The sequence below is a fragment of the Campylobacter concisus genome, assembly GCF_015229955.1.
Classification (GTDB): Bacteria; Campylobacterota; Campylobacteria; order Campylobacterales; family Campylobacteraceae; genus Campylobacter_A; species Campylobacter_A concisus_AT.
Genome location: NZ_JAAKYZ010000001.1, coordinates 575,557 through 632,206 on the forward strand (window position 1 = coordinate 575,557; position 56,650 = coordinate 632,206).

A 56,650-nucleotide genomic window follows, 5' to 3' on the forward strand; every position below is an offset into this window, starting at 1 on the left:
AGCTTGCTAAATTATTTAAATTAAAATTTAAATCAGCAGGTCACCTAGCTTGCTGATTTTTTAAAATTAAACTCAAGCGTGCTATAATAAGCCTTTTTTATAAAGGATCTAAAATTTTACGACATATCTTATTTACAATTTTTGTTTGCATTTTTATATATTTTGGTATAGCAACAGCTGCTCCAACTGCTGATTTTGTTGGTTCGCTTGGACAAAGTCTTGGTGCTTTAAATATCAAATATTTTGGACTTATCGCGTATGTTTATCCATTTTTATTGATCATTTTGGGCTATTTTGTCTATAAAAATTTTAAGAAATTTGATTTTGATTTTGCTCAGTTTTTGGTAGGAATTTTCCTCTTTTTTGTAGCTTTTTTGATGTTTCAAGCCTTGAGTGCTTCAAGTGTAAATGGCGGTATAATTGGAAATTTTATAGTTAGTGCCTTAAAAGAGGTGATCGGTTCTATCGGCACTGCTGTTGCTATACTTATGATGTTTATTATCTCACTTGGGCTTGCTTTTAGAGAAAATTTTATCATTGTTTTAAGAAAGGCGTTTGTGGATAAAGAGATAAAAGTCCATGAAGAGAGAAATTTAAAAGAGATAAAACAAAAACAACTTCCAAAAATCGAACGCAAAAAACAAAAGAATAATGATATAAAAGAAGAAGAGCTTATAGAAGCTCAGGTACTAAATGATGATGAGCAGAATTTAGATGAAGAGCTAGAGCCTGAGCCAGAAAAAGAGAGCAAGGCCTCGACTATAAACGGAGTTGAAATTTTAAACGAAGTGGCTGAAAATAAGAAGTTGCTTGATCAAATAGAGCGAGGAAATGTGGAAAAGCCAAAGAATTTTGTCTTGCCACCGCTTAAATTTTTAAACGATCCGCCAAAACGCTCGCATAGTGTCAATGAAGCTGAAATCGATCAACAAATTTCTAATTTGCTTGATAAACTCCGTAAGTTTAAAATAGATGGCGATGTGGTTAGAACTTATACTGGGCCTATCGTCACGACATTTGAGTTTCGTCCAGCCCCACATATCAAGGTAAGTAAAATTTTAACACTTCAAGATGACCTAGCGATGGCACTAAAGGCTCAAACGATCCGTATCCAAGCGCCGATCCCTGGTAAAGATGTGGTAGGCATCGAGGTACCAAATCAAAATTTAGAAACTATATACCTAAAAGAAATTTTAGAGAGCGAAGTCTTTAAAAATGCAAGTAGCCCGCTAACTATGGCGCTTGGCAAAGATATCGTCGGTGCCCCTTTTGTGACAGACCTTAAAAAACTACCTCATTTGCTAATCGCTGGAACTACAGGATCTGGCAAAAGTGTGGGTATAAACGCGATGCTTTTAAGCTTGCTTTATAGAAATAGCCCGCAAACTTTACGTCTAATGATGATCGATCCAAAAATGCTTGAATTTAGCATATATAACGACATCCCACATCTTCTAACTCCAGTTATCACAGAGGCTAAAAAGGCGATCACTGCACTTGCCAATATGGTCGCTGAGATGGAGCGAAGATATAAGATAATGAGCCAAACTCGTACGAAAAATATAGAGAGCTACAATGAAAAGATGAAAGAGGAAGGCGGCGAGCAGTTTCCATACATCGTTGTGATCATAGACGAGCTAGCTGATCTTATGATGACTAGTGGCAAGGATGTGGAGCTTTATATCGGCCGCCTAGCACAGATGGCAAGAGCTAGCGGCATACACTTGATAGTGGCAACCCAGCGCCCAAGCGTTGATGTCGTGACTGGCCTTATAAAGGCAAATTTGCCAAGTAGAATAAGTTATAGGGTAGGGCAGAGGATCGATAGTAAGGTCATCCTTGATCAAATGGGAGCTGAGAGCTTGCTTGGACGAGGAGATATGTTATTTACACCTCCTGGAAGTCCTGGTGTGATCAGACTTCATGCACCATTTGCTAGCGAGAAAGAGATAGAAACGGTTGTAAATTTCTTAAAAGAGCAACAAGATGTAGTTTATGATGAGAAATTCTTAATAGAAGAAGGCACAAGCGGAAGTGTGGCCGCTGGTACTCTAGGAGAAGATGAGCTTGACGAGCTTTACGAAGAGGCCAAAGAGATCATTTTAAGTGAGCAAAAAACGTCGATCAGTTATCTGCAAAGACGTCTAAAAATAGGTTACAACAAAGCTGCAAACATAATAGAGCAAATGGAAAAAATGGGTGTTTTAAGCCCAGTGAATGCAAAAGGACAAAGAGAAATTTTATAGCTAAAGTCATAAATTGCTTTAATTTTAGAATTTTAATTTTTATTAAAATTCTAAAAAGTCTTGACAAAGCACATTAAAATCTATATAATTACAAATCTTAAAAACATTGGGGTATCGCCAAGCGGTAAGGCAACTGGTTTTGGTCCAGTCATTCAGAGGTTCGAATCCTCTTACCCCATCCACTTTTAAATCCAAAATAATACTTATCGCGGAGTAGAGCAGTGGTAGCTCGTCGGGCTCATAACCCGAAGGTCGGCGGTTCAAATCCGTCCTCCGCAACCAAATGCCCATTAATTTTACCATCCTTTAACTTATGCACCAATCCCCACACCATCACGTATATCATCAACATTGAGATGAACGTAGTGTAAGCTACTTTTAATATCCGTATGACCCATAAAAGCCATCAGTTTATGTGCATTAAATCCCTTCAAACTCACTAACCTAGAAGCCACTGTATGGCGTAATACGTATAGTCCGTGAGTATTGTTTTCTCCCTTATATCCTAGATAGGTCTTTACTGCACCCCACATTCTACCGCTGCTATCGATGTTTAAGTGTGTTATGGGGCACTTATCAAGAGGTAAGTTTTTGCAGTTGTCATAAGCACCTTGAGATACCCAGTAGTAAGCCATACGAAGCACTTGGTCGTCTTTTGTTTCAGTAAAGAGTTTACGAGCCTCTATTTTACTTAAGCTCTTAGCTATTTCTAAGCGTTGTTTTATGGCTTTGAAGACTAGAATAGTTTTGTTTTAATATGTAAAAAGAAAGATTAGTAAAAAATAGGTTTCATAACTTTTAAATATAAAAAAGAGAAATTCCTACCTAGTATTGTTTTATGGATTATTGGTATAAATTTAAAAATGCAGGAGGGGCAAATGCCCCTAATTATTATTTTAAAGTTTGGATGTATTCAGCTACTGCTTTTGCATCTTCGTCGCTCATTGGAGTAGCGATTGGTTTCATCATAGCGCCAAGACCAAATTTATTTGCTCCTGTTTTATAACCCTTTAGTGCCTCTTCGATAGCTGCTGCATCAAGAGATGTTAAAGCTGGAACTTTATTATTAAACATTTTTTCAGCTTTTGCACCATGACAGGCGATGCATTTTTTGTAGATAGCAGCACCATCTGCAGCAAAGGCAGCAGTTGAAAGTAGAGCCGCAACGCTAGAAACAATTAGTAATTTTTTCATTTTTCATCCTTTGTAAAAAAGTTTATGCATTATAGTACAAAAAGGTAAATTCGCAAGAAGCTAGTTAAAATATTTTGGCTATAATCACCAAATGAATAAAAATGAGCCTATTAAAGCACTTTTTCTGGATAGAGACGGCGTAATAAACGAAGATGCTGGATATGTTTACGAGATAAAAGATTTTAAATTTATCGATGGCGTTTTTGATGCTTTAAGAGGATTTGCCAAGGCTGGCTACAAGCTCTTTGTCGTGACAAATCAATCAGGCATCGGCAGGGGCTACTACACGCAGGAGCAGTTTGATACTCTAAATAAATTTATGCTTGAAATTTTCAAAAAAGAGCAAATTTTTATCACCAAAGTCTACTTTTGCCCGCATGCCCCAGAGGCGGATTGCGCTTGCAGAAAACCAAATCCAAAAATGATACTTGATGCTTGCAAAGAGTTTGACATAGACCTTGAAAACTCGCTCATGATAGGTGATAAGCCAAGCGACTTCGAGGCTGGCAAAAGAGCTGGTGTGGGCAGAAATTTCTTGCTTGATGGCATAAATTTTAAAGATGTAAGAGATGTTTTAAATAAGCTAAAAAAGGAAAAATCACTATGAATTTAAACGGAAAAAAGATAGTTATAACTGGTGGCGCTGGCTTTATCGGCTCAGCTTTGGCGCACTATTTTGATGAAAACTATAAAGATGCTCACGTGCTTGTCGTGGATAAATTTAGAAACGACGAGACATTTAGCAATGGCAACCTAAAAAGCTTTGGCCATTTTAAAAATTTGCTTGGCTTTAAGGGTGAAATTTACGCTGGTGACATCAACGATGAGAGCACGCTTGAGAAGATAAAGAGCTTTCGTCCAGACGTCATCTACCACGAGGCAGCGATCTCTGACACCACTGTAAAAGAACAAGACGAGCTAATAAAAACAAATGTAAATGCCTTTGTAAATTTGCTTGATATCTGCGAGAGTCTGGGCGCAAAGATGATCTACGCTAGCTCAGGGGCGACTTATGGCAACGCAAAGAGCCCGCAAACCGTTGGCGAATGCGAAGCGCCAAATAATGTCTATGGCTTTAGCAAGCTAAGCATGGATAATATCAATAAAATTTACGCAAAGCGCGGCGTGAGCGTGGTTGGGCTGAGGTATTTTAACGTCTTTGGCAAGGGCGAGTTTTTTAAAAACAAAACCGCCTCGATGGTGCTTCAGTTTGGACTTCAAATTTTAGCTGGAAAGACCCCAAGGCTATTTGAGAGCAGCGACCAGATCAAAAGAGATTTTGTCTATATAAAAGATATCATTGACGCAAATATAAAAGCGCTTGATGCACCAAGTGGCGTCTATAACGCAGCTACTGGCAAGGCTAGAAGCTTTCAAGATATCGCTGACATCTTGCAACGCGAGATCGGCGTAAATTTAGGCAACGAATATATCAAAAATCCATTTATCGGCTCATACCAGTTTCACACAGAGGCCGACGTAGCCCCAGCTCGCGAGGCATTTGGCTTTAGCGCGACTTGGAGCTTGGAAGAGGCGATAAAAGATTATTTGCCAGAGATAAAGAGAATTTATAAGGAAGAGATAAATGGCTAAGAGAGTTAAAATTTTAGTCGTTGGCGACCTTATGCTGGACCACTACATCTGGGGCAGTTGTGATCGCATCTCACCTGAAGCTCCAGTGCAGGTAGTAAAGATAAATAATGAAACCTACACGCTTGGTGGCGCTGGCAACGTGGTTAGAAATTTACTCTCACTTGGCGCAGATGTGAGCGTAGCTAGCGTCTTAGGAGATGATGAGGCCGGCAAAAAGATAAAAGATAGGCTCGCTGAGATAAATGTAAAAGATGAGCTCATTCTTACTGAAAAAGGACGCGAAAGCTCGATAAAAAGCCGTATCATGGCATCGCACCAGCAAGTTGTCAGGATCGATAAAGAGAGCGTTGTCAAGATAAATTTAGAAGATGAGCTCGTCTCAAAAGTAAAAGAAAACCTTGCAAATTTTAAGGCCGTCTTGCTAAGTGACTACGGCAAAGGCGTGCTTAGCGAAAAGGTCTGCCAAGAGATCATAAACGAGTGCGTGAGGCTAAATATCCCAGTACTTATTGATCCAAAAGGCAGCGACTACTCAAAGTATAAAAACGCGACCCTTCTAACGCCAAATAAAAAAGAGGCGAGTGAGGCTACAAATTTAAAGATAAAAGACAAGACCGAGCTTGAAAAGGCGATAAAACAGCTAAAAGATGAGCTAAATTTGACCTATTCGATCATCACGATCTCAGAAGAGGGCATCGCGCTATATGATGACAAATTGCACATCTTTGCGGCAAAAGCAAAAGAGGTCTTTGACGTCACTGGCGCTGGAGATACGGTGCTGGCTACACTTGGCTACATGCTAGCAACTGGGGCTGATATAAAAGAGGCGATCAAGATAGCAAACCTCGCAGCAGCCGTCGTAGTGGCTAAGATCGGCAGCGCAACGGCTAGCTTTAGCGAGATCGAGCAGCTGCTAAATAGCTCATTTGGGGCAAATTTCGAGCATAAGCTCAAAAGCGTTGAGGAGCTAGAAGAAATTTTGAGTCAAAAGGATAAGAAAAAGGTTGTTTTCACAAACGGCTGCTTTGATATATTGCACGCTGGACACGTAAAATACCTATCGCGCGCAAGAGAGCTTGGCGATCTTTTGGTTGTCGGGCTAAACTCGGACGCTTCAGTTAAGAGGCTAAAAGGCGAGGCTAGGCCTATAAATTCGCAAGATGATAGAGCCTGCGTGCTAAGTGGGCTTGGATTTGTTGATTATGTCGTGATTTTTGATGAGGATACGCCATTAAATTTGATAACAAAGATAAAGCCTGACGTGCTTGTAAAAGGGGCTGATTATAAAGATAAAGAGGTCGTTGGCAGCGAGATCGTAAAAGAGGTCAGGCTGATTGACTTTGTAGATGGTAAAAGCACAACAGGGATAATAAAAAGGATAAAAGATGCTAAAAACGATGATAAAAAATGAGCTCGAGGCTCACCAAAAGGCCTTTAATGAGCATGTAAATTTGCTAGGTAGCTTGGAGCGTGCTTGCCAGATGGTGGCTGATACGCTAAAAAATGGCAAAAAGGTGCTGATATGTGGTAACGGCGGCTCTGCAGCGGATGCTCAGCACTTTGCAGCCGAACTAACTGGCAGATATAAAAGCGAGCGCCAGCCACTTCCTGGCATCGCGCTAACTACTGATACTTCGGCACTTACGGCCATTGGCAACGACTACGGCTTTGACTATGTTTTCTCACGTCAGTTTGAGGCCTTGGCTCGTCCTGGTGACTTGCTTGTGGCGATCTCAACGAGTGGCAACAGTAAAAATGTCCTTGAGGCTATAAGAAGTGCCAAGAAAATGGGCGCATCGGTACTTGGGCTTAGTGGCAAAGGCGGTGGTGCTATGAATGAAGGATGTGATCTAAATTTAGTCGTTAGCTCAAGCGATACTGCAAGGATACAAGAGTCGCACATATTTTTTATTCACACGATCTGCCAGGCCGTAGACGAGGCTTTTAGGGGCTAAAATGCAAGAAGCGATGGATAAATTTTTAAGTGATCCAAGCGAGCAAAATGAGGTAAATTTGATATCGGCTTTGAAAAAGGCTACTTTTTTAGCTCCAGTGCTTTTAAATCAAGCACTCGCAAAGCCTGATGGCGGCGTAGTTTATGAGGAAGAGGGCTCAAATATCAAATTTATCCTGCTTGAAGATGAGGGCGAAAAGCTTAGCTATTTTCCAGCATTTACTAGCAAAGAGGCGATGAAGCTTTGGCGAAACGACAGTGAGCAAGAGAGCATTGAGATAGAGCTAAAAGAGTATCTTGCGATGCTAAAAGAGAGTAGTTACGCTGGAGTTGTGATAGATGCATTTAGCTATGATTTTATTCTTAAAAAAGATCAGATAGCAAAAATTTTAGACTAAAATTTTTATCGCACTATTGCCAAAGTCGCTGATTTGCTATTTAGCAAGTTTTTATTAATTTTAAGCTAAAATCAGCCAAGCTAAATTTAAGGAAAAAAATGAAAGACAATCTACTTGAATTAACTCAAGATATCGCTTCAGTTGATATCGAAGATTCTATAAAAAATAGCTATCTTGACTACTCTATGAGCGTCATCGTCGGACGTGCTTTGCCTGACGCTAGAGACGGACTAAAGCCAGTTCATAGAAGAATTTTATACGCTATGGATAACCTCGGCGTTGGCAGCAGAAGTGCTTATATGAAGTCAGCTCGTATCGTCGGTGAAGTCATCGGTAAGTACCACCCACACGGCGACACAGCGGTTTATGACGCACTTGTTCGTATGGCTCAGAAATTTTCTATGCGTTATCCAGTCGTTGATGGACAAGGAAACTTTGGCTCGATTGATGGCGACAGCGCAGCTGCGATGCGTTATACCGAAGCTAGAATGACTATGCTTACTGAAGAGCTTTTAAAAGATATCGATAAAGATACGGTTGATTTTATACCAAACTACGATGATAGAGAGGTCGAGCCAGATGTTTTGCCTAGCCGTGTGCCAAATTTATTATTAAACGGCTCAAGTGGTATCGCTGTTGGTATGGCGACAAATATCCCGCCACACAGCCTTGATGAGCTAATAGACGGTCTTTTGCTTCTTCTTGAAAACAAAGAAGCAACACTTGAAGAGGTGATGGAATTTATAAAAGGTCCAGACTTCCCAACTGGCGGTATCATCTTTGGTAAAAAGGGCATCATAGAGGCCTACCGCACAGGTCGTGGCAGGGTCAAACTAAGAGCTAAAACTCACATAGAAAAAAAGCCAAACAAAGACGTCATAGTAATCGACGAGCTACCTTATCAGACAAACAAAGCTAGGCTCATCGAGCAGATCGCCGAGCTTGTAAAAGATAAGCAGATAGATGGCATCAGCGAGGTTAGAGACGAGTCTGACAAGGACGGCATCCGCGTAGTCATCGAGCTAAAACGCGACGCTATGAGCGACATCGTGCTAAATAATCTCTTTAAATCAACCACGATGGAGAGCACTTTTGGCGTTATTATGCTTGCTATTAATAACAAAGAGCCAAAGGTGTTTAACCTTATCGAGCTACTTAAGCTATTTTTAAATCACAGAAAAACCGTTATCATTAGAAGGACGATATTTGAGCTTGAAAAAGCGCGCGCAAGAGCCCACATCTTAGAGGGTCTAAAGATCGCACTTGATAACATCGACGAGGTGATCGAGCTTATTAGAAATAGTGCTGATACGGCGGTTGCTAGAGAGGGCTTGATGAGTAAATTTAACCTCTCAGAGCTTCAAGCAAACGCTATCCTTGATATGCGTCTAAGCAAGCTTACAGGCCTAGAGAGAGAAAAACTAGAGGCCGAGCTAGCCGAGCTTATGGCTGAGATCGCAAGACTTGATGAAATTTTAAAGAGCGAGACATTGCTTGAAAATTTGATCAAAGAAGAGCTTCTTGAGATCAAAAATAAATTTAAAGTACCAAGAGTGACTGAGATCGTCGATGACTACGATGATATCGATATCGAAGACCTCATACCAAATGAAAATATGGTCGTAACAATAACTCACCGAGGCTACATCAAGCGTGTGCCAAGCAAGCAGTACGAGAAGCAAAAACGTGGTGGCAAGGGCAAAGTAGCGGTCACGACATACGATGATGACTTTATAGAGAGTTTCTTTACTTCAAATACCCACGACACGCTTATGTTTGTGACTGACCGCGGACAGCTATACTGGCTAAAAGTCTATAAGATCCCAGAGGGAAGCCGCACAGCAAAGGGCAAAGCAGTTGTAAATTTGATTCAGTTGCAGCCTGATGAGAAGATCAAAGCGATCATCCCAACGACTGACTTTGACGAGAGCAAGTCTCTAGCATTCTTCACTAAAAACGGCATCGTAAAACGCACAAATTTAAGTGAGTTTAAAAACATCCGCTCAGTTGGTGTAAGAGCTATAAGCCTTGATGAGAACGACGAGCTTGTAACTGCGCTCATCGCTCAAACATATGATGATATGCCAGTCACTGACCCAGAAAATGAGCTAAGCGTAGAGACTGAGGTGCTTGAAGTTGAAGAGCTTCAAAATGAGATCGATGAAGATAATGTAAATGCTGAAGAGGATGCAAACTCAGGCGATGAGACAATGCTATTTGTCGTTACTAAAAAGGGTATGTGTCTTAAATTTAAAATCAGCAAGGTTCGCCAAATGGGAAGAACTGCACGTGGCGTAACTGGCATTAAATTTAAAGAGCCAGGCGATGAAGTCGTAGGCGCAGCAGTCATCGAAAGCAATGACCAAGAAATTTTAAGCATATCTCAAAAAGGTATCGGCAAGCGCACAACCGCTGATGAGTACCGCTTGACAAACCGCGGTGGCAAAGGTGTCATCTGCATGAAGCTAACAAGCAGAACAGGCGATCTAGTGGGTGTTGTGATGGTTGATGAAGAGCAAGATCTTATGGCTCTAACATCAAGCGGCAAGATGATAAGAGTAGATATGCAAAGCATCCGCAAAGCAGGACGCAATACAAGCGGCGTGATCGTCGTAAATGTTGATGGTGATGATGTTGTAAGTATCGCAAGATGCCCTAAGGCAGATGATGGCGAGGATGAGGACGAAGCACCAAGCGAAGATATGGGGCTTTTGGAATAAATTTTGCTATTAAATTTTAAATAAAAGCATAAAAAAGGTTGTTTATGAAGGTTAAAAATTTATCTTTTGCTTTGATGGTCGCTATTTTTAGCGGTTGCTCATTTAACGGCTTTATGGGCGAGCCAACTAGTACATCAAACCGCAACGTAGTCATCCAAAAGGTCGATAAAGACGATCTTAGAGAGGTGATGAGAAAAGAGAAGATGATATATGATAGCGCTCCAAAAGAGACCACTTTTAGAGCCACAGGCGAGGGCATAGCTCCGCTAAATTCGCTCTCTTATGCTCAGTCAGTCACTCTTGCAAAAAGAGCAGCTATGGCTGATGCTTATTCGCAGCTTGCTGGTAAGCTTTATGGCGTAAAGATTAACGCTGAAGATACCGTAAGAGACGCGATGCTAAATGATTCATCTATCACTTCAAAGGTTCAAGGTCTTGTCAAAAATGCAAGGATCGTGAATGAAAATTTCAAAGACGGGCTTTATAAGGTAAATATGGAGCTTAAGATAGACGAAGATAAGTGGCGAGAAGTCTTTTCTTACTAACGATACTTTTAAATTTCGCCTTTTGCCTAGAGGAGTTTATCTTCTGGGCAAAGGTAGATACGAAAAATCAAATAGTTGCCTTTGAAGAAATTTCATTTTCAAAGGCGATGACTTTAACATCAAATCCAAAACCAAAATTTCTTTGCCAGATATATGCTTTTAAAGATGAAAATACCACAACTCTTGGCTTTTTAAATTTACACAAAGATGAGATTTTCGACTGCTTTGCCTTAAAAAAAGTGATAATAAAAAATGAGCTTAATGTTAAAAATGCACAGGTCACAAATGCTTCAAATTTGAAAATTTTGCCAGTTAGATTTATGGTGGAATTTAAGCCAAAATCCGCTATCATCGGCACACTTCAATAAAAAAGAGATCAAATGAATATCGTCATAGTAGAAGATGACATCAATATGCGAAAGTCGCTTGAGATCGCACTTGGCGAGTATGAAGAGCTAAACATCAAGAGTTACAAGAGCGCAGTTGAAGCTCTAAAAAAGCTAAGCGACGATACTGATCTAATCATCACCGATATAAACATGCCAAAGATGGACGGACTTGAGTTCATTAAAGAGTTAAACGGCAAATTTGACGTCATCATAATGACTGGAAACGCCACACTTAATAAGGCGATCGAGAGCGTTAGACTTGGCGTGAAAGACTTTTTAACAAAGCCATTTGACGTCTCAACGCTATATGAAGCGATAAAAAGAGTAGAGGCGCTAAAACAAAAAATCCCAAAAAGCATAAAAAAAATTGAAACTAAAAGCGAAAATAACGGCTTTTTAGCCACTTCAAAGGCGCTTGAAGCTACGCTAAATATCGCACTAAAAGCTGCAAGAACTGACGCTTCAATAATGCTTAGTGGCGAAAGCGGTGTTGGCAAGGAGGTCTTTGCTAAATTTATCCATGCAAACTCACCTAGAAAAGATGCTGTATTTGTTGCTTTAAATATGGCAGCGATCCCTGAAAATTTGATAGAAAGTGAGCTTTTTGGCTTTGAAAAGGGCGCATTTACTGACGCTGCGACTACAAAAAAAGGACAGTTTGAGCTAGCAAATGGTGGAACGCTATTTTTAGATGAGATCGGCGAGATGCCTATAAATTTACAACCAAAGCTGCTTCGTGCCTTGCAGGAGCGCGAGATAACAAGACTTGGCGCTACAAAGAGCGAAAAGATAGATGTTCGCATCATCTGCGCTACAAACGCAAATTTAGAGCTTGCGATGAAAGAGGGCAGGTTTAGAGAGGATCTTTTCTACCGCCTAAATACGATCCCGCTTTTCATCCCGCCACTTCGTGAGCGAAAAGATGAAATTTTACCTATCGCGCAGGATACTTTAGAAAAATGTTGCAAAGAGTATGGCTTTGAGGCTAAAAATTTCTCAAAAGCGGCAAAAGAGGAGCTTTTGAGCTATGACTATCCAGGCAACATAAGAGAGCTCATTTCAGTCGTGCAAAGAGCAGTGATACTAAGCGAGGGTGATGAAATTTTGCCAAATGATCTATTTTTACAAGCCAGAAGCAAAAAATAGCCATAAATTTAAGTAAAATTACGAAAATTAAAAAAGATAAGGAGAGCAGATGAGAAAATTTAACGTAGCAGTCGTTGGTGCTACTGGAGCGGTCGGCGAAGAGCTTTTTAGAGTTATGGAAGAGGTTGATTTTCCAGTTGGAGAGCTTTTACCGCTTGCTAGTGCAAAAAGTGCTGGTAGCGAGATCGAATTTAATGGCAAATATTACAAGGTAAAAGAGCTAACCGAAAAGGTTTTTAGCGAGCACGAGATTGATATTGCTTTTTTTAGTGCGGGCGGTTCAGTCTCAGAGAAATTTGCCAAATTTGCAGCTGATAGTGGCGCAGTAGTTATCGATAACACCAGCCATTTTAGGATGGATAAAGACATTCCTCTTGTTGTGCCAGAGTGTAATCCAAGTGATATAGCTATGTGGAAAAATCGCGGTATCATCGCAAATCCAAACTGCTCAACCATCCAAATGGTGCAAATTTTAAAACCACTAAACGACGCTTTTAGTATCAACAGAGTTGATGTCTCTACTTACCAAGCAGCAAGCGGTGCTGGCAAAGAGGGTATGGAAGAGCTTGTCGTTCAGATGCAAAAATTCTTTGAGTTTAAACTTGATGAGTGCGAGCCAAAGGTATTTGCACACCGCCTAGCGCTAAATGTGATCCCTCACATCGATGTTTTTTTGGATAACGACTACACAAAAGAAGAGATGAAAATGGTCAATGAGACGCAAAAAATTCTTCACAAAGATATAGAAGTTAGCGCTACCTGTGTGCGTGTGCCAGTGCTTAGAAGTCACTCTGAGGCGATTACTATCCACTTTGACAAAGATGTAAGTGCAGATGCTGCAAGAGAAATTTTAAGCAAGGCTCCAAGCGTCGTTGTAGTCGATAATCCAGCAAATAAAGAGTATCCAATGCCTATCATTTCAAGCGATACAAATGAGACTTATGTCGGTAGGATCAGAGTTGATAATTACAGACCTAATGTGCTTCACCTTTGGTGCAGTGCCGATCAGATCCGCGTAGGGGCTGCGACAAATGCCGTCAGGATCGCACAAAAGTGGATCGCGATGCAAGAGTAAATAAAAAGGATTTTTATTGCGTAAGATATTTGAAAAAATTTTGCTTGCTAGCAACAGCTTTACATTTTTTCCAGTAGTTTTTGGACTTTTAGGTGCGATCGTACTTTTTATCATTGCAAGCTATGACGTCGGCAAGGTACTTTTAGAGGTTTATAAATATTTCTTTGCTGCAGATTTTCACGTTGAAAATTTCCACTCAGAAGTCGTTGGTGAGATAGTTGGAGCGATCGATCTATACTTGATGGCGCTTGTTCTTTATATATTTAGCTTCGGAATTTACGAGCTTTTCATCTCAGAGATCACACAGTTAAAGCAGTCAAAGCAGAGCAAAGTCTTAGAGGTTCACTCTCTTGATGAGCTAAAAGATAAGCTTGGCAAAGTGATCGTCATGGTCTTAATCGTAAATTTCTTCCAAAGGGTGCTTCACGCAAACTTCACAACTCCGCTTGAGATGGCCTATCTTGCGGCTTCTATCCTAGCGCTTTGTCTTGGACTTTATTTCCTCCACAAGGGAGATCACTAAAATTTTAAGCGTTTTTACGCTTAAAATTTCTCCTACATCTTTTCTTTAGCTATTTTTAGGTAATATCCCTTTAAAAATTTAAAGGAAATTTAATGATTTTTATAGACGCTTGTCTTAAAAAACCTACCCCTTATACGCCTGTTTGGATGATGCGCCAAGCCGGTAGATATTTGCCAGAGTATATGCGAGTACGCGCGCAAGCAGGTGATTTTTTGTCACTTTGCAAAGACTACAAAAAGGCTAGCGAGGTTACGCTTCAACCAGTTGAAATTCTAGGCGTTGATGCGGCGATTTTATTTAGCGACATTCTCGTTGTGCCTCTTGAAATGGGCATGGATCTACGTTTTGAAAAGGGCGAGGGTCCAGTTTTTAGTGAGCCTTTACGTGATAAAGCCGCACTTGACGCACTTAGTATCGAAAAATCGACTAAAAATTTAGCATACGTCTATGACACGATAAAGCTCACAAGAGAAAATTTAGCCAAAGATAAGGCGCTCATTGGCTTTTGTGGCGCACCTTGGACGATAGCTACATATATGATCGAGGGTGGTGGCAGTAAAACTTATGCAGTTTGCAAAAAAATGCTCTATCAAAATCCAGAATTTTTACATCAAATCTTAGAAAAAGTGACGCAAGCACTCATCCTTTACGTCAAAGAGCAGATAAGAGCAGGCGTAAATGCGGTGCAAATTTTTGACAGCTGGGCGGCTGCGCTTGAAGAGCAGGCTTATTTTGAGTTTGGGTTTAACTACATAAACAAAATAGTTGATAGCGTCAAGGCTGAGTTTCCAGAGATCCCAGTCATCGTTTTCCCAAAAGGTATAAGCGGCTATCTAGATAAAATTTCAGGAAACTTTGATGTTTTTGGTGTCGACTGGAGTACACCGATTGAGCTAGCCAAAGCAAAACTTAGTCCAAGATACATCCTTCAGGGTAATATGGAGCCAACAAGGCTTTATAGAAAAAAGGCGATAGATGAGGGTGTGGATAAAATTTTAAGCACGATGAAAGGCGTGCCGCATATTTTTAACCTCGGTCATGGAATTTTGCCTGATGTACCAGTTGAGAATGCAAAATATTTTATAAAACAGGTGCAGACAAAAAGTGCAAGGTAACAAGCCTTGCATCGTCTTTGGACCGATAAATTCTCGCCGTTTTGGCATGAGCCTTGGCATCGATCTAAGCCCAAAGCAAAAATCATGTAATTTTGACTGTGTTTATTGCGAGCTAAGTGGCGCAAAGACTGTTGAAACAATAGAAAATCCGCCAAGCGTTGATGAGATCATAAACGATTTAAAAGAAGCATTAAAAACTCATCAAAACATCGATGTCATCACACTTACAGCAAATGGCGAACCAACTCTTTACCCGTACTTAAAAGAGCTGATAGCAAAAGTAAATGAGCTAAAAGGTAGTGCAAAAACACTCATTCTAAGCAATGGCTCAGGTGTAAGAGATCAAAAAATTTGTGAAGCCTTGCAAGGGCTTGATATAGTGAAATTTAGCCTTGATAGCGCAGTGCAAAGCACTTTTAAAAAGATAGACCGCAATAAAAGTGGTATAGAAGTAAATGAACTTATAAAAGCAATGGCTAAATTTCGCAAGGAATTTACTGGCGAGCTTGTGCTTGAAATTTTAGTCGTGGCTGGATTTAACGACAAAAAAAGTGAGTTTGAAGCACTTAATGTGGCGATAAATGAGATAGCTCCGCACCGAGTGGATATTGGCACGATAGATCGTCCACCAGCTTATAATGTAAAGAGTGTAGATGCCAAAAAACTAGAGGAGCTAGCCAAGCAGATAAGTGGCGTACCGGTTAATATAGCTAAGGCTCACAAAATAGAGCAAAAGTATAACTTTAGTGAAGATGAAATTTTAGAAATGCTAAGGCGTCGTCCGCAAACTATTGCAAATGTTGAAGAGAATTTCTCAGAATACTCAAAGCAAATTTTAAACAAGCTCTTGCAACAAGATGTGGTTTATCTAGCCGATGTTGCCGGAGTAAAATTTTACAAACTAAGAGCATAAATGAAAAGAATCCTTACAATACAAGATATCTCGTGCGTTGGTAAATGTTCCCTTACTGTCGCGCTTCCGATAATTAGCGCTCAAGGCATTGAGACGTGCATATTGCCTACTGCGCTACTTTCGACTCATACTGGCTTTAAAAATTTCACATTTCGTGATCTGACTGATGAATTTGACGCGGTAACACAAGTATGGCACAAAGAAAATATCGCATTTGATGGAATTTATACTGGATTTTTAGGTAGCTTTAGCCAGCTTGAGCTGATAGAGAAAATTTTTAATGAGTTTAATGACTCTGCTCCACTAATACTTGTAGATCCTTGCATGGGTGACAATGGCAAGCTCTATCATGGGTTTGATGAAAAATTTGTTATGAAAATGCGCGAACTTTGCACAAAGGCTCACGTCATCACGCCAAATATAACAGAGGCAAGCTTTATGTGCGGGATGCCGTTTTTTGGCAGTGACTATACGCAAGATTATATTTTAGAGTTGCTTGAAGGCTTAGCTAGCTTTGGAGCTAGAAAGATCGTGCTAAAGGGCATTAGATACAAGCAAAATGAATGCGGCATCATAGCTTACGACGCAAAGACAAAAGAAAAAGTGGAGTATTTTCACGAGTTTTTGCCATTTCACACGAGTGGAACTGGAGATATTTTTGCTTCTGTACTTTTTGGCTCGCTAGTAAATGGCGAAACAATAGAAACTGCTATAAAAAAGGCGGCAAACTTTGTACTTAGTAGCATTAAAATCACGCTAAAAGATAAGAGTCGCACATGGTATGGTGTACAGTTTGAAAAGGTGCTTGGCACTCTTGCAAAATAGGCGGGCAAACTACTTATTTAAAATTTTTAATAACACAACGATATGGCAAAGATTTATATCTTTGCTAGCTGTTAGGAGTGCTATATCGCCATGCTCTTTTTCTAGTTTTTTTAGCATTTTAAAGCAAGATTGTGCTTTTTCATTATCAAGCTCGAGCTCAAATTTCTCACAAAACTCATCAAATCTGGCTTCTCTATCTTCATGAAACCACTCTCTTAAAGCAGTGCTTGGTGTGATATCTTTTAACCAAAGGAAATTTGAAAATATCTCTTTTCTTATACCTCTTGGATAGAGTCTATCAATAAAAGCCGCCTTCATATCCAAACTATCATCTTTGATAAAATCATAAATTCTATAAGCTTTAAACATGTTGTGATTGTAGTCCTATAATGTTTATAAATAAAAAAATATTCTAAATTATCTTATATTTTTTATGTTTGTTTAATTTACCTTGCGTTTTCTTTAAATTTAAAATAGAATAATGCAAGAATTTATTTAAGGAAGTTAAATGAAAATTTCAAATTTGATAGTTTTTTGCACTATCTTAGCTTTATTTTCTGGTTGTATGGCACCACAATTTACACCAAAGCCATTATCACCAGACTCAAAAGGTATAGCTATGGTAAATTCTACACCTTATAGTTGCAAAGTTTTAGGCGAGGCAGAAGGAAGCGATGAGGCAAATGGTAGAATGAACCCAACTATTGAAGGACTTAGACAAGGTGCGATAAATGATCTAAAAAATGAAGCAGTTGAAATAGTAGGACTTCATAAAAGAGTTGTACTTTACATTATAAAAGAAGAGGCGCTTTGCTACTGGCTTTTTGAAGGTATTAAAACCTGCCCAGATGGAAGCTCGTCTGCACTTGGTTATAGAGTAAGAGCTCAAATTTTTGATTGTGGCGATAAGAATTAAACTAGGGCTAGAAAATAGTCCTAAAAAGAATAAATTTAAATTAAAGCTCGTTTTGATAAAATCCCAACATAAAAATCACTAAAAAGGTTATCATTATGAGAGGCTATAAGATTTTCTCAGGAACGGCTAATATTGAGCTTTCAAAGAAAATTTCGCAATATCTTTCACTTCCTCTTAGCGAGGCAAGTATAAAAAGATTTAGCGATGGAGAGATCAGCGTGCAAATCGGCGAGAGCGTGCGCGGAAAAGATGTTTTTGTCATTCAGCCAACATGTGCACCGACAAATACAAATTTAATGGAGCTACTTATCTTAACTGATGCTTTAAGACGTAGCAGTGCAAGCTCTATAACAGCGATTGTGCCGTATTTTGGCTACGCTAGACAAGATAGAAAAGCAGCTCCTAGAGTGCCGATCACTGCAAAACTAGTGGCAAACATGATGCAAACAGCAGGTATCGATAGAGTCGTCACTATGGATCTTCATGCAGGGCAAATTCAAGGATTTTTTGATATTCCGGTAGATAACCTTTATGGAAGTATCATTTTTAATGACTACGTAAGAGCTAAAAATTTACCAAACCCAATTGTTGCAAGTCCTGATGTAGGCGGTGTCGCTCGTGCTAGAGCCTTAGCTAAAAATCTAAATCTTGACATGGTTATCGTAGATAAGCGCCGCGAAAAAGCAAACGAGAGCGAAGTAATGAATATAATCGGTGACGTAAATGGTAAAGATGTGATTTTAGTCGATGATATGATCGATACCGCTGGCACGATCGTAAAGGCAGCTGAAATTTTTAAAGAGCGTGGCGCAACTAGTGTTATGGCATTTTGCACGCATCCAGTCCTTAGCGGACCAGCTTACGATAGGCTAAAACTAGGCTTTTTAGATGAGCTAGTGGTAACAGATACTATACCTTTAGCAGAGGAGCTACCTTGTATAAAAGTGCTAAGTGCAGCTTCTTTATTTGGCGAAGTGATACGCCGTGTATATCACAATGAAAGCGTAAATAGCTTATTTTAATTAATTTTGGCTTTTGTTTTTAGCGTTTCAGGCAAAAGCCAAATCTTTCAATATTTATTAGAATTTAATTTTTGATAAATCAAAATTTGTAGCAAAAAGATAGCCTCTATTTATAGCTGGAATTTTTAAAATTCTAGCCTTCTCTTTAAAAATTTTTGGCATTATGGTTTTACAAAATGGAGTTACTAGAAGGTAAGTATCTGCATATCCGACAGCGATCTTGCCGCTTAGCACCACGCTTGTTTGCTTTGCTAAATTTGTGCTTAGCTCATCTTTTTGAGCTTTGCTTAGAAGCACGTTTAGCTCTTTTGCCGCCATATCGACACCTCGCACAACGTTGCTATCATTTTTTATGATAAAAATTTCATCACTTATTTTTGTGATATTTGGCATTAAAATTTGTCTATCGGCTTCTAAAAACTCAAAGCTCTTTTGTACGCCACTAAAATATCTATCCAAAAATGGCTCACTAAAATTTAGCCTCATGAAGCTTCTTTTTAACTCGCCTTTTAAATTTGTCTCATCGATAAAATAGCGTAAATTTCTCTCGTCAAGATAGCTTTGAAGCTCTTTTTTGCGTAAATTTAAAAGCGGCCTAACTAGCCAGAAATGCTTTCTCTTTTCAAGCTCGCTCATACCAAAGAGCTCTTTTAGTCCAGCACCCTTACTAAGCTGCATCAAAAACCACTCAAATTTATCGTCAAACTGATGCGCTAGGATTAAATTTTCGTAGCCAAATTTTTGGCAAATTTCTCCAAAAAATTCATATCTTGCCTCGCGCGCATTTTTTTCAAAATTTGAGTTATCTAAAAAAACGCTTTTAGTATAAATTTTTTTACCAAATTTATCTGCGAGTTCTTTTGCGCTTTTTATTTCGTTTTTGCTTTGCTCTCGAACATTGTAATCAACCATTGCTAGATCAAATTTGATCCCAGCATCTTCTAAAATGTAAAAAAGTGCAGTGCTGTCTATGCCGTGCGAGAAGGCTAGTAGGTTTGCACCTGAGTTTAGCTTTTCTCGCACATTTTGGTTTATCATTTTGCTTTTTTGATGATTTTAGCGATTAGTTTTTGATCGACCACATCGCTTACTTCGCAAAGATAGAGCGAGCCTATCTCAAGCTCTTTGACATCGCTTTCATTGATCAATATCTCGCCATCTATATCTTTGTCCCAGATATCTTTTTTGGCTGCGTAAAACATCTCACCCTCGCTACTTTCGCCCTCAAGAGAAGCATAAATTTGCTTACCTATCTCTTTTTGCAAGCTCTCATTTATCGATTTTTTAGTGATTTTTTCTATATTATTTAGTCTTTTTGAGATAATCTTGGCTGGGATTTGCTCCATTTCAAAAGATGCTGTGTCTTCTTCTTTCGAGTAGGCAAAGGCTGAAATTCTATCAAATTTAAATTCTTCTAAAAATTCGCAAAGCTCCTCAAAATCCTCCTCGCTCTCTCCTGGATGACCCACGATGACACCAGTTCGTAAGAATGAATTCTCGGCATTTCTCATTAAATTTAAAAGCTCTTTGATCTTTTTAGCGCCACTTCCACGCTTCATTATCTTTAGCATATCTTCGCTGATGTGTTGAATCGGCATGTCAAAGTAGTTGTGAAAGACAGGCGAGGCGATGATGCGCAAAATGAGCTCCTTACTAGTCGTGCTTGGATAGAGATAAAGTATCCTGGCACTCCTTACGCCCTTTATCTTTTCTATCTCGTCTATTAAATTTATAAGCCCGTCGCTAATGCCTTGATCACGCATATATGAGCTTGAGTCCTGAGATAAAAAGCTAAAGTCGTAGTAGCCTTTTTTGACTAAATTTTTGACCTCATTTACGATGTTTTCAAGTGAGCGTGATTTTAGTTTGCCTTTAAAAGTTGGAATGGCACAAAAACTGCATTTTTGGTTACAGCCCTCTGAAATTTTGATGTAGGCGTGGTAGTTTGAGCCAGTTATCACACGCTCTTCATTTGCTTGCAGATAAGTTTGCGGGCTAAATAAATTTTGCTTTTTTAGAATGATCTCATCGATCTTGTCATAGTCAGCCACACCGGTAAAGAGATCAACCTCTGGTAGCTCTTTCATGAGTTCGTCTTTGTAACGCTGCATAAGACAGCCAGTTACTACTAGTAAAGAGCCATTTTTACGTGCTTCGTGCATCTCAAGTATGGTTTGAATGCTCTCTTCTTTAGCAGATTTGATAAAGCCACAGGTATTTACGATGATAACGTCAGCGTCACTGATATCATCCGTGATATCGTAGTTTTGCAATCTGCCAAGCATTATTTCTGAATCAACTAAATTTTTGTTACAGCCAAGTGAAATTAAGTGAAGTTTTGGCATTTTTATATCCAGATATTATCTATTAGCCTAGTTTTGCCAACATAAGCTGCTACTAAAATGATGGTGTTATTTTTTTCTATTTTGGAAATTTCATTTAAATTTCTATCCGTAATTGCGACATAATCAACCTTTAATGGCTCTAGCACTTCAAGCATCTTTGTTTTGATCTCACTTGCGTCTTCCTCGCCGTTTTGGATCAAATTTTGTGCTTTATTTAGCGATCTTGAAAGCCTTAGAGCATTACATTTATCTTCGTCGCAGATATAGACGTTTCTACTTGAAAGCGCTAAGCCGTCTGGCTCTCTAACGATATCGCAAGCCACTAGGCTGGTATTAAGAAAAAATGTCTTTATCATGTTTTGCACGATGATTAATTGTTGTGTATCTTTTTTGCCCATGTAAACGCTATTTGCACGAGTTAGGCGAAATAGCTTGTTTAGCACCCTTAAGACGCCATCAAAGTGGCCTGGCCTAGTTTTGCCCTCCAAGATAGCTGAAAATTTCTTTGGAGCGACGATTAGAGGCTCATCTTCAAAGTAAAGTTCATTAGCATCCGGAATAAAAATAGCGCTAACGCCGTTTTGCTCGCAAATTTTAATGTCGTTTTGCTCATTTCTTGGGTATTTGTCTAGATCTTCGCCTGCTAAAAATTGAGTTGGATTTACAAACGTTGAGACGATACTTATCTCATTTTCGCTCACGCATTTTTTGATAAGGCTAACATGTCCGTCATGAAGTGCGCCCATGGTTGGCACAAAACCGATCTTTGCGCTTGTGCTAGAGACGAAATTTTCAAGTTCTTTTATAGTTCTTATGATTTGCATTTTGACTCTTTTTGTTTTAAATTTTAACTTGGCATTGTAACAAAAAAGGATTAAAAGGGCGTAAATTTAAAAATGTAAGCAACTTTTGGCTAAAATCGGCAAAAATTTTTGGAGAAAAACTTGGATAGTTACGAATACAACGAGCTTTTAAAGAAGCTACAAACAAAAGTTGAAAATATAGGCTCTATCGTAAAGCCTGAAGAGATCAAGGCTAGACTAAAAGAGATCGAGGCTATAGAGCAAGACCCTAGCTTTTGGCAAGATATCGCTAAAGCAGGGGCGCTAAATAAAGAAAAGACAAAAATTTCAAATATGCTTGCAAAATTTAATGACGCTAATCAAGCAGTAAGTGATGCAAAGGAGCTCTTTGAGCTAGCAAATTCTGAAAATGATGAAGAGACTATAAATTCTCTTTTTGATGACGCTAAAAATTTAGATGAAAAGATAGTAAATCTTGAAATTTCTATGCTTTTAAGCGGCGAAGATGACGGCAAAAACGCGATCGTATCGATCCACCCTGGAGCTGGCGGCACTGAGAGTAATGACTGGGCGAGCATGCTTTATAGGATGTATCTTAGATTTTGCGAGCGCGAGGGCTTTAAGGTCGAGACTCTTGACTTTCAAGAGGGCGATGAGGCTGGGCTAAAGGATGTTAGCTTTATTGTAAAAGGTGAAAATGCTTATGGGTATTTCAAAGCAGAAAATGGCATCCACAGGCTCGTTCGCACAAGTCCATTTGATAGTGCAGGGCGCCGTCATACAAGCTTTTCTAGCGTCATGGTAAGCCCTGAAGTAGATGATGATATAGAGATCGAGATCGAGGAAAAAGATCTAAAGATAGACACTTATAGAGCAAGCGGTGCAGGCGGTCAGCACGTAAATAAAACTGAATCAGCCATTCGCATCACGCATATACCAACTGGCATTGTCGTGCAGTGCCAAAATGACCGCAGCCAGCACAAAAATAGAGCTACAGCGATGAAAATGCTAAAATCTCGTCTTTACGAGCTTGAGCTAATGAAACAACAAGAAGCGAGCAACAGCGTCGAAAAGAGCGAGATCGGCTGGGGTCATCAGATAAGATCATACGTACTTTTCCCGTATCAGCAAGTAAAAGACAACCGCAGTGGCGAGGCATATTCACAAACCGATGCGATACTTGATGGGGATATCAAAAAGATGATAGAGGGCGTCTTGATCGCTCAAAAGGCGGACGCGTAGTAAATTTATAAAAAGAGATGAGAGCTAAAATTTCATCTCTTTTAGCTTTGTGCAAGCTTCTTCTTTGCCTTTAAAGCAAGCCTCATCAAGATAAATTCTTGCTTTCTTATAGTCATTTTTACCTAGATAGATAAGCCCTAGATCATAACTAGCCTCACTTGAGCCAAGGCTTGTAGCTTTTTCGTAAAAATATATCGCTTTTTCTAAATTTTTATTGACCCCAAGACCGTACTCGTAGATGTATCCAGCGCTTCTTAGTCCGTCTATATTGCCATATCTGCCAGCTGTCTCAAACCAAAAAAGTGCCCTTAAGATATCCTTGCTAAAGCCTTTGCCATCACGAAAACAAATGCCAGTTTGCTGCATGGCTAGAACATTTCCATCTTTTGCGTAGTCGTAAAATCTCTTGCAAGCTTTTGGATAGTTGCCCTCGTTATATAGATAGATTGCGTCTGCTATTTGCTCGACCTCTGGATCAAGTGGCGGCTCGCTAAGGCCTAAATTTTGTGAAATTTGATCTAACGAACATCCCCAAAATAGCAAAATACTAAATACAAAAATGATAAATTTTTTCATATTTGTCCTTGAAAATTTAGGCGATTTTATCCAATTTTATCTTATAATGCCCGCAAATTTTAAGCAAAAGGAACGATATGGATCATAATGCACTTTTAATCCAGCTTGGCTATAACGTCAATGAAACGACCACTGCTCAAATGTGTAGAATTTTAAACAATACTGATGGTCTTTTGCCAAAGAGCATAATTGAACTAAATGATCATTTAAACCCACACCTTTGTTTTGTGGCGATGAGTGGAAGTGAAGATAGACTAAAGATAAAAAATGTAGCTACCGTTAATGAAATAAAAGAGCGAGTTGATGAGATTATAAAAAACTGGGCTAATAAATATAAAATGGAGCTAAAAAAGATAAATGAAACAACTTACTATATAATGGGAAAGATAAGGGACTGAAAATGAAATATGATATTGTAATTATTGGTTTTGGAAAAGCTGGCAAAACGCTAGCGGTTAAAGCTGCCGCACTTGGCAAAAAAGTGGCTCTTGTAGAGAGATCGCCAAAGATGTATGGAGGCACTTGCATAAATGTTGGCTGCATACCAACCAAACGTCTAATAACAGCCGCTAAAGAGGCAAAATTTGTAAATAATAGCGTTGAAAGCGAATATTACACGCTTAGTGTGGAAAATAAAAATAAACTAATCTCAGCTTTGAATGCTAAAAACTACGCAATGCTAAATGATAAAGAAAATATCGATGTGATCGATGGTGTTGGCTCATTTGCTAGTGAAAATAGTGTACTTGTAACAACGCCAAGCGGCGAGAAAAAGATAATAGAGGGCGACTTTATCATCATAAATAGCGGTTCAAAAGAGGCAGATACTCCTTTTGAGGTTGTAAACTCAAATGTATTTTCAAGCCAAACTTTGCTTGATCTAAAAAATTTACCAAAGCATTTTGTCATTATCGGTAGTGGTTTTATCGGTATAGAGTTTGCATCAATGTTTGCAAATTTTGGCTCAAAAGTGACTATCGTAGGGCGTTCAAAACTACTTAAAAACGAAGATGATGATATAGCTAATAGCGTAAAAGAAGCTCTTAGAGTCCAAGGCGTTGAAATCTTAGAGGGTTGCGAGATAGAGTGCATTAAAGAAAATGTATTAAATTTTAAGCAAAATGGTGAGCAAAGATGCCTTAGGGCTGATGCATTTTTGATCGCGCTTGGCAGAGTGGCAAATGTAGATGATTTAAATTTAAAAGCTGCTGGAGTTGAACTAAATGAAAAAGGCTTTATAAAGACAAATGAAAATCTTCAAACAAATGTGCCAAACATCTATGCGGTAGGCGACGTACGCGGCGGAGAGCTTTTTACTTATACGAGCTTAGATGATTTTAGGATAGTTTATTCACAAATTTTTGGTGATAAAAAGAGAAATACTAAAAATAGAAGCATTCACGCAAATGTGCTATTTACCGATACTCCGCTAGCAAGAGTCGGAGTAAATGCAAAAGAAGCTAACAAGCTTGGGCTAAATTTTAAAGAGCTAAAGCTTAGTATGGCAACAGTACCAGGCGCAAAAGTACTAAATCATGATGTAGGCATGTTAAAAGCTATCGTTGACGCGCAAAGCGGCGAAATTTTGGGTGCTAGCTTTCACTGCATCTATGCAAATGAGCTGATAAATGAAATCGCAATTGCGATGAATTTAAAAGCAAATGCAAATTTCTTTAAAAATCAAATTTTTACTCATCCAAGCATCAGTGAAGCACTAAATGACTTATTTGGACAATTTTAAAAGGAAAAGAATGAAAAAATATTTATTGCTTTTATCGGCTTTATTTTTCACTGGCTGCTTAAATGTGATTGGTGTAGGACAAAAACAAGATGATTCGTGGCAGCAACCAAAGGATGAAAAAATAGTGCAAAATAAAGAGCAAATTTCAAGAAATGCGATCGAAATTTTAATACCAAAATGCGAAGAAGGCGATGCGGAAGCTTGCAACGATTTGGGTGTAAATTACGAGCTTTTAAAAGAATATGAAAATGCTTTGGCAAATTATAAAAAAGCTTGCGATGCTAAAGTACAAGTCGGTTGTGCAAATTTGGGCACTCTTTATGAGCTTGGACTCGGAGTTAAAAAAAATCCAAAAAAGGCAATTTCTATTTATAAAGAAAGTTGTAATGGCGGAGGCATGCAAGCTTGCTATCATTTAGGCAATGCTTATAGAAAGGGTGAAATCGTTAAGCGAGATTATTACTTAGCAATGCAAGCTTATACAAATGCATGCAATGCTGGCGATTTGCCAAGTTGTGCCAATATCGGAGCGATGTATGAGCTTGGTCTTGGTGTCAATAAAGATGAAAAAAGGGCTTATGGAATTTATAAAGTCGCTTGCTTTCGTGGGCTAAGCAAGGCATGCCCGCAGATGAAAAGACTAGGCACAAAGCTAGGAATGTAAGTGAAAAAGGTCTTAAATTTTGGTCTTATTTTGGCTATGGGCTTTATGCTTAGTGGTTGCTGGTCGTGGCAAAAGATGGTAAGCTTTGGCTTTTGGCAAAGTGATGAAGAGGCGAGGGTAGAGCGTATTGAGCTTGAAAAAGAGAAGATGATGCAAAACTGTGAGGGTGGAAATAATATCGACTGCAACAACCTAGCTGTAAATTTTAGTAATGAAAAAGACTTTGTAAAGGCAAAAGGCTACTACGAAAAAGCTTGTAATGCTGGGCTTGCGACGGCTTGTTCAAATTTAGGTCAAATTTATGAGCAAGGGCTTATTGATGAGCAAAAAGATATTGAAAAAGCTCTAAAGCTTTATAAACTAGCTTGTGATAGCGGCGATGGTGTTGGCTGCTATAATGAGGCTATGGGGCTAAAATCCTACATCGAAAGTGAAAATTTAAAGACTCATAAGATAGATAGAACTAAGGCTGAGGCTAGAGTACTAAGGCTTTTGGCAAAGAGCTGTGAGCTTGAGTATGCCCAGTCGTGCTTTTTGCTTGCAAAGCTAAGCGGGGACGAAACAAAGGCGGACGCACTTTACAAAAGAGCTTGTCAGCTTGGTAAGTGCGTAGAGAAAAAATAAGGGATAAAATTGCTTTTTAACTCATATGCCTTTATATTTGTATTTTTACCACTTGTATTTTTTGTATATTTTTTTCTAAATAAAAAAAGACTAAGCACTCCTGCAAAAGCTTTTTTAGTGAGTGCTAGTTTATTTTTTATGCTTATTGGAGTGTTTATTATCTGCCGATTTTGTTAGGAGGTATCGTTTTTAACTTCCTTGTTTCAAAATTTCTTGCAAAACATCAGAGTAAAGCAATTTTAGTTTTTGGTATAGTTTGCAACATTGCTTTGCTTGGATATTTCAAATATGCTGATTTTTTAATATCAAATTTAAACGCTATTGTAAACACAAATTTGGATTTGCTTCATATTGCTTTACCGCTTGCGCTTAGTTTTGTCACATTTCAGCAAATAGCATATCTAGTGGATAGTTATAACAAGCAGACAAAAGAGAATAGTTTTTTACTACCTTTTTATAACATTTTTTTTCACAGCTTATTGCTGGTTCGATAGTGCATCACAAAGAAATGATGCCTCAGTTTGCAAATAAATTTAATCTTATAAAAAACTATAAATTTATAGCTCTTGGGCTTTTTGTTTTTAGCATAGGGCTATTTAAAAAGAGTGTGGTTGCTGATATTTTTTCGATTTTTGCAAATGCTGGATTTGATATGGAAGGAAATTTGACTTTTCTGCAAGCATGGGCGACGTCACTTTCATATACCTTTCAACTTTATTTTGATTTTAGTGGTTATTGTGATATGGCGATAGGTCTTGCGCTGCTTTTTAACATAAGGCTTCCCATAAATTTTAACTCCCCGTATAAGGCTTTAAATATTCAGGATTTTTGGCATAGGTGGCACATTACACTATCACGTTTTTTTAAGAGACTACATATATATCCCACTTGGAGGAAATAGGGGGGAGCAGAGCCGTACCTATCTAAATTTGTTTTTGGTATTTTTGATAGGCGGTCTTTGGCATGGGGCTGCTTGGACATTTGTTGTTTGGGTTGCTTTACATGGTGTTGCTATTGTTATTCATAGATGTTGGCAAAAGTTAAATTTTAAATTAAATAAAATCATTGCTTGGATCATCACCTTTAACTTTGTAAATTTCACATGGATATTTTTTAGGGCAAAAAGCTTTGAAGATGCCATGAAAGTGATCCGAGGAATGTTTTTTGGTGAGTTTAAGATAGACGTTAACTATCTTGAGATACTTTTTATCGTTTTAGCTTTTTTGGTCGTTTTGCTTTTTAAAAACTCTATGCAAATAGCATTTGATAAGAAATTTAAATTTACTATCTGGCAAATTTTTGCAACATCTTTCTTTTTATTTATATCAATCTTAGCAATTAGGCTTAATAATGCGAGCGAATTTTTATACTTTAGATTTTAAGAAAAAAATATTTCTATGCCTGTTTTTGGTAATATTTGCTATGGTTGGGCTTGATGTTGTACTTTATGTTTTTGCAGAAAGTGGAACAAGTAAGACAAATTTTGTTGATAATAAAATTTCAAAAGCAGAGCACTTTAAGATAAATAGCGAAAAACAAAAGGATATCGTTTTTGTTGGAAGCAGTAGGACGTTTAATCATATTTCAACAAACATTTTTAAAGAAAATAATATTGGTATTTATAATTTTGGCGTTTCTGGAAATTTTATAGGTGACTATCCTTTTATTGTAAATGCTATTAAAAAAGTTGGTGCAAAAGAGGTTGTTGTTAGTATAAGAGTTAGCAATCTTTTTAAAGATTATATTGAGAGAGATGTCAAAATTTATACCACTGATGAACTAATGGCAAATTTTGGCACAAATAAGATAACGTTTTTAAAAACACTGCCAGATTATTTAGCAAGCTTGCATTTGTTTTTAAGATACTCTGAAGCTATCTATAATAGAGTAGTTATGACTTATGGTAAATTCACACCAAAGACTGCAACCAATGTAAATAATTTTAGTGTAGAAAATTTCTTTAATATTGAAGCAAATAGTGATTGCGAGCTAATTAACACAAGTGAAGTAAATTCAAATTTTACAAAAGACAAAAAGATTATTGTTGCAAAATGTAGCAATGGTGATAATATACTTTTTGCAAATACAATACCGAGAGAGAATTATGGCAAGGTTATTGAAGAATTTAAACACATTAAAATACATGCAAAATTATATAATAGATCCACTGGTTAAAAACGGCATGAAAGTAATTATTTTACTTGAACCAATATTTGATGGAATGAGACTTCAATATAGTATAAATGAAATAATATCAGCCATCAAAAATGCCAAAATTGTTGATCTTACAAATTTAAAATTTGGCGATGAAGAATTATCTGATTGGGAACATTTAAACTATCTTGGCAGAAAAAGATATAGTGAGTTTTTGGTTGAACTTTATCTTAACGGTGGACTTTAATTTCTTACTTCAACCCAAAGACTTTTATATTAAAAGTAGTATGGATTTTATCCTTTTCGCCTTTCATGACGATAGGAAATTCGGTCTTTACGATACTGTCATAGCTGCTAAGCGCATCTAAAAAGTCATAAAATTTTTGTGGTGTCCTTAGAGAGCTAGTTACATTTAGGCGAAATCTAAAAAATTTCTCACTAGCGTTATTATCACTTTCTTCTATTTTACTAAGGCTTACTTCACTGAAAAATTTAGAGGCAAATTCTATAAATTTATCTTTATCAAATTTAGTATCAAAAGCTGAAATGATAGTCTCATCTTTTTGTTTAGTTGTTTCAAGAGCTTTAAATTTGGCTTCAAATTCATTTTTTACTTTTGTATAAGATGAGGTTTGTGAATAATTTTGTCTAGTTAGGCTTTTAAATTCTTTTATATTTGGCACTATAAAACCAAATATCATAATGAAGCAAACTACAATAAAAGCAAATATAAAAAGTAAAAGCTTGACAGGATCTATTTTTTCTAAGCTCGTATCTTTTTTACTCATTATATCCCTCAGAATTATCAATTTTATTTGTGCTTATAAAGCCATACCAGCCGTTTTTGCTTTGATAAAAGCTGGTATTTGAAGTTGTAAAAATAGATCTTAAAGGTGAGGCTAGAAGCTGGTTAAATACATCTTTTGTCGGCGTTATACCACGAATGATGAGTGAGTTTTTATCCATAAAAACCTCTTCGAGCGTTATACTGTCAGGCACTAGATCAAAAAGATTGTGCAAGCTTTGCTTGAGAATAGAATTTGATGTGAAAATATCATTTGCAGATTCTATTTGTACACCTAGTTTAGATGAAATTTCATCTGTTGTGACTATTTTTTGACTAAGTTCTTTTTGTTCATTTGATAAAAAATTTATATTTTTTTCAATTGAATAATTTTTATAGAGTATAAAGAAATTTGTTGCCAAAAGAGCTGCAAACACAAAGCTTATAAGGCTTAGCCAAATTTTGCTAAAGATAGATATAAGTGGTCTTGGTTCTGGAGCAATAAAGCTAAATCTCATAATATTATCTCTTCTTGCATGATTTCATTCATAATATGATTTGTATTCACTGGATACACTGAAGTCTCCACTAAAAGCTCAGATTGTAGATATTGTAAAAAAGTTGCACTTGTTTTTGTGTTTTCAAAAACAATTATTTGTTCAATAAAATCACCGCCGTAGAGAGGATTTTCGTAAAATTCTTTTACAGCCTTTACGATGTAATCAAACATCTTCATGTCATACCCAAAAATAGCAACCGATTTTTCTACATTTGTAGAAGCTGGCATATTTAGTTCATAATTTAGATCTTCAAATTCTTTTGGCTTATCATCACTTAAAAAATCATCTAAACTTTTAAAATCATCAAGCGATGTTGCGTCATTTTCTTCTTTAATGATTAAGTTATCAATATCTGTTATATCTTCTTCTTTTAGGCTTTCAGCTTCCTGATTGGCTTCCTCAATGCCAGACATATTTAAAAAAGTGGATAACTTCATTTGTTTATCTTTAAAGATCGCAAGTGTAAACGAGTGTGCATGGATATAAAGATAAAGTGTAGTTTTTGGAGAAATTCCGCGTTTTAAAAGCTCGTGAAAGAGTAGGGCGATAGGTGAGTAGATGAGATCTACACTATCTTGTCCAAATAAATTTTTATATTTTTTTATAGCATTTAAATTTGCATAAATACTCCAGCTATCTTGCATGATAAGGCTTGTAAGATTTTTAGTATTTATATTAAATTTTTTATATTCATCAAAGCTAGTGCTAGGAAGCGCGCCTTGCGAGTCGTCGTTAAAAAAAACTGAGACATATACGCCAAAATATGCTTTTTCTTGCTCTTCTATGTATTTTATAATTTTCTCATCGATATTATCGATATTTATATCTGTAAATTTAGCATTTATGGTTTTTAAAAGTTTGCCATTTCTAAAGACCTGACCGAAGAATATGCACTCATTGCCCTCCAACACGACGCTTAAAAAAAGGTTAGAAAAAAGCTTTTTGATGCTAAAAGACATAAATCTCCTAAATTTAGTGCATAATTTTTGTTATGGTAGCTAAAAAGGGATTAAATAAGTTTAAAACAGCTCGTTTTTAAGCTTAACGAAAATCTCTTTTGTATTTAAAGCTTCATTTTTTAGCTCACTATCAAGTAGGGCTGAGTTTTTAAGGTCGTCAAAATCCTCTATCATCACATCACACATCATCTTAATGCGTTCACTATCAGCCTTACTGACGCTACTTTGGCTCATTTTTTTGATGCGCTCAAGATACTCTTTGCCATTTTTTATGTATGAGCTAAATTTGATAGCAGCCTTGCTTTGGTTTAGTACAGTATTTGCCATTTTGTTATAAATATCTATATCAAGTGCTTTTTGGCTTAAATTTAAGGCCTTTTCGTATTCTTTGTTTTCGTATAAAAATTTTGCTTCAAGAGCGAGCTTATAGGAGTTGTCGCTGTAAAAAAATAGCCCAAATAAAATAATTAGAAAGATGGCTATAAAAATAGATAGTTTATTTTTCATAAATTTCGTCCAAAATTTCTTTTATCTCGTCGCTTATTTGTGGATTTTTATGAGCATACTTTTTCCACCAAATTTTTAAATTTGATCTAAAATCCTCTTTGTTTTGCAAAATGCTCTTGCCTCCATCATTTTGTGAGGCTTGCCAAAGTTCGTTTTGTATCTTTTCTTTTGCATCTTTTTGCTCCAAATTTTCCACACTAAAAGGAGCTGAGAGGCTAAAATTTATAGTTGAAAATGGCTTTGGAAGTATCATCTTATCCCAGCTTTTAAACTCCCAAAACGAGTTTGCTTCAAAATTTAGAGCATAAATTTCGCAAGATGACTTTTGTGCGATCACAGCAGCTCCGTCTGCCACGCTGTGCCTTGGTCCTCTTGGACCATCTGGCGTGATGATGACGTCGTGACCTTGCTTTATATCTCTTAGAGCTTCTATAAGTGCCCTTGTACCGCCTTTTGAGCTGCTACCTCTAATGGTGCCGATACCAAAAAAATTGATTATTCTAGTGATTAGCTCGCCATCCTTGTGGTCGCTAATTATCACCTTGCCTTGTTTTCTATTTTGTCTGCTCCACCACTGCCTGTAAGCAAAGCTCATAAAGCTAAGCCTTCCGTGCCAAAAGACGACAACGCAGCCATTTTGTGGTAAGAAATTTGGAGTGTAGCTCTTTTTGCAGGTTAGAAAAATGAGCCACATTAAAATATAGATGAAAAAGACGCCAATGCTTAGGGCGACCTCTTCAAAGACGTTTTTAAATTTGCAGCTCGCCATACAAAACCATTCGTTTTGGGTTTGTGATCTTGATTTTTTGTGTAGTGCCAAGAAGCTCTTCGCTTCCATCAACTTGAACTAAAAAGTTATTAAAGCTTCGCCCAGCAACGCCGCCATTTGCTCTTAGCTCTTCAAAATATACATCAAAAATTTTATCTTTTTGTGCCGCCACGATCTCGTCTAAAATTTCATTGTGGCGATTTTGTAGGCGAGTAAGCCTTGCTGAAGCGGTTTTATCATCTATTTGATTTGTGAAAGTAGCTGCCTTTGTAAGCGGACGAGGCGAATACTTAAAGCTAAAAATTTGCTCAAATCTAACTTGCTCAAGCACATCCATCGTATCTTCAAACTCGCTATCACTCTCGCCTGGAAATGCGACGATGATATCAGTTGAGATGCTCGCATCTGGGCACATTTTTCTAAGCCTTAGCGCGCGGTCCAAAAACCACTCTTTTGTGTATCCGCGCTTCATCTCGCGTAAAACTTTGGTATTTCCGCTTTGAAGCGGCATATGCATTGATTTACAAATTTTTGGGTTATTAGTGAAAATTTCAAGAAATTTATCATCCATGTGAAGTGGGTGTGGGCTTGTAAATCTTATCCTTTCAACGCCCTCTATCTCGCTTATCTTTACTAAAAGATCGCTAAAATCGATATTTTCTTGCACGCCTGAAAATCTTTTACCGTAGTTATTGACATTTTGTCCTAGTAAAAATATCTCTTTTGCACCGCTTTTTGCAGCCTTTTCTACCTCTTTTAAGATGAGGCTTGAAGGGATAGAAATTTCATCTCCTCTGGTGTGTGGGACGATGCAGTAGGTGCACTTTTTATCACAGCCTATTGAGATGTTGATGTGGCTTTTGTATGGCGAGCCTCTAAATTCGCCAAATGCGTATTCACTCTCGTCGTGGTTGATGTCAGTTGAGATAAATTTAGGCGTATTTACCGCTTTTGTGATCTTGCTGACATTTCTTGCACCAAGGACAAAATCAACATAAGGTGCGCGCTTAAAAATTTCGCTACCCAAATGGCTTGCAGTGCAGCCACAAACGCCTATTTTAGCACCTCTTTTTTTGGCTTTTTCAAAGGCTCCGACTTCGCTAAAGAGCTTATGAACTGGCTTTTCACGAACCGAGCAAGTATTTATAAGGATTAAATCAGCTTCTTCTATATTTTGTGTTAAGGAGTAGTCTTCTTTTTGTGAGAGCTCAGCTATGATATGCTCGCTGTCACGAACATTCATAGCACAGCCTAAAGTTTGGATAAAGAGTTTTTTACTCATTAAAGTATATGCACTTCATACATGTAGTCGCTATCATCAAGTCCGTATTTTACGGTTCTGTGATAGACGCTTAGCCCTTTTTCTTCAAAATGCTCGACTAAGGCGATTAGTTGTTTGTGTGTGTTTTCTTTATCAAAATAGAAAATTTTCTGACCCTCTTTTTCAACAGCTGCCTCTATTTTTTCTAGTGAAATCGTTTTTGGTTTTGCGTCTAATTCGGCTCTTGCAAGTTTTAGCTCCATTTTTAATCCTTTCAAAATCTTAAATTTTAATCGGTCAATATACCCAAATCATCATAAAAAAAGGATTAAATAAAAGTTAATAACAAGCTTAAAGTTATTAAAAGTATGGCTTATGTATAATTTCAAAACTTCACGAAAAATCCCCGAAATTTATCGTCACAATGGAGAAAAAATGGAAAGAATTTCAGATATCATCGAGTCAATTGCAAATGAGAAAAATTTAGAGATAGAAGATGTAAAAGGGCGCGTCATAAGAGCCTTGATAAACACTGCAAAAAGGGTTTATGGCGAAAATTATGAGTATGACGTGAGCATCGATGCTAATAAAAATTTAAAGCTTTATCAAAAAATTTCAATCGTAGCAAACGACGATGAGAGGCTTGCTGAAGACAATGAGCACTTTTTAAGCTTAAAAGAGGCTAAAAAGATAGATAGTGGCGTAGAGATCGGCGATGAGCTCACTTACGAGCTAAGCCTTGATAACCTTGGCAGAACCGCAGCTCAAACGCTTCACAAGGAGCTTGAGTATCACATCCAGCGCCTAGTCGAAGAGAAAATTTTACAAAAATATAATGAGATGAGCGGTCACATGGTCTTTGGACCAGTTGTCAGAGTCGATAACGATGAAAACACATTTATCGAGATAGACGAGCTTCGTGCCATCTTACCACGTAAAAACCGCATAAAAGGCGAGAAATTTAAAGTAGGCGACGTGGTAAAAGCGGTCATTAGAAAAGTTTTTACAGATAAAAATTTAGGCATAAAGGTCGAGCTTTCAAGGACTTCGCCTAAATTTCTTGAAGCGCTGCTAACTTCAGAGGTGCCTGAGATAAAAGATGGTGGCATCATCATCCAAGGAAGTGCGAGGATCCCTGGCGAAAGAGCAAAAGTAGCGCTCATCTCAACCACTCCAAATATCGATCCAGTCGGCGCAACCGTTGGCACAAAGGGCGTTAGGATAAATGCCGTAAGCAAAGAGCTTCATGGTGAGAACATCGATGCGATCGAATACACCACCGAGCCAGCGATCTTGGTAGCTCGCGCTATGGCACCTGCGATCATCACATCTGTAAAGATCGAAGAAAACAAGGCGATCGTGACACTTGCGAGCGAGCAAAAGAGCAAGGCTATCGGCAAAAATGGCATAAATATCCGCCTTGCAAGCATGCTAACTGGCTATGAGATCGAGCTAAATGAGCTTGGCTCAAAAACTAGTAGTAATGCAGAAAACAATGAGCCAATCAAAGACTTAAAAGCGCTTTTTGGTGATAACTAATGAAATTTCAAATAAGAAAAGCGACTATTGACGATATAGATGTGATCTGCGAGCTTGTAAGAGAGTTAGCAAGCTATGAGAATTTAAGCGATCAAGTCACTTTTACAAATGAAATTTTTGCAGACTCTATCTTTAATAAAAATCACGCAAAAGCCCTTGTCTGCGAGAGTGAGGGCAGGGCTATTGGCTATGCCATCTATTTTTACACATTTTCTACTTTTTTGGGGCTTGGCGGGATCTATCTTGAGGACATTTACGTCAAAAAAGAGTTTAGAAATCAAGGCATCGGTAAGGCATTTTTTAAATTTTTAGCTCAAATTTGCAAGGATGAAAATTTAAAAAGGCTTGAGTGGTGCTGTCTAAACTGGAATGAGCCAAGTATTAAATTTTATGAAAGTATGGGTGCTAAAAATCAATCACTTGAGTGGAGAAACTATCGCTTGGACGGCGAAAATTTAGAAAAGCTGGTAAATTTATAGCTTATTTTAAAGTATAGTAGTTGGTTAAAAGCTCAAATTTGCTTTGAAATTTGAGCTTGCTGGTGATTAAAATTTATATGTATATCCCATATAAAGACCGATGTTTGTCTCTTTTGTTTTTGCATTATCATATTTTGCTATAGAGCGATATTTTGTTCTATCAGCTTTTAAACCAAACTCAACTGCATTATTTTCATTGATAGAGTACTCAGCACCAACTTTTGCGCCTAGTATCCAGCCATTTGTACTAGCTTTTTCAGAGCCATCATGAATATCAAATACATCCATTTTAAGCTTTGAGTAACCAGTGTATCCACCAAAAACTAGCTTTATGTCTTTTGTCAATTCTGGTGTATGGTCTGCGCCTACTAGAAATTTATGTGTACTCCATTTTATTACTGTACCATCTTCATCGCCAAGTGATTTCTTTGCTTGAAAGTCGTAAATGTAAGCTCCATAAACTCTAAAACTATCAAAATCATAGCCGGCTTTTAGTCCGATACCTGGTTGAGCTTTTTTGACTTTTGTTGTGTTATTATCGCTTTTTGCTGTTAATTTTGAATTAAAAGAGTAATCTCCTTCGATTCCAATAAACGCTCCTTGTGCTAAAGCAGTGGCGCTAGCCAGACTTAAGCCTAAAGCAACTTTTAAAACTACATTTTTCATTTTTACTCCTTATTTAAAAAAGTTTGACTGGTATTCTAAATTTTATTGGATTAAATAAAGTTTAAATATTCAATTAAATATATGAAAAACATAAAATAATTCAATTGTTTTCTTATCAGAATAAAATTTATAAAATCACTCGAAAAAAGGAGTGTAAAGTGGCTAAGATGACAAAACGTGATATGGCTTATCATTTAGACGTTGACGTCGCAACGCTTTACAACTGGCGAAAACACAAACCAAACCTTTATCGTATCGTGATGCTTGGATTTAAATTTGATGAGCTTATCGAGCAGAGCAAAAAGACTTGTAATGAGCTTTGCGAATATGAAAATTTAATCAATCAAGACATAGAAAAATTTAGTAAATAATCATTTAAAAATCGTAATCTCTTTTATAATAGCAAGAGCTAGAAAATTTAAAATTTCTAAGATATTTTTAGCTGGATATTTTAAGTGAAGAAATTTGAGCTCAAAGCAACTGCTTCAAGCTCGGTAAATTTACTCGTTTAGGATAGAGAGAAGCTCTTTGTTGTCTTTTGTCTTTAGCATTTTTGCATACAAGAATTTAAGCGCTTCAACATCATCCATTGTCGCAATCGCAGAGCGGATAGCCCAAATTTTTTGAAGCTCATCAGGTTTTTGAAGTAGCTCTTCTTTTCTGGTACCTGATTTTAGAACGTTGATAGCTGGGTAAATTCTGCGGTCAGAGATATTACGGTCAAGCACGATCTCGCTGTTTCCAGTGCCTTTAAACTCTTCAAATATAACTTCGTCCATGCGTGAGCCAGTGTCGATTAGCGCAGTTGCGATGATGGTTAGCGAGCCACCATGCTCGATGTTTCTAGCTGCTCCAAAGAAGCGTTTTGGCTTGTGAAGAGCGTTTGCGTCCACGCCGCCTGTTAGCACCTTGCCACTTGGCGGGGTCACTGTGTTGTAGGCGCGTGCTAGACGGGTTATGCTATCAAGCAGGATAATGACGTCTTTGCCCATTTCAACTAGACGTTTTGCCTTTTCGATGACTAGCTCTGCTACGCGGACATGGTTAAGCGCTGGCAGGTCAAATGTCGAGCTAAAAACCTCGCCTTTTACGCAGCGCTGCATATCGGTAACTTCTTCTGGTCTTTCATCGACCAAAAGCACCATTAGCTGGGCTTCTGGATGATTTTTAGCGATGCCGTGAGCTAGCTCTTTCATAAGCTCAGTTTTACCACTTCTTGGAGGTGCGACGATGAGGCCGCGCTGACCTTTACCGATAGGTGTGAAAAGGTCAAGCACACGGCCCGTTAGCTTCATCGGGTCATACTCTAAATTTAGCTTTTCAGTTGGGAAAAGTGGGGTTAGGTTGTCAAATAACGGCCTCTCTTTTGCGTCTGCTAGAGGCATGTAGTTTACCGCCTCGATCTTTAAAAGAGCGTAGTATTTTTCTTGATCTTTTGGCTCTCTTACTTGGCCGGTGATGATGTCGCCCACACGAAGTGCAAATTTACGGATCTGTGAGTTTGAAACGTATGCGTCATTTGAGCTGTCGCTTAAATTTGCATCGACAGCCCTTAAAAAGCCATAACCTTCATTTGTGATCTCCAAAATTCCAGTAAATAGTATAAAGCCGCCTTGTTTTGTCTGGGTTTTTAGTATCTCAAATATCAAATCCTGCCTGCGAAATTCGCGTGGATTTTCGACACCGACGCTATTTGCGATCTGCACTAGCTCATCTAAACTAAGCGTTCTTAGCTCTTCGATCTTGTGTCCGTCTACTGGTATGTGTGTTCTTGATGCTTGATGTTTTTTTGTAGTTTTTGTGCTTTGAGCAGCACTTTGCTCGGTTTGGTTATTTTCCATATTTCCTCTTTAAATGCGGGGATAATTTTGCAGAATTTCTAAGTTTCAAAAAGAAGTTTTTGAAAGTTTTGGCATTTTATAAAAATAAAACTTTGTTGTCAAGAAATGGTATAAAATAAAATTTTTTGCTCAAAAATGGTTGATTTGCTATAATCTCGCCATTTTATAACGATAACAAAAGAAGAAATTTGTGCCTATTTTTGTAGTTTATCTGCTTCAAATTTATGTATTTAAATTATGGTGCGTAATAGGCATGTGATGCAATAATATTGGTAAAAATTTTAGATAAAAGAAAGTAAAAATGCCACAAAGTAGATGTGCTCATTGTAGATTAAAATTTGATGAAAGCGTGATGATCTCAAATGAAAGTGGACTTAAATTTTGCTGTGTTGGTTGCAAAGGTGTTTATGAAATTTTAAATGAAAATGGGCTTAGTGAGTTTTATGAACGTCTTGGTAAAAATACACTTACACCGGCAAGCAACGGTGCAAATATCAAAAATTTAGCGGCAAATTTTAGCGAGCTTGTGACAAAAGAGGGTGAGTTTAGTCAAATTTCATTTTTAATCGATGGTATCACTTGCTCAGCTTGCATCTGGCTACTTGAAAAGGCACTTTTTAGCTTACCTGGCGTCTTGGAGGTAAATATCAACTCGCTTAATCAAAAAGCGGTCATTGTTTTTGATGAGCAGGAGCTTTTAATAGAGCAAATAATTGAAAAAATTTATGCCGTTGGCTACGTCCCAAAGCCATATGCTACGAGTCAAAAAGAGGACGAACTAGCTAAGAAAAGAAGAAATTTTTACACAAAAGCGCTAGTTGGTATCTTTGCTACGATGAATATTATGTGGCTGGCCATTGCTCAGTATAGCGGGTATTTTAGTGGTATAAGAGGCGATATAAAAGATATTTTAAGCTTTGCGCAGTTTGTATTAGCAACGCCTGTACTTTTTTATACTGGTAGCGAGTTTTTTAAAGGAGCAAAGATAGCCATAAAAAACGCTTCGCCAAATATGGATTTGCTCGTTATTACCGGAGCTAGCATAACATATATCTACTCGATTTATGCGATGTTTACGAGGAGTAGCGAGAGCTATTTTGACTCGGTTGCGATGATCATTACCTTTGTTTTTATCGGTAAATTTTTAGAAATTTTGGGCAAGAAAAAGGCGCTTGAGACTTCAAATTTCTTAAATGATATGCTGCTTACAAAGGTATGCATTTTAGAGGATGACAAGGATGTTTTAAAAGAGCCAAGAGATGTAAATTTGGGCGAAAAGATCGTGCTAAGATCTGGCGAGAGGGCGCTACTTGATGGAGTAGTGCTTAGTGGTGAGGCAAGTGTGGATAGCTCAAGTCTAACTGGAGAGAGCCTGCCTGTGACCTTGGGAGTGGGGCAAGAGGTGAAAAGTGGCGTCATTTGTCAAAATGGACAAATCATCTATGAATCAAAGAAAATTTTTAAAAATTCTTATCTAAATCAGCTTATAAATTTGCTCCAAACTGCTGAGCTAAAAAAGCCAAATATCGAGCTTGTAGTCAATAAAATCGCTTCTAAATTTTCTCTTAGCGTGCTAACTTTGGCATTTTTTACATTTTGGTTTTGGTACTTTAAATTTGGCTTTTCAGAAGCTATTGTCACGGCTGTTAGCGTCATCGTGATCGCTTGCCCTTGTGCGCTTGCGCTTGCCACGCCAGTTAGTAGTGTCTGTGCCCTTGGTGTGGCCTTTAAAAATAGAGTGCTTTTTAAGGAGGCTAAATTTTTTGAAAGCCTTGCAAAGTGCGATGTAGCGGTCTTTGATAAGACTGGCACGCTCACAAAGGCAGAATTTGAAGTTAGTGATTTTTTCATAAAAGAGAGCATAAGCTTAGATGAAATTTATTCGCTGGCTCTTATATCAAATCATCAAATAAGCGTGGCAGTGGCTAAATTTTTAAAGCAAAAAGGCGCAAGGAAAATAGAGCTTAAAAATACAAATTTAAGTGTGGCAAAGGGTGTTGAGGCTGAAATTTCAGGTAAGAAATTTTATGCAGGAAGTAAGCGATTTTTAGTTGAAAATGGTATTGGCTTTGATGAAGCTGAAGAAAATGTAAGCTTTTTTGTGGGGCTTAATGGTGAGTTAGTGGCGAAATTTTACCTAAAAGATAGTGTAAAGCCCGAGGCAAAGACCTTGATAGACGAGCTAAAGAGCGCTGGCATGAAAGTGTGTATCTTAAGTGGCGACGTGCAAAAAGTGGTAAAAAATGTGGCAGATGAGCTTGGCGTGAGTGAGTTTAGAGCAGAGATGTTGCCTGAAACGAAAGCTAAATTTATAAGCGAACTAAAAGAGCAGGGCAAAAAGGTGCTAATGGTAGGGGACGGCATAAACGACGCAGCAGCACTTAGCCTTGCTCATGTTGCCATTTGCATGGGAAGTGGGGCGGCAATAAGCTTAGAAAGAAGCGATGTGGTGCTGCTTGATGATAGTTTAAAAAGTCAAGCAAAGGCCATAAAAATCTCAAAATTTACTTACAAAACGATAAAGCAAAATTTGCTCTTTTGTCTTCTTTATAATGTTCTTGCTCTGCCATTTGCCGTATGTGGCTACGTCATTCCGCTATTTGCTGCACTTTTTATGTCGCTTAGCTCGCTAAGTGTTATCTTAAACTCGCTTTATATTGTTAGAAAATTTAAGGAAAAATAATGGATAGCGCGACACTTGCGATGCTAGTTTTTATCTCGGTTTTAATGGGGGCATTTTTGCTTTTTGGCGTGCTTTGGGGGATAAAAAATAAACAATTTGAGGACTACCGAAAATTTTTAGACGGAGCAAACTTGGACGATGAAGATGCACTAAATGAAGCTTATGAGTTAGAGCTTCGCAAAAAAGAAGCTCTCAAAAAAAGAGCAGGGTCTAATAAAGATAAAATTTAGCTCTCAATCGTTGGCTCCCCAAAAAGTCTATTGGCCTCTTTTAGAACCCCTTGTTCTCTTTGTCTTTGAAGCTCTTCTGGTGTTTTTGGCTCTTTATTTAGCATCAAAGCAAAGTTATTTTTCTCGTTTTGCAGCTCGCTTTTTATCTCGGTTTTTGGCTCATTTTTAGTTTCAATGTTATTTGCATTTAGTCTTGAAATTTCCTCATCAAGCTCGTCTAGTTCGCTTTTTTCATTATTTTCTAAAGAGGCTTTAGGCGTCTTAGTTTGTACTTTTTGCTCATCACTCTTTGCATTTACTATTTTTGCATTTTGTCCAAAAAGCGTACGCAATATCTCATTTAAAATTTTCCAATTTTTCTTGAAATATTCAAGATTTTCATCTTTTGCATTTACTATCAGTCCAAGCTCATTGTTATTAAAGAAGCTAAATTCTACAAATTCTTTAAAAAACTCGCCAAGATCGTAATTTCTATCATAAATTTTTGTTAAAAAGAGTTCGTATGGACCTTGCATTTTAGCAGGAGCTACTTGGCTTTTTTGAGTGATGACTTCTGTGATTTGTGTGGAATTTTCGCTATTTTTTGAGATCACTTCATTTATAGCGTCATCGATATCTTGTAAATTTAGCGCTTCTATCATCATAAAAAGCATTAGCATTAGCACAAAGCCATTATCGCTACTTACATTTAGCATACCTTTAGCTTGTGCCAAAATCCTAAAAAATCTCTCATAAACAAGTAGCGAAATTTTTGAGTCGTTTTCTATAAATTTTTGCTTTAAATTTGCCAAAATTTCATCTATTATCATCTCAGGATCGTAGCTTTCAAGTTCGCTCACAAGCACTCTAATGGCATTTTTATCATGATTTAAAACATGAGTTATTATATCTTCGATCTTTTCTGGATCAAGAAGTCCTAACATCGATGCTACGCCATTTGCCGTGACATTATTTGCCCCGTAAATGATAGCTTGATCAAGAAGTGTCAAAGTATCTCTTAGCGATCCTCCGCCACTTCTTGCTAAAATTTCAAGTGCCTCTTTTTCGTAGCTAATGCCTTCTTTGCTTAAAATAAACTCAAGATGTTTAATGATGCTGTATCTGTTTATTTGCTTAAACCTAAAATGCTGCGTTCTTGAAAGCACCGTTGTTGGGAGTTTTAATGGATCGGTCGTCGCTAGGATAAATTTTACATAGCTTGGTGGCTCTTCAAGCGTTTTTAAAAGAGCGTTAAATGCCTCTTTGGTTAGCATATGCACTTCGTCAATTATAAAAATTTTATATCTTGCCATTGCTGGAGCATATTTTGTTTGCTCTATTAGCTCTCTTATATCATCTATCTTTCTGTGGCTAGCAGCGTCCATTTCGATGATGTCCATATGCCTTGACTCATTTGCCATGATGCATTGTGGGCATACTTCACATGGTTTTGAAGTAGGTCCTTTTTCGCACACTAAAGCTTTTGAAAATATCCTGGCACTTGAAGTTTTACCACTGCCTCTAAGCCCAGAAAATAGATATGCGTGGCTTATGCGACCCTCGTCAAGTGCGTGTATAAGACTTTTACTAACTGCTTCTTGACCGATAAGTTCATCAAAATTTTTAGGGCGATATTTTAAAGCTAGTGCTTGCAATGCGGTATCCTTTTTATAAAGTTCAAGGATTTTATAAAAAAAGGTATAAATTTATGATTATTTATATATTTAATTGGCTTTAAATTTTTTATTTTAGTTTAATGAAGGCGAATAAATTTTTATATGTTTGCATAAAATTCCTAGTGTATTTGCAAAAAATATAAAAAATTATCCCTTTTTATAATGATCCATAGCCGATTAGATTTAAAATTTATAATAAAAATACATAAAATTTTATGTTAAATATTTTGTATTTTTGTATGAATTGTGTTTGGTATAAAAAGCCTTGGCATGTGTGCCAAGGCAAAATTTTAGATTAGCAAGAGAAACAAGTTTTAAACTCATAAGCGGTTGGACGTGCTTCGTAAGGCCAAACTTGAGTTTCAAATTTAAAGTGTTGATAGGTATCTATGAAAAGATCGGTCATTATTGGTTTTAAGTATTCATTATCGCGAATTAGCGCTTCAAGGCTACCACGAAGTGTGTGTGGAAGCTGCTCTATGCCACGCTCTCTGATCTCATCTAGGTGAAGTTTAAATAAATTTTCATCCATAGGACCAACTGGCTCATATTTGTGCTTAACGCCGTCAAGTCCTGCCATTAGCATCGCTGAAAAGGCTAGGTAAGGGTTTGCTGTGCTATCTGGAAATCTCATCTCAGCCCTAACTGACTTTTCACCTGAGCCATAAGGTATGCGGATACTTGCTGAGCGGTTTTGACTAGAGTATGTTAGGATAGATGGTGCTTCAAAGCCAGGGATTAGGCGTTTGTAGCTATTTGTGCTTGGGTTAGTAAAGGCTGCAACGCTTCTTGCGTGTTTTAAAACACCACCAATATAGTATCTTGCGAAATCACTTAAATTTGCGTAGTTGCCCTCTTTATAGAATAAATTTTTACCATCTTTCCAGACTGATTGATGCACGTGCATGCCGCTTCCGTTGTCGCCATAAAGTGGTTTTGGCATAAATGTAACTGTCTTGCCATTTAGGTGAGCGACCATACGAACGACATATTTATAAATTTGAACATTATCGGCGGCTTCGACTAGATTGCCAAATTTCACGCCGATCTCACCTTGTCCTTGAGCAACTTCGTGGTGACCCAAAAATACTTCAAGGCCAACTTGCTCTAGAACTTGCATCATCTCGGCTCTTAGATCTACCATGCTGTCGATTGGCTGAGTCATTAAGTAGCCGCCTTTTCTGCGTGGGCGATGACCTGTGTTGTAGCTATCTTTGAAGTCAGTAGCATCGTTCCACTCGCCTTCTTCGCTATCTACTTGATACATCGCACAGTTTGGACTATCGATGATTTTGACGTTATCAAAGACAAAAAATTCATTCTCAGGGCCAAAGTATGCCTCATCACCAAGACCGCTATCTTTTACATATTGCATTGCTCTTTTAGCTATTGAGCGAGGGCATTTTTCATAAATTTGGCCTTTATAGATGTCGTAGATATCGCAAAAAACAACGACTGTGATATCAGAAGTAAATGGGTCTAAAAATGCAGTTGTGGCTTCTGGCTTCATTATCATGTCGCTCTTATCGATTGGTTGCCAGCCATGCATAGAGCTAGCATCCATCGGGATACCATTTATAAAATTTTCTTTCGTAACAGCTTTTATGTTGTAGCTAATGCTATGCCAAGCACCACCTAAATCAGTAAATCTAAAATCTACAAATTTGACTTCATTTTCTTTACAAAAATCAAAAAAATGATCTATATTTTGGACGAATTTTCCCACTTTTTTTCTCCTTTTAATTTTTAAATTTTTCGTATTCTATCATAAAACCTAATATTTAAGATTAAATTTATATTTTATTTGAACCCAATCTAAAATTTTACTAATTCTCTATCTCTATTTTTAAATATTGCACATTTTGAATAACCTAAATCTCTAGCTATTTGCTCGCAAATTTCACCATTTTTACCGATATCCTCTTTTGTGTGAGCGTCTGAGCCAAAGGTGATGGTTATATCTTTTTCGGCTATAAGCTCTAGTAAATTTACGCTTGGATATTGCTCGCCGATAGGCTTTCTAAAGCCAGCAGCATTTATCTCAACAACTAAATTTGCTTCTTTTATCGCATTTACTGCATTTTTAGCCAAAATCCTAACATCCTTTTTTGGCAAAAATTTAAAAAGTTTTAAAAGATCGATGTGCCCCATAATGTCAAATTTGCCAAGCTTAGCCGATCTTTCTACATGATCAAAATACTCTTGCCAAATTTGATCCAAGTCTTTGCCCTCGTAGCCACCGATAAATTCTGGATTGTCAAATGCCCAGCCATTAAAAAAATGCACAGAGCCTATTAGATAATCAACCTTTCTAGCAAAAACTCGCTCATCCATAAATCCATCTAAAAAATCCATCTCGTAGCCAAGCAAAATTTCTATCTCACCGCTAAATTCATCTCTTAAATGTAAAATTTCATCTTCATATCCTTGCATTTCATCAAAGCTCATTCTATAAGCTTCATCGTAGTTCATCGGTGCGTGATCGCTAAAGCCAAAATATTTTGTGCCAGCTTTTATTGCGTTTTGTACATACTCTCTTGGCTCTCCAACTGCGTGCTTGCAAAGTGGCGTGTGGTTGTGAAGATCGACGGTCATTTTTTGCCTTTTAAGGTCATTTATTTTTAAAAATGCTATCTAAAAATTTATAAATTTAAAGATAAAAGCATTGCCTTTAAACTTACTTTTTATTTAAATCCTATATAATCAAGTCAAATTTTATTAGGAGCTTTTATGACCCAAGAGGAACTTGACGCACTTATGGCAGGTGGGCTAGATGATGAGTTAGATGATACTAAAGAAGATGCTGGCCAAGAGGTTGCGGACGTCAAAGAGGATACGGACGAGGTAACAGAAGTTGCAGAAGCAATCGATACTAAAGATGAGCCACAGTCAAAATCAGAAAGTAATTCAAAGAATGCGGAAAATTATAGAGTGAGTGCAGATGGCGTTTGGCCACCACCACCACCAACAGAAGACCACAAAATGGTTCATCAGCTTGATGACGTAACAAGAGATAGCGAAGAAAAAGCTACTCAGATGTTTGACAAGCTTGAGACGATAAATAACTTTTTTATGGACGCTGAGAGCGACTCAAATAGCCTAAAAGACACAATAAACTCAAATATTGAGCTATTTACGACACTAAGCGAGAAATTTCCAAATATCGCTGCATTTAGTGAGGCTTTGGAGAAAAACAACTCGCTTCTTGGCACGATCGATAATATCATCGGAAATTTACAAATGGGACAAGATGAGATCATGATGGCTATGGATATGATGCAGTATCAAGATATCCACAGACAAAAGATAGAGCGTGTTATCAACGTTATGAGAGCGCTAAGTAAATATATGAATACCTTATTTGAAGGTAAAATCGACGATGATAAGCGTGTTAGCTCTGCTGTTCACATCGCTGGTGATACAACGACTGAAAATCTTGTCAGCAACGACGATATCGAAGCCTTGATAGAAAGTTTGGGTAAAAAATAGTGCTAAAAAGGCCTGAGCTTTTATCTCCAGCTGGAAATTTAACAAAACTTAAAATCGCCCTTGAGTATGGAGCCGACGCAGTTTATGGCTCTGTGGCTAGCTTTTCACTAAGGACTAGATCAGCAAGGGAGTTTAACCTTGAAACATTCAAGGAGGCGATAGACTACACACATGCAAAGGGAAAGAAATTTTATGCGACCATAAATGCTTTTCCTTTTAACTCTCAGATAGAGCCGCTAAAAAGGCACTTGCAAACCATCTCAGCGATGAAGCCAGATGCCTTTATCATCGCAACTCCAGGCGTTATGAGTCTAGCAAAAGCCATCGCTCCTGATATCGAGATACATCTCTCAACTCAGGCAAATGTTATGAACGTGCTTGATGCAAAAATTTATCACGATATGGGCGCAAAACGTATCGTCGTAGCACGCGAGATGAACTTGAAAGATGTCATAAAGATAAAAGAAGAAATTCCAACTCTTGACATTGAAATTTTTGTACATGGCTCGATGTGCTTTGCTTACTCTGGTAGGTGTTTGGTAAGCTCAGTGCAAAGCGGACGTATGTCAAATCGCGGCAGCTGTGCCAACGACTGCAGGTTTAAGTATGAACTTTACGCTAAAAACGAAGAGAGTGGCGTGCTTTTCCGCTTAGAAGAGGATGAAAACGGCACTCATATTATGAACTCAAAGGATCTTTGCCTCATCTCTCACATCAAAGAGATCGTTGATAGTGGCGTAATAGATAGCCTAAAAATAGAAGGTCGCACAAAGAGCGAGTACTATGCAGCCTGCACAGCAAGAGCCTACAAAATGGCGATAGATGATGCACTGGACGATAAATTTGACGCACAAATTTATGAAAATGAGATAAATACACTAAAAAATCGTGGCTTTACGGATGGCTACTTGGTGCATAGACCTTATGAACGAACCGATACACAAAATCACGTTAGCAGCCTAGAAGAAGGCACACATCAGGTAAATGCAATAAGCGAAGATGGTGAGTTTTTTAAGTGTAAATATAAAATTTTTCCAGGCAATAGCTACGAGATTGTGGCGCCTATCGGCTCACACATAGATGATAGCGAGAATGAAATCTCAAAGGTTTATTCACAAGATGGCAAGAAATTTATTAAATTTAAGCAGCTCATCACCAAAAAAGGTAAAGTTATGAGTGAAATTCATAGCGGCAATGAAAATGAGATAAGCCTTGGTATTAAGCTACCAAAATTTAGCTTTTTAAGGGAGAAAATATGAAATTTGTTTCTATTATAATGGGAAGTAAAAGTGACTATGAGATAGTTAGCGAGGTGGCAAAAACTCTTGAAAAATTTGGCGTAAAATATGAACTGATAATCAGCTCAGCTCACAGAAGCCCAAAAAGAACGAGCAAGTACGTCGCAAATGCTGAGAAAAAGGGTGCAAAAGTCTTTATTGCAGCTGCTGGTATGGCGGCTCACCTAGCTGGTGCGATTGCTGCAAATACAACAAAACCAGTGATCGGCATACCAATGGCAGGTTCGGCCCTTAGCGGTGTTGACGCACTTTACTCAACTGTGCAAATGCCAAGTGGCATGCCAGTGGCAACTCTAGCTATCGGCAAGGCCGGTGCCATAAATGCGGCCTATTTGGCAGTGCAAATTTTAGCGCTTGAAGATGATAGTCTGGCAAGTGCTCTAAAAGCTGACAGAGAGGCAAAGATAAAGGCTTTAGAGGAAGACTCTTCAAAGGTTGAAGTGATACTGTAAAAGGGAGAAGCGGTGCAGACCTATCTTGGAGTTGATGAATTTTGCAAACTTGTGCACTTGGAGCGTGAAGTTATCGAAGATATGATAAATCGTGGCGTTTTGAAAACCAAAGAGGAAAATGGAGAAATTTTGATAGAAGCGAGCGAAGGAACGATGAGCGTGGTGCCTAGTGTTTCACAAAATTTATCCTTGCAGCCGCAAGGCCAAGATGGTATCAGCTTTGTTGAAAAGACGATTGGAACGATATTAAATTTACACGAAAAGGTGCTTGACGCAAAGGATGAAACGCTAGAGACCTTAAGAAATGAGAATAAATTTTTAAAAGAGGCGCTCATTTCGATGCAAGAGCTCTATGATGAAGATAGAAAAACGGTCGAGACGCTTACAAAACAGCTTAAAATTTCACAAGATGAAGTTGAATTTTTAAAACGAAAATACAAGCTAATGTGGAACCAAGCGGTTGAAAATTTTAATGGACAAAAGTAGTTTATGAAGATTATAAATTTAGAGGATAGTTTTGAAATTTACGGAGTAAAAACTCGCACTAAAAATGAAGATGAGATAGGTGGCAAGGGTAAAATTCCAGCTTTATGGTCTAAATTTATGAGTAAATACTATGACGGCAAGAGTGAAATTTATAGCGTTTACTGCAACTACGAAAGCGATCTTAATGGACATTACGATAACTTCATCGGCATAAGATCAAGCCACAAAAGTGATGAAATTTTAGAGATAAAAAGTGGCAAATATGCCGTTTTTAGTTTTGCAAGGGAGCCGCAAAATGTTGCAAAATTTTGGGATGAAATTTGGAAATATTTTGAAAGTAGCGAGCTAAAAAGAGCCTATAAAACGGATTTTGAGCTTTACGACAGCGACGAGATAAAAATTTATATTTCTATTTTAGGTTAGGAAAAATGAATAAAAAAAATAATAGTTCAATCTTAAGTTTTATCGAAAATTTTGGTAACAAATTGCCAAATCCAACTATGCTTTTTATATATCTTTCGATTATTACGATAATAATATCGTTTGTATTAGAAAAGATGGGCGTTGGCGTAAGCTATCAGGCTATCAAAGATGGACAAATATCACAGCTTAATGCAAATGTTATAAATTTGCTTTCTGCTGATAGCCTTAGATCTTTTGTTTCATCTGTACTTAAAAATTTTACTAATTTTTATCCTTTGGGAGTAGTCTTTGCGATTATTCTAGGTATTGGTATCGCAGACAAGTCTGGACTTTTGTCAGCACTTATGACAAAGATTGCCTTAAAATCTTCCAAAATATGGGTAACTCCAATCGTTATTTTCCTTGGTGTAATGTCAAATGTTGCTTCCTCGGTTGGCTATGTTGTACTAATCCCGCTCGGAGCTATTTTATTTGCTGGATTTGGTCGTCATCCAATTGCTGGATTAGCTGCTGCTTTTGCTGGTGTTAGCGGTGGCTGGTCGGCAAATTTATTAATCGGTACAAATGACCCTATGTTTGCAGCATTTTCTATGCAAGCAGCTAGCGTGTTAAATCCAGATTATGTAGTGTTAGCAACTGCAAATTGGTACTTTATGATCGCTTCGACATTTTTGATCGTATTTGTTGGCTGGTTTGTAACAGATAAAATCGTAGAGCCTAGGCTTGGTAAATTTGATTTTTTGGGTGATTTTAGTTTGCAAGAGCATAGTGAGATAAGTGCAGAGCAAAAACGTGGCTTAAAATTTTCACTAATAGCGTTGATTGTTTTTGTGATTTTACTGCTTGTGGCTATTTTGCCTTCTGGTTCTTTATTTGGAGCAAAAGGCAATGAAAGCTTTATGAAATCTACTTTTATGCATTCTATTGTTGTTTTTATGATGTTACTTTTTATAGTGGTAGGTGTCGCTTACGGCGTAGGTGCTAGGAGTATAAAAAGTAGTAATGACGCCATAAAATTTATGGAACAATCTATTTCTGAGCTATCAGGATTTTTGGTTTTGATATTTTTTGCAGCTCAGTTTACATATCTTTTTAATACCTCAAATATTGGGCTAGTGCTTTCTATAAAAGGTTCTATTTTTCTAAAAGAGGTCGGATTAACTGGACTTAGTCTTATCATAGTTTTTATTTTTTTGATCGCTTTTATAAATTTATTTATAGCTGTTGATTCTGCAAAGTGGGCTATGATGGCTCCGATTTTTGTACCAATGTTTATGAATCTTGGACTCTCGCCAGAGCTTACACAGGCTGCTTTTAGAATAGGCGACTCTACTACAAATATCATAACGCCTTTGATGCCGTTTTTTGTTTTGATAGTAGCTTTTATGCAAAAATACAATAAAGAGTTAAAAATCGGATCAGTGGTTTCTATTATGCTTCCTTATACGGTTGCATTTTTAATTTCTTGGACAGCGCTAATGTCGTTTTGGTACATTTTTGATCTACCGCTAGGACCTGGTGCAGTTATACGCTATGTAAAGTAAAATTTTAAAAGGAAAGCAATGACATTTTCACAAATAATATTAACCCTTCAAAACTATTGGCAAGAGCAAGGCTGCGTGATACTTCAACCATACGACATGCCAGCTGGTGCGGGCACATATCACCAAGCGACTTTTTTAAGAAGCCTCGGACCAAAGCCGTGGGCGACTGCATATGTAGCTCCAAGCCGCCGTCCTACTGATGGCAGATACGGCGAAAACCCAAACCGCCTAGGCGCTTATTATCAGTTTCAAGTACTCATAAAGCCAAGTCCAGAAAATATCCAAGAGCTTTATTTAAAAAGCCTTGAAAAGCTTGGGTTAAATTTAAAAGATCACGACATCCGCTTTGTCGAGGATAACTGGGAGAGCCCGACTCTGGGCGCTTGGGGGCTAGGCTGGGAGGTCTGGCTAGATGGCATGGAAGTGACTCAGTTTACATATTTTCAACAAGTGGGTGGCATCGCATGCGAGCTGATCTCTGGTGAGATAACATATGGCCTTGAACGTTTGGCCATGTATCTACAAGATGTAAATAGTGTCTACGACATCGTTTGGGATGACAGGGATGGAAATATCGTAACCTACGCCGACGTTCACAAACAAGGTGAGTATGAGTGGAGTAAATATAACTTTGAAGTAGCAAACGTAGATATGCTTTTTAACCAGTTTGAAAACGCATTTAACGAGTGCAAACGCTGCTTAGAGGCTAAAATTTCACTGCCAGCTTACGACTACTGCATGCTTGCGGCTCACATATTTAACGTCCTTGATGCGCGTGGGGCGATCAGCGTAACGCAAAGGCAAGACTACATCCTAAAAATCCGCGAGCTGGCCAAAGAGTGTGCGCTAACTTATAAAGAGAGCCTAGAGCAAAAGTAAAATTTTATGAAAATAGCTGAAATTTATAAAATTTTAGATGAAATTTGTCCATTTGCGAGCCAAGAGTCTTGGGATAATAGTGGCCTTCAAGTTGGCTCATTTGATAGCGAATTTGAGCGAATTTATCTAAGTCTTGATTTGGATAGCGAACTTTTGCAAAATGTCTTGCCAAATTCGCTCATCATCACTCACCATCCACTCATTTTTAAGGGGCTAAAGAGCCTAGACTACAGCCTTTATCCAAGCTCACTCATAAGAGAGATGGTGATAAAAAATATCTCGCTCATCTCGCTTCACACAAATGCTGACCTTGCATTTTTAAATGAAAAATTTGTAACGCAGGTTTTGGGGCTTGAAATTTCAAGCAAAGAGGGTTTTTTGATCTACGCTGATGTGAAGATGAAATGTAGTGAGCTTTGCAAATTTGTAAAAGAAAAACTTGGGCTAGAAAATTTAAGAGTGGTTCATGCAAAAGATGAAATTTCTAAAATTTGTATCTGCACCGGAAGTGGCGCAGATCTCATCCAAGATGTAAAAGCAGACGTCTTTTTAACGGGTGATCTAAAATATCACCAAGCCCTTTATGCAAAGGAAAATGGGCTAAATTTAATCGATATAAATCACTATGAAAGTGAACGTTGTTTTGGTGATTTTTTAGCAAAATATTTGCAAAATCTGAAAATTGAAGTTATAATACGCAATTCTAAAAATCCATTTACATATTGCTAACAAAAAAAGGAAACATTATGAATAAATACTTACAACAATTAGTTGAATTATCTGACCTTGATAAACAAATAGATGGCTTTATACCACGCATTCAGGATATAGAAAAGGCTTATAAAAATATAGAAGAAGAGTGCGAAACTATAACGGTTAATATAGAAAGACTAGATGAAGAGGTAAATGACCTAAAATCTCAAAAATCAGGCACAAGTGCTCATATTGCCGAGTTTAGTGCAAAGATAAAAGATGTAGCCAAAAAAAGCTCAAGTGCAAAAAGTGAAAAGGAGATAAAAGCTCTAAGTCTTGAAGAAGATATTGCAAAAGAGCAACTTGAGGCTGCAAATGAAGAGATTGCTAGACTTGAGAAGCTAATAGATAGTAAAAATAGTCAAAAAGATGAGCTTGGTGCAAAAAAAGCTGAACTTGAAGAGAATTTAAAAAATATAAAAAGCAAAACTTCATCTGAACTTGAAAATATCGGGAAAGAACGTGAAGAAGTTTATGCTAAAAAAGACAAGCTTATCGCCACTATGAATCAAAAAATTCTCGCATTTTATGAAAAAATTAGAAAATGGGCTCATAATACGGCTGTTGTTCCTGTAAAAAAACAAGCTTGTTATGGTTGCTTTATGCAGATAAACGACAAAACTTTCTCTGCTGTTATCAAGGGTGAAGATATTGTTACATGTCCGCATTGTGGCAGAATTTTATACAAACAAGAGCAATAACACATTTGGTGATAATAATATATTACTTTCTAGCCTCAATACTCTATCTCTTTGGGGCTATCTTTTTATTTTTTTTAAGTTTTAAAAAAAAGTATCATAAGTCGATTCCAGCACGTTTTTTTCTATTTAATAATCCTAAATTTCAAGATGCAGATGTGCATTTTCACGCTTGCTCGTTTGGCGAGATACAAGCGCTTAAACCTTTGATGCAAAAATTTGATAGTAAAGCTATAAGTGTGGTGACAAATACGGGCTTTGAAGCGGCAAGTAAAATTTGCTCTAACGCGAGATTTTTGCCATTTGAAATTTTTTTGCCATTTTGGCTAAAAAAGAGCAAAATTTTAGTTATTTTTGAGGCTGAACTTTGGCTTATGCTAGTTTTCATGGCAAAGCTAAAGGGTAGCCGAGTGATATTAATAAATGCGAGAATTTCAGATAGAAGCTACAAAAGCTACTTAAGATTTGGCTTTTTTTATAGATATCTTTTTAAATTTATAGACAAAATTTATGCCCAAAGTGAGCTTGATAAAGAGAGGCTAAAGTCGCTTTGTGCAGGTGAAATAGAGGTCGTTGGCAACATAAAAGCTGCGTTTTTGTCAAGCGTGAGTAAAATTTATGAAAAGCCAAAAGCTAGAGTGATCGTGCTGGCAAGTACTCATGCTTGCGAGGAAGATATGATTTTAGAAAATTTAAATTTAAAAGAAAACGATCTTTTAATTATTGCACCACGCCATCCTGAGAGATTTGCAGATGTTGAAAAGATAGCAAGCGAGTACGCCAAAAAGTATGATTTTAGCTTTGCTAAATTTAGTAAAACACATAATTTTAAAGCAAAGATAAATTTACTTGATACTTTAGGCGAACTTGTAAATGTTTATGCTATTAGCGATATAGTAGTGCTTGGAGGCAGTTTTGTACCAAATATCGGCGGACATAATCCAATCGAGTGCGCGCAATTTAGCCCAGTAATAATTAGTGGAGAGTTTATATTTAACCAAAAGGCGTTATTTAGCCTAGTTGAAAACATCTACATCGCAAAAGCTAGCGAGATTGGCGGTATAATAGATAGTGATGCCAAAAAGAGCAAGATCACTGTGCAAGCAAGCTCTGATGCGATCATAGAAGATATAAGGAGCACTTTATGAGTGAAGAAAAAGCGTATAAAATTTTAGCTAAACAAAAAAATATCTCAAATAACGAGGCAAAGGAGCTAATAGATAGCGGTCTAGTCTATGCTAAGGGGCAAAAGGTGATGATTGCTCGTGCCTTGATGAGTGAAAATACTAAATTTAGCGTCGAAGAGATGCCAAAACCAAGCATTATCTTTGAAGATGAAAATTTAATAGCTATAAACAAGCCTGCTGCCATAACTAGCGAAAAAATCAGCCAAATTTATAAATTTCCACTCCTTCATAGACTCGATAAAGACACGAGTGGCGTGCTACTTCTTGTAAAAAATGACGAATTCGCAGCACTTGCGATAAACGAGTTTAAAAAGATGAAGGTTGAGAAAATTTATGTGGCCGCAGTTAGGGGTATCATGAGCGAAGAAGTGGTTGTAAATGAGCCGATCTTAACGATAAAAAATAAAAATGGCGCTTTTTCAAAGATATCAAAAGATGGCAAAGAGGCGATCAGCGAAATTTCACCACTAATGGTTGTAGGTAAAAAAACGCTTGTAAAAGTTGCCATAAAAACAGGTAGGACACACCAAATAAGAGTACATCTAGCTAGCTTAAATTTACCTATCGTTGGCGATGAGAAATACGGCAAAAATAGGTCAAACAGAATGTTTTTGCATGCTTATTCTATTGCTCTTTTAAATTATAAATTTAAAGCGCCAATCTCAAGAGAATTTAACTCTCTTGGATTTGAGCTATCTAATAAATTTGAAATTTAAAGAGCAATAAAGAAATTATTTAGTAATATACGCCCTTTAATAACAACTTAGAAAGGTGATTAGTGTTCGAACAAATTAGCGAGTCTTTTAGATTAGCTGTTAGCAAGATACGTTTTGTAGATGACGAAAAAGCTCTAAAAAACGCACTTGACGTGCTCAAAAAAGCTCTTTTAAAAGCTGATGTTCACCATAAAGTCACCAAAGATCTACTCGCGTCTATCGAAAGCGAGTTAAAGCAAACTGGCGTTGGTCAAAAGAATTTCCTAGATGCGATCAAATCAAATTTGACGACCATTTTAACAGCTCCTGGTAACCAAGGCTTTGTCTATGCGCCAGTTGCACCAACTATTGTTTTGATGGCTGGCTTACAAGGTAGCGGTAAAACAACGACAACTATTAAGCTTGCAAACTATCTAAAGTTAAGAAAGAAAAAAGTTTTAGTTGCGGCTTGTGATTTGCAAAGATTGGCGGCAGTTGAGCAGCTAAGACAGCTCTGCGTTGCAAATGAGATTGATCTTTTCTTTATAGAAAATGAACATAACCCAATAAAAGTAGCAAAAGAAGCATTAGAAAAAGCAAAAATTGGTCTTTACGATGTGCTTTTAGTGGATACCGCTGGTCGTCTTGCGATTGATGAAAAGTTGATGCAAGAGATAAAAGATGTAAAAAATGCTATAAATCCACATGAAATTTTTTACGTAGCTGATGCTATGAGTGGTCAAGATGCTGTAAAAACAGCTACAAGTTTTAATGAAATTTTAGGAATTTCTGGAGTTATCCTTTCTAAATTTGATTCTGACTCGAAGGGTGGCGTAGCTATTAGTATTGCAAAACAGCTAAATATTCCACTTAGATTTGTCGGTACTGGCGAGAAAGTAGCTGATATTGAGAGTTTTATACCAGATCGTATTGTAAGTCGTATAATGGGTGAGGGTGACTTGGCCACTTTGGTTGAGAAAACATCGACAATTATTGATGAAAAAGAGGCAAAACGTCTAAATCAAAAGATAAAAAAAGGTCAGTTTAACTTTAATGACTTTTTAGATCAAATGGAAAGCGTTAAAAAGCTTGGTAGTATGAAGTCTTTAATGGGGATGATACCTGGTCTTTCAAATATTGCAAATCAGATAAAAGATATAGATCTTGATAATTCAAAAGAAATTTTGCATATTAAGGCTATGATAAACTCTATGACACAAAAAGAGCGTGAAAACCCAGACCTTTTAAATAATAGTAGAAAAAGACGTTTAGCGACTGGTTCTGGACTTTCTCAGGTAGAAGTAAATCGTTTTTTAAAGCAGTTTGAAAATGCCTCAAAACTTGCTAAGAAATTTTCAGGAAAAGGTGGAGCAAAAGGACTTGCAAATATGCTTTCTCAAGCAAATTTAAAAAGACCTGTTTGATAAAAGGGTTTAAATTTGGATATTTGTTATCTAAATTTAAGCTTTATTTAAAAACAAGAGGAGAAATATAATATGGCAACAGTAGTAAGACTAACAAGAATGGGACGTAAGAAAAGACCTTTTTATCGTATAGTTGTTACAGATAGCAGAAAAAGACGTGATAGTGGCTGGATAGAAAGTATTGGCTATTACAATCCTATGGTTGAGCCAAATGTTATAAATTTCAACAAAGAGAGATTAGATTACTGGAAAAGCGTTGGTGCTAAACTTAGCGATAGAGTTGTACAAATTACAAAATAATGGTTAAAAATTTTTTATACGAATATGCCAAGTTGATTGCCGATTTTCCTGATAAAGTAAGTGTTGATCGCAAGGAACTTGGTGAAAATTTTGCTGAGATAATCATAAGTGCTGATAAGGTTGATACGGGAAAACTTATCGGCAAAGATGGCAAAATGATAAACGCTATAAAGACCGTTATTATTGGTTGTAAAGCCAAAGATAATACAAGTTATAGGGTAACGGTAAAAGCTATTGAATAGTGATATTGTTGAAGTCGCTACCATTGGAAGATGTGTTGGTTTAAAGGGCTACTTAAAGCTTCACAATAAGAGCGACTTCCCAGAACAGTTTAAAAAAGGTGCAACCTTTTTTGACAAAAACAAT

At 37.4% G+C, this 56,650-nt stretch carries 63 protein-coding genes, 2 tRNA genes and 1 pseudogene (2 of these 66 running past the window's edge); 48 read left to right on the forward strand and 18 right to left on the reverse strand.

What is annotated here, in order from left to right; all coding sequences use genetic code 11:
• The 4 genes from flgL to G6W45_RS02960 form a co-directional block, all read left to right on the forward strand.
• A protein-coding gene (gene flgL / locus G6W45_RS02945; RefSeq protein WP_194167458.1) for a flagellar hook-associated protein FlgL crosses the window boundary here: on the forward strand, window positions 1-24 show its 3' portion. Its footprint begins 2,292 nt before the window's first position; 24 of the gene's 2,316 nt are visible here — the last part of the coding sequence; its start codon lies beyond the left edge, outside the window; the stop codon is at window positions 22-24.
• Between the two features lie 143 nt (window positions 25-167).
• Window positions 168-2,246 (forward strand): FtsK/SpoIIIE family DNA translocase, encoded by a 2,079-nt coding sequence (locus tag G6W45_RS02950; RefSeq protein ID WP_430746633.1) that lies wholly within the window; start codon window positions 168-170, stop codon window positions 2,244-2,246.
• 107 nt (window positions 2,247-2,353) lie between these two features.
• Window positions 2,354-2,428, forward strand: a tRNA-Gln gene (locus G6W45_RS02955).
• 25 nt (window positions 2,429-2,453) lie between these two features.
• Window positions 2,454-2,528: transfer RNA gene (locus G6W45_RS02960), tRNA-Met, on the forward strand.
• Window positions 2,529-3,137: 609 nt separating this feature from the next.
• On the opposite strand, the gene G6W45_RS02965 is transcribed toward G6W45_RS02960, so the two are convergent.
• On the reverse strand, window positions 3,138-3,440 hold the full coding sequence (locus G6W45_RS02965) for a c-type cytochrome (RefSeq protein ID WP_072594134.1): 303 nt from the start codon (window positions 3,438-3,440) through the stop codon (window positions 3,138-3,140).
• A 91-nt stretch (window positions 3,441-3,531) separates the two neighbouring features.
• Here G6W45_RS02965 and gmhB point away from each other — a divergent pair, with 91 nt between their 5' ends.
• The 14 genes from gmhB to G6W45_RS03035 all read left to right on the forward strand — a co-directional run bounded on the left by gmhB (window position 3,532) and on the right by G6W45_RS03035 (window position 16,636).
• Complete coding sequence (gmhB, locus tag G6W45_RS02970) at window positions 3,532-4,047, forward strand: D-glycero-beta-D-manno-heptose 1,7-bisphosphate 7-phosphatase (protein ID WP_194167459.1); 516 nt, start codon at window positions 3,532-3,534, stop codon at window positions 4,045-4,047.
• A complete protein-coding gene (gene rfaD, locus G6W45_RS02975) occupies window positions 4,044-5,033 on the forward strand; it encodes an ADP-glyceromanno-heptose 6-epimerase (protein WP_194167460.1) in 990 nt (329 codons plus the stop codon). Before gmhB ends, rfaD begins: the two co-directional genes overlap by 4 nt.
• A complete protein-coding gene (gene rfaE1, locus G6W45_RS02980) occupies window positions 5,026-6,444 on the forward strand; it encodes a D-glycero-beta-D-manno-heptose-7-phosphate kinase (protein ID WP_194167461.1) in 1,419 nt (472 codons plus the stop codon). The genes rfaD and rfaE1 overlap by 8 nt, the downstream gene beginning before the upstream one ends.
• Window positions 6,419-6,988 (forward strand): D-sedoheptulose 7-phosphate isomerase, encoded by a 570-nt coding sequence (gmhA, locus tag G6W45_RS02985; RefSeq protein WP_194167462.1) that lies wholly within the window; start codon window positions 6,419-6,421, stop codon window positions 6,986-6,988. Before rfaE1 ends, gmhA begins: the two co-directional genes overlap by 26 nt.
• Before the next feature lies 1 nt (window position 6,989).
• Window positions 6,990-7,385 carry an SseB family protein gene (locus G6W45_RS02990; RefSeq protein WP_194167463.1) on the forward strand — a complete coding sequence of 132 codons (396 nt, stop codon included), beginning with the start codon at window positions 6,990-6,992 and terminating at the stop codon, window positions 7,383-7,385.
• Window positions 7,386-7,483: 98 nt separating this feature from the next.
• Complete coding sequence (gyrA, locus tag G6W45_RS02995) at window positions 7,484-10,105, forward strand: DNA gyrase subunit A (protein ID WP_194167464.1); 2,622 nt, start codon at window positions 7,484-7,486, stop codon at window positions 10,103-10,105.
• 44 nt (window positions 10,106-10,149) lie between these two features.
• Window positions 10,150-10,650, forward strand: coding sequence for an LPP20 family lipoprotein (locus G6W45_RS03000; protein WP_087576955.1), 501 nt, complete (start codon window positions 10,150-10,152; stop codon window positions 10,648-10,650).
• Window positions 10,626-11,018: a hypothetical protein gene (locus G6W45_RS03005; protein ID WP_194167465.1), complete on the forward strand. Its 393-nt coding sequence runs from the start codon at window positions 10,626-10,628 to the stop codon at window positions 11,016-11,018. The genes G6W45_RS03000 and G6W45_RS03005 overlap by 25 nt, the downstream gene beginning before the upstream one ends.
• 12 nt (window positions 11,019-11,030) lie before the next feature.
• Window positions 11,031-12,185, forward strand: a complete 1,155-nt coding sequence (locus G6W45_RS03010; protein ID WP_194167466.1) for a sigma-54-dependent transcriptional regulator — start codon at window positions 11,031-11,033, stop codon at window positions 12,183-12,185.
• 49 nt (window positions 12,186-12,234) lie between these two features.
• Window positions 12,235-13,260 (forward strand): aspartate-semialdehyde dehydrogenase, encoded by a 1,026-nt coding sequence (locus G6W45_RS03015; protein WP_021090917.1) that lies wholly within the window; start codon window positions 12,235-12,237, stop codon window positions 13,258-13,260.
• Window positions 13,261-13,276: 16 nt separating this feature from the next.
• Entirely contained in the window at window positions 13,277-13,783 is a 507-nt protein-coding gene (locus G6W45_RS03020; protein ID WP_194167467.1) for a YqhA family protein, read from the forward strand.
• 92 nt (window positions 13,784-13,875) lie between these two features.
• Window positions 13,876-14,898: a uroporphyrinogen decarboxylase gene (gene hemE / locus G6W45_RS03025; RefSeq protein ID WP_194167468.1), complete on the forward strand. Its 1,023-nt coding sequence runs from the start codon at window positions 13,876-13,878 to the stop codon at window positions 14,896-14,898.
• A gap of 46 nt (window positions 14,899-14,944) precedes the next feature.
• Window positions 14,945-15,811: a radical SAM protein gene (locus tag G6W45_RS03030; protein ID WP_194167648.1), complete on the forward strand. Its 867-nt coding sequence runs from the start codon at window positions 14,945-14,947 to the stop codon at window positions 15,809-15,811.
• Window positions 15,812-16,636, forward strand: a complete 825-nt coding sequence (locus G6W45_RS03035) for a pyridoxamine kinase (RefSeq protein WP_194167469.1) — start codon at window positions 15,812-15,814, stop codon at window positions 16,634-16,636.
• A 9-nt stretch (window positions 16,637-16,645) separates the two neighbouring features.
• Here the strand turns inward: G6W45_RS03035 and G6W45_RS03040 are convergent, their stop codons facing one another.
• Complete coding sequence (locus G6W45_RS03040; protein ID WP_194167470.1) at window positions 16,646-17,005, reverse strand: DUF488 domain-containing protein; 360 nt, start codon at window positions 17,003-17,005, stop codon at window positions 16,646-16,648.
• Window positions 17,006-17,144: 139 nt separating this feature from the next.
• Here G6W45_RS03040 and G6W45_RS03045 point away from each other — a divergent pair, with 139 nt between their 5' ends.
• Window positions 17,145-17,552 carry a DUF4156 domain-containing protein gene (locus tag G6W45_RS03045; RefSeq protein ID WP_087578739.1) on the forward strand — a complete coding sequence of 136 codons (408 nt, stop codon included), beginning with the start codon at window positions 17,145-17,147 and terminating at the stop codon, window positions 17,550-17,552.
• 95 nt (window positions 17,553-17,647) lie between these two features.
• Entirely contained in the window at window positions 17,648-18,574 is a 927-nt protein-coding gene (locus G6W45_RS03050; RefSeq protein ID WP_021090753.1) for a ribose-phosphate pyrophosphokinase, read from the forward strand.
• A gap of 57 nt (window positions 18,575-18,631) precedes the next feature.
• On the opposite strand, the gene tilS is transcribed toward G6W45_RS03050, so the two are convergent.
• Genes tilS through panC form a run of 3 tightly spaced genes read right to left on the reverse strand, consistent with a single transcriptional unit; the run spans window position 18,632 to window position 21,743 of the window.
• Window positions 18,632-19,612: a tRNA lysidine(34) synthetase TilS gene (tilS, locus tag G6W45_RS03055; RefSeq protein WP_194167471.1), complete on the reverse strand. Its 981-nt coding sequence runs from the start codon at window positions 19,610-19,612 to the stop codon at window positions 18,632-18,634.
• Window positions 19,609-20,919, reverse strand: a complete 1,311-nt coding sequence (gene rimO, locus G6W45_RS03060) for a 30S ribosomal protein S12 methylthiotransferase RimO (RefSeq protein ID WP_194167472.1) — start codon at window positions 20,917-20,919, stop codon at window positions 19,609-19,611. Before rimO ends, tilS begins: the two co-directional genes overlap by 4 nt.
• Before the next feature lie 2 nt (window positions 20,920-20,921).
• Complete coding sequence (gene panC / locus G6W45_RS03065; RefSeq protein WP_194167473.1) at window positions 20,922-21,743, reverse strand: pantoate--beta-alanine ligase; 822 nt, start codon at window positions 21,741-21,743, stop codon at window positions 20,922-20,924.
• A gap of 120 nt (window positions 21,744-21,863) precedes the next feature.
• On the opposite strand from panC, the gene prfB reads away from it, so the two are divergent.
• Window positions 21,864-22,964: a peptide chain release factor 2 gene (gene prfB, locus G6W45_RS03070; RefSeq protein WP_194167474.1), complete on the forward strand. Its 1,101-nt coding sequence runs from the start codon at window positions 21,864-21,866 to the stop codon at window positions 22,962-22,964.
• 24 nt (window positions 22,965-22,988) lie between these two features.
• Here the strand turns inward: prfB and G6W45_RS03075 are convergent, their stop codons facing one another.
• The gene (locus tag G6W45_RS03075) at window positions 22,989-23,540 is read right to left on the reverse strand and encodes a tetratricopeptide repeat protein (RefSeq protein ID WP_194167475.1); all 552 of its coding nucleotides are present in this window, start codon (window positions 23,538-23,540) and stop codon (window positions 22,989-22,991) included.
• Between the two features lie 77 nt (window positions 23,541-23,617).
• On the opposite strand from G6W45_RS03075, the gene G6W45_RS03080 reads away from it, so the two are divergent.
• The 7 genes and pseudogenes from G6W45_RS03080 (at window position 23,618) to G6W45_RS03110 (ending at window position 28,970) form a co-directional block, all read left to right on the forward strand.
• On the forward strand, window positions 23,618-23,938 hold the full coding sequence (locus G6W45_RS03080; RefSeq protein ID WP_194167476.1) for a type II secretion system protein: 321 nt from the start codon (window positions 23,618-23,620) through the stop codon (window positions 23,936-23,938).
• A 2-nt stretch (window positions 23,939-23,940) separates the two neighbouring features.
• The gene (locus tag G6W45_RS03085) at window positions 23,941-25,281 is read left to right on the forward strand and encodes a dihydrolipoyl dehydrogenase family protein (RefSeq protein WP_194167477.1); all 1,341 of its coding nucleotides are present in this window, start codon (window positions 23,941-23,943) and stop codon (window positions 25,279-25,281) included.
• A gap of 10 nt (window positions 25,282-25,291) precedes the next feature.
• Window positions 25,292-25,945, forward strand: a complete 654-nt coding sequence (locus tag G6W45_RS03090; RefSeq protein WP_103603893.1) for a tetratricopeptide repeat protein — start codon at window positions 25,292-25,294, stop codon at window positions 25,943-25,945.
• Window positions 25,946-26,569, forward strand: a complete 624-nt coding sequence (locus G6W45_RS03095) for an SEL1-like repeat protein (RefSeq protein WP_194167478.1) — start codon at window positions 25,946-25,948, stop codon at window positions 26,567-26,569.
• Between the two features lie 9 nt (window positions 26,570-26,578).
• Window positions 26,579-27,951 (forward strand): annotated as a pseudogene (locus G6W45_RS10060) (MBOAT family O-acyltransferase).
• Window positions 27,920-28,744, forward strand: coding sequence for a hypothetical protein (locus tag G6W45_RS03105; RefSeq protein WP_194167479.1), 825 nt, complete (start codon window positions 27,920-27,922; stop codon window positions 28,742-28,744). The pseudogene G6W45_RS10060 and the gene G6W45_RS03105 overlap by 32 nt, the downstream one beginning before the upstream one ends.
• 7 nt (window positions 28,745-28,751) lie before the next feature.
• A complete protein-coding gene (locus G6W45_RS03110; RefSeq protein ID WP_141089822.1) occupies window positions 28,752-28,970 on the forward strand; it encodes a hypothetical protein in 219 nt (72 codons plus the stop codon).
• Window positions 28,971-28,974: 4 nt separating this feature from the next.
• Here G6W45_RS03110 and G6W45_RS03115 read toward each other — a convergent pair whose 3' ends face one another.
• From G6W45_RS03115 to G6W45_RS03145, 7 genes are read right to left on the reverse strand one after another with little or no spacing between them, the layout of a single operon-like run.
• The gene (locus G6W45_RS03115; RefSeq protein ID WP_194167480.1) at window positions 28,975-29,511 is read right to left on the reverse strand and encodes a hypothetical protein; all 537 of its coding nucleotides are present in this window, start codon (window positions 29,509-29,511) and stop codon (window positions 28,975-28,977) included.
• Window positions 29,504-30,025, reverse strand: coding sequence for a PilN family protein (locus G6W45_RS03120; protein ID WP_194167481.1), 522 nt, complete (start codon window positions 30,023-30,025; stop codon window positions 29,504-29,506). The genes G6W45_RS03115 and G6W45_RS03120 overlap by 8 nt, the downstream gene beginning before the upstream one ends.
• Entirely contained in the window at window positions 30,022-31,026 is a 1,005-nt protein-coding gene (locus tag G6W45_RS03125; RefSeq protein WP_194167482.1) for a DUF8341 domain-containing protein, read from the reverse strand. Before G6W45_RS03125 ends, G6W45_RS03120 begins: the two co-directional genes overlap by 4 nt.
• Window positions 31,027-31,086: 60 nt before the next feature.
• On the reverse strand, window positions 31,087-31,533 hold the full coding sequence (locus tag G6W45_RS03130; RefSeq protein ID WP_103578284.1) for a hypothetical protein: 447 nt from the start codon (window positions 31,531-31,533) through the stop codon (window positions 31,087-31,089).
• Window positions 31,523-32,302 (reverse strand): lysophospholipid acyltransferase family protein, encoded by a 780-nt coding sequence (locus G6W45_RS03135; RefSeq protein WP_194167483.1) that lies wholly within the window; start codon window positions 32,300-32,302, stop codon window positions 31,523-31,525. Before G6W45_RS03135 ends, G6W45_RS03130 begins: the two co-directional genes overlap by 11 nt.
• Entirely contained in the window at window positions 32,283-33,584 is a 1,302-nt protein-coding gene (gene miaB, locus G6W45_RS03140; RefSeq protein WP_194167484.1) for a tRNA (N6-isopentenyl adenosine(37)-C2)-methylthiotransferase MiaB, read from the reverse strand. The genes G6W45_RS03135 and miaB overlap by 20 nt, the downstream gene beginning before the upstream one ends.
• Entirely contained in the window at window positions 33,584-33,826 is a 243-nt protein-coding gene (locus G6W45_RS03145) for an HP0268 family nuclease (RefSeq protein WP_002941786.1), read from the reverse strand. The genes miaB and G6W45_RS03145 overlap by 1 nt, the downstream gene beginning before the upstream one ends.
• 172 nt (window positions 33,827-33,998) lie before the next feature.
• Here G6W45_RS03145 and nusA point away from each other — a divergent pair, with 172 nt between their 5' ends.
• Window positions 33,999-35,102 (forward strand): transcription termination factor NusA, encoded by a 1,104-nt coding sequence (nusA, locus tag G6W45_RS03150; protein WP_194167485.1) that lies wholly within the window; start codon window positions 33,999-34,001, stop codon window positions 35,100-35,102.
• Entirely contained in the window at window positions 35,102-35,581 is a 480-nt protein-coding gene (locus G6W45_RS03155; RefSeq protein ID WP_194167486.1) for a GNAT family N-acetyltransferase, read from the forward strand. Before nusA ends, G6W45_RS03155 begins: the two co-directional genes overlap by 1 nt.
• 66 nt (window positions 35,582-35,647) lie before the next feature.
• Here G6W45_RS03155 and G6W45_RS03160 read toward each other — a convergent pair whose 3' ends face one another.
• A complete protein-coding gene (locus tag G6W45_RS03160) occupies window positions 35,648-36,247 on the reverse strand; it encodes an outer membrane beta-barrel protein (protein ID WP_194167487.1) in 600 nt (199 codons plus the stop codon).
• A gap of 158 nt (window positions 36,248-36,405) precedes the next feature.
• Here G6W45_RS03160 and G6W45_RS03165 point away from each other — a divergent pair, with 158 nt between their 5' ends.
• Entirely contained in the window at window positions 36,406-36,618 is a 213-nt protein-coding gene (locus G6W45_RS03165) for a transcriptional regulator (RefSeq protein ID WP_002941953.1), read from the forward strand.
• 129 nt (window positions 36,619-36,747) lie between these two features.
• On the opposite strand, the gene rho is transcribed toward G6W45_RS03165, so the two are convergent.
• Complete coding sequence (gene rho, locus G6W45_RS03170; protein WP_103624246.1) at window positions 36,748-38,088, reverse strand: transcription termination factor Rho; 1,341 nt, start codon at window positions 38,086-38,088, stop codon at window positions 36,748-36,750.
• Window positions 38,089-38,389: 301 nt separating this feature from the next.
• Between rho and G6W45_RS03175 the strand changes: the two genes are divergently transcribed.
• A complete protein-coding gene (locus G6W45_RS03175) occupies window positions 38,390-40,771 on the forward strand; it encodes a heavy metal translocating P-type ATPase (protein ID WP_194167488.1) in 2,382 nt (793 codons plus the stop codon).
• A complete protein-coding gene (gene ccoS, locus G6W45_RS03180; protein WP_107784900.1) occupies window positions 40,771-41,001 on the forward strand; it encodes a cbb3-type cytochrome oxidase assembly protein CcoS in 231 nt (76 codons plus the stop codon). Before G6W45_RS03175 ends, ccoS begins: the two co-directional genes overlap by 1 nt.
• Here the strand turns inward: ccoS and G6W45_RS03185 are convergent.
• From G6W45_RS03185 to G6W45_RS03195, 3 genes are all read right to left on the reverse strand, one after another.
• Window positions 40,998-42,635, reverse strand: a complete 1,638-nt coding sequence (locus G6W45_RS03185; RefSeq protein WP_194167489.1) for a DNA polymerase III subunit gamma/tau — start codon at window positions 42,633-42,635, stop codon at window positions 40,998-41,000. The genes ccoS and G6W45_RS03185 overlap by 4 nt on opposite strands.
• Before the next feature lie 316 nt (window positions 42,636-42,951).
• Entirely contained in the window at window positions 42,952-44,382 is a 1,431-nt protein-coding gene (gene glnA, locus G6W45_RS03190; RefSeq protein ID WP_103604288.1) for a type I glutamate--ammonia ligase, read from the reverse strand.
• A gap of 89 nt (window positions 44,383-44,471) precedes the next feature.
• Entirely contained in the window at window positions 44,472-45,251 is a 780-nt protein-coding gene (locus G6W45_RS03195; RefSeq protein WP_194167490.1) for a histidinol-phosphatase, read from the reverse strand.
• Between the two features lie 135 nt (window positions 45,252-45,386).
• On the opposite strand from G6W45_RS03195, the gene G6W45_RS03200 reads away from it, so the two are divergent.
• The 15 genes from G6W45_RS03200 to rimM all read left to right on the forward strand — a co-directional run.
• Complete coding sequence (locus G6W45_RS03200) at window positions 45,387-46,145, forward strand: chemotaxis protein (protein WP_194167491.1); 759 nt, start codon at window positions 45,387-45,389, stop codon at window positions 46,143-46,145.
• On the forward strand, window positions 46,145-47,404 hold the full coding sequence (locus G6W45_RS03205; protein WP_194167492.1) for a U32 family peptidase: 1,260 nt from the start codon (window positions 46,145-46,147) through the stop codon (window positions 47,402-47,404). The genes G6W45_RS03200 and G6W45_RS03205 overlap by 1 nt, the downstream gene beginning before the upstream one ends.
• Window positions 47,401-47,895 (forward strand): 5-(carboxyamino)imidazole ribonucleotide mutase, encoded by a 495-nt coding sequence (gene purE / locus G6W45_RS03210; RefSeq protein WP_194167493.1) that lies wholly within the window; start codon window positions 47,401-47,403, stop codon window positions 47,893-47,895. The genes G6W45_RS03205 and purE overlap by 4 nt, the downstream gene beginning before the upstream one ends.
• Window positions 47,896-47,907: 12 nt before the next feature.
• Window positions 47,908-48,381 (forward strand): DUF3972 domain-containing protein, encoded by a 474-nt coding sequence (locus G6W45_RS03215; RefSeq protein WP_084041391.1) that lies wholly within the window; start codon window positions 47,908-47,910, stop codon window positions 48,379-48,381.
• 3 nt (window positions 48,382-48,384) lie between these two features.
• Entirely contained in the window at window positions 48,385-48,804 is a 420-nt protein-coding gene (locus G6W45_RS03220) for a GyrI-like domain-containing protein (RefSeq protein WP_194167494.1), read from the forward strand.
• 5 nt (window positions 48,805-48,809) lie between these two features.
• A complete protein-coding gene (locus tag G6W45_RS03225; RefSeq protein ID WP_194167495.1) occupies window positions 48,810-50,348 on the forward strand; it encodes an AbgT family transporter in 1,539 nt (512 codons plus the stop codon).
• An 18-nt stretch (window positions 50,349-50,366) separates the two neighbouring features.
• Complete coding sequence (glyQ, locus tag G6W45_RS03230) at window positions 50,367-51,227, forward strand: glycine--tRNA ligase subunit alpha (RefSeq protein ID WP_194167496.1); 861 nt, start codon at window positions 50,367-50,369, stop codon at window positions 51,225-51,227.
• A 6-nt stretch (window positions 51,228-51,233) separates the two neighbouring features.
• Entirely contained in the window at window positions 51,234-51,956 is a 723-nt protein-coding gene (locus G6W45_RS03235) for a Nif3-like dinuclear metal center hexameric protein (protein ID WP_194167497.1), read from the forward strand.
• A gap of 17 nt (window positions 51,957-51,973) precedes the next feature.
• The gene (locus tag G6W45_RS03240) at window positions 51,974-52,681 is read left to right on the forward strand and encodes a zinc ribbon domain-containing protein (RefSeq protein ID WP_194167498.1); all 708 of its coding nucleotides are present in this window, start codon (window positions 51,974-51,976) and stop codon (window positions 52,679-52,681) included.
• A gap of 8 nt (window positions 52,682-52,689) precedes the next feature.
• Window positions 52,690-53,826 carry a lipid IV(A) 3-deoxy-D-manno-octulosonic acid transferase gene (waaA, locus tag G6W45_RS03245; protein WP_194167499.1) on the forward strand — a complete coding sequence of 379 codons (1,137 nt, stop codon included), beginning with the start codon at window positions 52,690-52,692 and terminating at the stop codon, window positions 53,824-53,826.
• Window positions 53,823-54,581, forward strand: a complete 759-nt coding sequence (locus tag G6W45_RS03250; protein WP_194167500.1) for an RluA family pseudouridine synthase — start codon at window positions 53,823-53,825, stop codon at window positions 54,579-54,581. Before waaA ends, G6W45_RS03250 begins: the two co-directional genes overlap by 4 nt.
• A gap of 62 nt (window positions 54,582-54,643) precedes the next feature.
• Entirely contained in the window at window positions 54,644-55,984 is a 1,341-nt protein-coding gene (ffh, locus tag G6W45_RS03255) for a signal recognition particle protein (protein ID WP_194167501.1), read from the forward strand.
• A gap of 72 nt (window positions 55,985-56,056) precedes the next feature.
• Entirely contained in the window at window positions 56,057-56,284 is a 228-nt protein-coding gene (rpsP, locus tag G6W45_RS03260; protein WP_021090829.1) for a 30S ribosomal protein S16, read from the forward strand.
• Window positions 56,284-56,526 (forward strand): KH domain-containing protein, encoded by a 243-nt coding sequence (locus G6W45_RS03265; protein WP_021091005.1) that lies wholly within the window; start codon window positions 56,284-56,286, stop codon window positions 56,524-56,526. Before rpsP ends, G6W45_RS03265 begins: the two co-directional genes overlap by 1 nt.
• Window positions 56,519-56,650 carry the 5' end (the start) of a ribosome maturation factor RimM gene (gene rimM / locus G6W45_RS03270; protein WP_194167502.1) on the forward strand. It continues 399 nt past the right edge of the window, so only the first 132 of its 531 coding nucleotides appear in the window; it begins with the start codon at window positions 56,519-56,521; its stop codon lies beyond the right edge, outside the window. The genes G6W45_RS03265 and rimM overlap by 8 nt, the downstream gene beginning before the upstream one ends.

Bases quoted from the DNA above. Each gene is read 5' to 3' on its own strand.
- glyQ (WP_194167496.1), top strand. From the start codon at position 50,367: ATGACATTTTCACAAATAATATTAACCCTTCAAAACTATTGGCAAGAG.
- gmhB (WP_194167459.1), top strand. From the start codon at position 3,532: ATGAATAAAAATGAGCCTATTAAAGCACTTTTTCTGGATAGAGACGGC.
- G6W45_RS03155 (WP_194167486.1), top strand. From the start codon at position 35,102: ATGAAATTTCAAATAAGAAAAGCGACTATTGACGATATAGATGTGATC.
- G6W45_RS03010 (WP_194167466.1), top strand. From the start codon at position 11,031: ATGAATATCGTCATAGTAGAAGATGACATCAATATGCGAAAGTCGCTT.
- rpsP (WP_021090829.1), top strand. From the start codon at position 56,057: ATGGCAACAGTAGTAAGACTAACAAGAATGGGACGTAAGAAAAGACCT.
- G6W45_RS03250 (WP_194167500.1), top strand. From the start codon at position 53,823: ATGAGTGAAGAAAAAGCGTATAAAATTTTAGCTAAACAAAAAAATATC.
- G6W45_RS03145 (WP_002941786.1), bottom strand. From the start codon at position 33,826: ATGGAGCTAAAACTTGCAAGAGCCGAATTAGACGCAAAACCAAAAACG.
- nusA (WP_194167485.1), top strand. From the start codon at position 33,999: ATGGAAAGAATTTCAGATATCATCGAGTCAATTGCAAATGAGAAAAAT.
- tilS (WP_194167471.1), bottom strand. From the start codon at position 19,612: ATGATAAACCAAAATGTGCGAGAAAAGCTAAACTCAGGTGCAAACCTA.
- gyrA (WP_194167464.1), top strand. From the start codon at position 7,484: ATGAAAGACAATCTACTTGAATTAACTCAAGATATCGCTTCAGTTGAT.
- G6W45_RS03045 (WP_087578739.1), top strand. From the start codon at position 17,145: ATGAAAATTTCAAATTTGATAGTTTTTTGCACTATCTTAGCTTTATTT.
- G6W45_RS03130 (WP_103578284.1), bottom strand. From the start codon at position 31,533: ATGAAAAATAAACTATCTATTTTTATAGCCATCTTTCTAATTATTTTA.
- panC (WP_194167473.1), bottom strand. From the start codon at position 21,743: ATGCAAATCATAAGAACTATAAAAGAACTTGAAAATTTCGTCTCTAGC.
- G6W45_RS03240 (WP_194167498.1), top strand. From the start codon at position 51,974: ATGAATAAATACTTACAACAATTAGTTGAATTATCTGACCTTGATAAA.
- G6W45_RS03200 (WP_194167491.1), top strand. From the start codon at position 45,387: ATGACCCAAGAGGAACTTGACGCACTTATGGCAGGTGGGCTAGATGAT.
- hemE (WP_194167468.1), top strand. From the start codon at position 13,876: ATGATTTTTATAGACGCTTGTCTTAAAAAACCTACCCCTTATACGCCT.
- rfaD (WP_194167460.1), top strand. From the start codon at position 4,044: ATGAATTTAAACGGAAAAAAGATAGTTATAACTGGTGGCGCTGGCTTT.
- G6W45_RS03030 (WP_194167648.1), top strand. From the start codon at position 14,945: ATGAGCCTTGGCATCGATCTAAGCCCAAAGCAAAAATCATGTAATTTT.
- G6W45_RS03080 (WP_194167476.1), top strand. From the start codon at position 23,618: ATGGATCATAATGCACTTTTAATCCAGCTTGGCTATAACGTCAATGAA.
- G6W45_RS03135 (WP_194167483.1), bottom strand. From the start codon at position 32,302: ATGGCGAGCTGCAAATTTAAAAACGTCTTTGAAGAGGTCGCCCTAAGC.
- miaB (WP_194167484.1), bottom strand. From the start codon at position 33,584: ATGAGTAAAAAACTCTTTATCCAAACTTTAGGCTGTGCTATGAATGTT.
- G6W45_RS03085 (WP_194167477.1), top strand. From the start codon at position 23,941: ATGAAATATGATATTGTAATTATTGGTTTTGGAAAAGCTGGCAAAACG.
- gmhA (WP_194167462.1), top strand. From the start codon at position 6,419: ATGCTAAAAACGATGATAAAAAATGAGCTCGAGGCTCACCAAAAGGCC.
- G6W45_RS03090 (WP_103603893.1), top strand. From the start codon at position 25,292: ATGAAAAAATATTTATTGCTTTTATCGGCTTTATTTTTCACTGGCTGC.
- purE (WP_194167493.1), top strand. From the start codon at position 47,401: ATGAAATTTGTTTCTATTATAATGGGAAGTAAAAGTGACTATGAGATA.
- G6W45_RS03035 (WP_194167469.1), top strand. From the start codon at position 15,812: ATGAAAAGAATCCTTACAATACAAGATATCTCGTGCGTTGGTAAATGT.
- G6W45_RS03125 (WP_194167482.1), bottom strand. From the start codon at position 31,026: ATGTCTTTTAGCATCAAAAAGCTTTTTTCTAACCTTTTTTTAAGCGTC.
- rimO (WP_194167472.1), bottom strand. From the start codon at position 20,919: ATGCCAAAACTTCACTTAATTTCACTTGGCTGTAACAAAAATTTAGTT.
- G6W45_RS03225 (WP_194167495.1), top strand. From the start codon at position 48,810: ATGAATAAAAAAAATAATAGTTCAATCTTAAGTTTTATCGAAAATTTT.
- rfaE1 (WP_194167461.1), top strand. From the start codon at position 5,026: ATGGCTAAGAGAGTTAAAATTTTAGTCGTTGGCGACCTTATGCTGGAC.
- G6W45_RS03075 (WP_194167475.1), bottom strand. From the start codon at position 23,540: ATGAAAAAATTTATCATTTTTGTATTTAGTATTTTGCTATTTTGGGGA.
- G6W45_RS03195 (WP_194167490.1), bottom strand. From the start codon at position 45,251: ATGACCGTCGATCTTCACAACCACACGCCACTTTGCAAGCACGCAGTT.
- G6W45_RS03175 (WP_194167488.1), top strand. From the start codon at position 38,390: ATGCCACAAAGTAGATGTGCTCATTGTAGATTAAAATTTGATGAAAGC.
- G6W45_RS02965 (WP_072594134.1), bottom strand. From the start codon at position 3,440: ATGAAAAAATTACTAATTGTTTCTAGCGTTGCGGCTCTACTTTCAACT.
- G6W45_RS02990 (WP_194167463.1), top strand. From the start codon at position 6,990: ATGCAAGAAGCGATGGATAAATTTTTAAGTGATCCAAGCGAGCAAAAT.
- G6W45_RS03120 (WP_194167481.1), bottom strand. From the start codon at position 30,025: ATGAGATTTAGCTTTATTGCTCCAGAACCAAGACCACTTATATCTATC.
- G6W45_RS03115 (WP_194167480.1), bottom strand. From the start codon at position 29,511: ATGAGTAAAAAAGATACGAGCTTAGAAAAAATAGATCCTGTCAAGCTT.
- G6W45_RS03040 (WP_194167470.1), bottom strand. From the start codon at position 17,005: ATGTTTAAAGCTTATAGAATTTATGATTTTATCAAAGATGATAGTTTG.
- G6W45_RS03000 (WP_087576955.1), top strand. From the start codon at position 10,150: ATGAAGGTTAAAAATTTATCTTTTGCTTTGATGGTCGCTATTTTTAGC.
- G6W45_RS03050 (WP_021090753.1), top strand. From the start codon at position 17,648: ATGAGAGGCTATAAGATTTTCTCAGGAACGGCTAATATTGAGCTTTCA.
- G6W45_RS03105 (WP_194167479.1), top strand. From the start codon at position 27,920: ATGCGAGCGAATTTTTATACTTTAGATTTTAAGAAAAAAATATTTCTA.
- ccoS (WP_107784900.1), top strand. From the start codon at position 40,771: ATGGATAGCGCGACACTTGCGATGCTAGTTTTTATCTCGGTTTTAATG.
- rho (WP_103624246.1), bottom strand. From the start codon at position 38,088: ATGGAAAATAACCAAACCGAGCAAAGTGCTGCTCAAAGCACAAAAACT.
- G6W45_RS03160 (WP_194167487.1), bottom strand. From the start codon at position 36,247: ATGAAAAATGTAGTTTTAAAAGTTGCTTTAGGCTTAAGTCTGGCTAGC.
- G6W45_RS03235 (WP_194167497.1), top strand. From the start codon at position 51,234: ATGAAAATAGCTGAAATTTATAAAATTTTAGATGAAATTTGTCCATTT.
- G6W45_RS03015 (WP_021090917.1), top strand. From the start codon at position 12,235: ATGAGAAAATTTAACGTAGCAGTCGTTGGTGCTACTGGAGCGGTCGGC.
- G6W45_RS03220 (WP_194167494.1), top strand. From the start codon at position 48,385: ATGAAGATTATAAATTTAGAGGATAGTTTTGAAATTTACGGAGTAAAA.
- G6W45_RS03110 (WP_141089822.1), top strand. From the start codon at position 28,752: ATGAAAGTAATTATTTTACTTGAACCAATATTTGATGGAATGAGACTT.
- G6W45_RS03265 (WP_021091005.1), top strand. From the start codon at position 56,284: ATGGTTAAAAATTTTTTATACGAATATGCCAAGTTGATTGCCGATTTT.